Origin of the sequence: Spirosoma profusum (assembly GCF_014699005.1) — a bacterium.
In the GTDB taxonomy this organism is placed as follows: Bacteria; Bacteroidota; Bacteroidia; order Cytophagales; family Spirosomataceae; genus Spirosoma; species Spirosoma profusum.
In genome coordinates this window covers 343,616-401,286 of sequence record NZ_JACWZY010000003.1, presented here as the reverse complement: position 1 = coordinate 401,286, position 57,671 = coordinate 343,616, and the positions used below count along the sequence as shown (strand labels likewise).

Sequence of the window (57,671 nt, the reverse complement as noted above, 5' to 3'; positions counted from 1 at the left end):
ACCCTTTCAGGCGAAATTGGCACGGTGGGCTATCCTTATGACAACAGTTATCATGTGATCTATAATGGGCTGGGGCTCGACAACACCGCCGAGTTGAACGGGTTTATTATCGCCGATGGATATGCCAGTTGGCACAGTTCACCCCACAATCTAGGGGGTGGAATGTTCAATACGGGCAGCAGTCCAACCATCACGAACTGTAGCTTTATAAACAATTCGAGTAACTCTAATGGCGGGGGGATGTACAATTATGCCAGCAATCCAATTCTAGCCAATTGTAGCTTCCAGACCAACTCTGCCAGTGTCTATGGTGGAGGGATGTACAATGAAAGTAATAGCAATCCGAGCCTGATCAACTGTAATTTCCAGAGCAATAGTAGTCAATTTGGCGGGGGAATGACCAATCTGTCTACTAGCAATCCAATCCTGACCAACTGTAGCTTTCAGAGCAATTCAGCTAGCTATGGCGGTGGGGCAATATCCAATTATTCCAGCAATCCTATTCTAACAAACTGCAGCTTCCAGAGCAATGGGGATGGTGATTTTAGCAATGGTAGAGGAATGTATAATTATACCAGCAATCCAACCCTGACAAACTGTGTGCTGTTTGGCAATGGTGGAGCCAGCACTTTTTCTAACGAGAATGGTAGCAGTGTGACCGTGCGCTTTAGCCTGCTGGAAGCCTCTATAACAGACTTTACTGATGGAGGTGCTAATTTATCCACCGCCATTACTCCCTTTTTATCCATCACCTCCACTCAGCTTCACAGTTGCTCGCCAGCCATTAACGCTGGTCTCAATTCGGCTACCACCCTGAGCGGCATCACCACTGACCTTGCCGGTAACGCCCGTTTCTACAACGGTGGTACGATCGATATGGGAGCCTATGAGCATCAGGGGAATTCCAACGTACTGACGGTGAGTACTCCTACCCTCAGTACGGGCACCGCAGGGCAAGCCTTTAGTCAGAGTTTCTCGACCAGTGGTAGTAGTGGCCCCTACAGTTTCAGTGTGGCCAGCGGTACGTTACCAACCGGCTTGATTTTGGCCACCACGGGCGTGCTGAGTGGCACACCCGCCCAAAGTGGCAGTTACTCGCTGACCGTGCAGGTCAGGAGTGCCAATGGATGTACGGCAGGAAGTAGTGTCTATAGCCTTTCGATAGGGCCATGTAATTCCACAATTACCGTGAGTCGTCCCAGTGTGGATAACGTCCTCGTAGGCGAGTCATTCAGTCAGAGTTTCACGGCTAGTGGTGGCACTGGACCCTACAGTTTCAGTGTGTTCAGTGGTACGTTGCCTCCAGGCTTGAGTCTGGCCACCACGGGCGTGCTGAGTGGCACACCCACTCAGTTTGGGAGTTATTCGCTGACCGCTCGAGCCCAGAATGTAGATGGTTGTGTGGGGATCAGTAGTGTCTATAGCCTGACAGTAAACGCAATCCGGTTCGTAAAGCCCATAGCCAGCGGCAGCGGAGATGGCAGCAGTTGGGCCAATGCATCTTCGGACATACAAGCGATGATCAATGCTACAGGTACTCAGCAAGTCTGGGTAGCTTCGGGCACCTACAAACCTACTTCCGGCCCTGATCGTAACACAAGCTTTCGGCTAAAAAATGGTGTAGCAATTTATGGAGGGTTTGTAGGCACCGAAACCAGTCTGGCCCAGCGACCCACTGTCAATCCGGTGACAGAATCACCTTCCAGCAGTACCATCTCGGGCGATATTGGCACGGTGGGAAATAGCAGCGACAACAGTTATCGTCTGTTTAACATGCTTGATGTTGACAACACGGCGGTGCTGGATGGCTTTGTCATTACCGGGGCTAACTCCAATTATAATGACACGTTTGAGGCTGCGGGTGGGATGCAAATTGCTCGTAGCAGTCCAACCATTGTCAATTGTAGCTTTGAGTACAATAGAGCTATTAAAGGTGGCGGGATGGCTATTGTTTCGTATAGCACGCCCCAAATTATCAACTGTCGTTTCCTGAATAATTCGGCGACAGAGAATGGTGGAGGATTGTATAATGGATTATATAGTACGCCTATCCTGACCAACTGTAGCTTCCAGAGCAATTCGGCTACGAATGGTGGAGCCATATTCATTGAGACTACCAGCACCCCAACCATCACCAACTGTAGCTTCCTTGGCAATTTGGCCAGCTTTACTGGTAGTGCGATATACAATTCAAGTAGTAATACTGTTCTGGTAACCAACTGTAGCTTTTTGAACAATCTGGGCTCTATCGGTAGAGCAATGTACAATTTTGGCGGTAGCTCCATCCTGACCAACTGCGTGCTATTTGGCAATGGTACCAGCACTATTGCTAACACGGCTGGTGGAACATCGACCTTGCGCTATTGCCTGGCTGAACTTAATACCGTAGCGGGTATTGCTAATGGAGAAAATAACAAAACGACTATCCTCAATCCCTTTATATCCACCACTTCAACCCAGCTTTACAGTTGCTCCCCGGCCATCAACGCTGGCATCAACTCGGCCGCGGCCTTAATTGGTATCACCACCGATCTGGCCGGCAACCCTCGCTTCTACAACAGCGGTACAGTAGATATGGGTGCCTATGAGTATCAGGGAAACCCCACCAGCTTGACGGTAAGCATACCTGGTAATGCTACGGCTTCGGTAGGATTTCCTTTTAGCCAGACCTTCACGGCTAGTGGCGACAACGACCCTTTCAGCTTCAGTTTGGCTAGTGGTACGTTGCCTCCGGGCTTAAGTCTGTCCTCGACGGGCGTGCTGAGCGGCACTCCCACATCGAGTGGTACTGGTTCATTCCGTATTACCGTTCAAGCGGCCAGCAGTGGCGATTGTAAGGCCGCTAGCAGCACCTATGAATTGACAGTGAATGCAACTCGCTACGTTAAGCCCATTGCCAGTGGCACAGGGGATGGTTCAAGTTGGACGAATGCTTCGTCTAATCTACAGGCTATGATTAACGCTACTGGTGTACGGGAGGTTTGGGTGGCCGCTGGGCTATACAAGCCCACTTCTGGCTCGAATCGTGCGATCAGCTTTAATCTGAAGAGTGGCGTGGGCGTCATAGGAGGGTTTGTTGGCAACGAAACCTCTGCGGATCAGAACCCTTTTTTTACCCCGACGACGGGTCACGGTGGGGCATCGCAGCCCGCCAGCAGCACTCTATCGGGCAACATTGGCTCGGCGGGCAGTTCTAGCGACAATAGTTATCACGTAATTTATAATGGTCCTGGCCTGGACAACTCAGCGTACCTGACTAACTTCATTATCGCGGACGGCAAGGCTAATGGAGCCTCTTCCCCACATAACAAGGGGGCTGGAATGTACAATGATAACAGCACTCCTATGCTGGTTAATGTTAGCTTTGAAAACAACTCGGCTGTTTATGGGGGAGGAATATACAATACGAACGGTGGTTATCCGATCCTGACCATCTGTAGCTTTCAGAGCAATTCGGCTTCCCTCGCTGGTGGAGCCATTTACAATTATGGCACTAATCCCTACCTGACCAATTGCAGCCTCCAAAATAATTTGGCACCTAATGGTGGGGGGATATATAATGAAAGTAGCAATCCGAATTTGAATAATTGTGTATTATTTGGCAATGGGGGGGCTAATACATTGTATAGTCAGTCCGGTAGCACGATCGATGTTAACTACAGCCTGTTGGAGGGTTCGGCAACAGGCTATAGCGATGGAGGTAATAACTTAACAACCACGATCTCTCCCTTTGCATCCACCACTTCAACTCAGCTCCATGGTTGTTCACCTGCCATTAATACCGGCACCTTACGGGAGCTGGGCGAAGGATACCGCACCGATCTGGCGGGAAATCCTCGCGTCTACGGCGATCGGGTCGACATGGGAGCCTATGAATATCAGGGAGAGCCCGCCAGCCTGACGGTGAGTATACCTACTATCAGTACGGCTAAGGTAGGAATTCCCTTTAGCCAGAGCTTCACGGCCACTGGCGACAGCGGACCTTATAGTTTCAGTCTGACCAGTGGCACGTTGCCTGAAGGTTTGGCTTTGGCGTCGACGGGTGCGTTAACAGGTATGCCCACTCAGGCAGGCAGTTACTCGCTGACCGTGCAGACTCAGAGTACAAATGGCTGTACAAGCGTTAGTGATGTCTATAGTTTATCGGTGAACCCAACAGACCCGATCAGCGGATTTGAAGCTAGCCCGGCCAGCGTGTGTTTGGGTGGTGTATACGCATTAACCGCAGTCATAGGTAACGTAACAGGTGAATATGCCTATACGCTTACCAATGGTGCAATGAGCACTGCTGGTACCAGTAGCAATCTCACCTTCAGCCAAAGCCTGACCGCAACTGAGCCCGGAAATCAGACCTTTACGTTGATCATTACGAATAATGAACAGACTACCACGGCCATCGCCAGCCTAGTAGTGAATGCTACACCCATCGCCACCCTGTCGGCCAGTGGTACGCTCACCTGCACCCAGACCAGTGTGACACTAACAGCAGACGGAGGTAATACGTATCAGTTCTCGGGCCCGGGCGTTTTGAACCAATCGGCTAACGGAGCAGTGATCAACGTAGCAGGAACGTATTCGGTGACGGTCACCTCAGCCAGCGGCTGCTCGGCAACGAGTAGCACTACCGTTTTCTCTAGGACAGAGGCTCCCACAGCCACACTTTCGACCAGTAATACGCTCACCTGCGCTCAGACTAGCGTTACGTTAACGGCCGGAGGTGGTGCTACGTATCAATTTAGCGGCTTAGGCATTCTTAGTCAGTCGGGTAACGTAGCAATAGTGAACGTAGCGGGAATCTACTCCGTAACCGCCACCGCTCCCAATGGCTGCTCGGCCAGCCAAACAACCACCGTTTTCGCCAACTTGGAGGCTCCCACGGCCACGCTGACGGCCAGCGGCACGTTGACTTGTTCCCAAACCAGCGTTACGTTAACGGCCGGAGGTGGAAATACGTATCAATTCTCGGGTCCGGGCGTAGTAAGTCAATCAGATAACGTAGCAGTTGTCAACGTAGCAGGCACCTACTCTGTTACGGTAATTGGCGCTAATGGATGCTCGGCCAGCCAAACCGCACTCGTTCATTCCAATTCAACCATACCGACCCTGAGCATCCAGGTCAGCTCGACGGCGCTCACCTGCGCTAATTCTTCCTTGAGTCTGACGGCCATTGGCACAGGAACGTATCACTGGAGTACAGGTACCACTACGTCCATGATCAGTGCTACGTCGGCAGGCACTTATTCTGTTACGTTAACAGGCGCCAACGGTTGTATGGCTACTACTTCTGTCCAGATATTCCAGGACAATACCCCTCCTACGCTCAGCATTGCCCCATTGACCGGTACTGTGTTGAGTTGCGCGACATCGTCAGTGAGCCTGAGTGCCGTCGGCAATGGAACGTATCGTTGGAGTACCGGTGCCACTACGTCCAGTATATCGGTGAGTGTAGTCGGAACCTATTCCGTTACATTAACGGCCGAAAATGGCTGTACAGCTTCGGCCAGTACCAGTGTTACCTATCAGAACTGCCCACCCACAGTAGTCAATGTCATTCCGCCCCAGTCTGCTACGTTGGGGAGTACGTTCAGTTATACTATTCCAGCCAATACGTTCACCGATGCCGAAACGCCCAATAGTCTTACACTGTCGGTAATGGGCTTACCCGCTGGACTCAGTTTTGTTTCGCCCAGGACCATCACGGGTATGGTGTCCACTACAGTGGGATCACCTTTCAGCGTAACGGTTATCGCCAGCGATCCGGGGGGTTTGTCGGTGCGAACGAATTTCCAGCTAAATGTGATCGTTGCCGGTGGTTGTAGCAGCATGTACACGGTGAAGGCGGGCAATTGGAATGATGCCAGCGTGTGGTCATGTGGGCGTGTACCAATAGCTACCGATGCCGTGCAGGTGAACCATGTCGTCAACCTATCGGGCAGTTATCAGGCTCAGGCTTTGCGGGTGAAATATGGAGCCGGGGGGCGACTCTCATTCAATGCCACCAGTCGGCTCAAGTTAGGAATGCCGTAAACGTATCGCTTCTATCCGCCCAAAGCCCGTAACTAAAAGGGCTTTGGGTTGAGAGTCGCAGTCTGGACGACCAGACTACAATCCGTTCACTCATTCCTTCGATTTTTCAGCCAACAGCCATATATCCGAGATGCGGGAATTCTGCCGCCAGTTCAGATGTGATTCTTCGGGTTGGTCGAACGTAACGCTGATACGTCCATCCTGCGTAGCCGCCAGGGGAACAATCCATTCTTTTACCGTATCGGCTTCCCGATGGTAGACAATCGGTTCCAGCCGCTGCCCATCGACACGTAGCAGGGCTTCGCCAAAACCAACTACCCGAATGACGTAGCGTGTGCCGGGGTCAAGGTTATCGTAGTCAAGCGCCGGGCAGCGCTGATAGGTTTGCGATGATAACCGGGCACGACTAAAACCATCTTTCCACCACGCAATATCGGTGGCGTCTTCCGAAACGGTTTTCACGCGTGGTCCTTTGCTGATGCTCGATACATCGTCGTAAAAACTTCCTTTTCCAGGATTTTCCCAGGTACCCATCTGTTTCAGGCGTGCTACCTGTTCTTCGTTCGTTTTCAGCGATTTTATAGTCACAAACTCATCGGCCATCCACCACCGATTGTTAAGCGGATAATCCACAAAATCGAGCAGGCAACCGCGTTCATACCCTTTGGCTTTGTATTTCGGAACGCTGGTTTGCAATCCGATAGAGGTGAATAAATCGGCGCACAGCATTTCTATTTTCTGCCTCAACTCTGGTGAAACGGGCTTTGTTTCCGATTGATTCACTACGTCAAGCGCCTGTTTCATGGCCTGTTCAGCGCCGATGGTTTCGGCCTGCGCCAGTTGTTCGTTTGCCTTTTGTTCGAGCGATTGTTCGTAAAGAAGACGTCGGCGGGTATACGTATCGTAATAGGTACGGAGCAGAAAAACTTGCCAGCGCCAGTTGTTACGTAGTGCCGGATTTTCGGTTTCCAATTGCTTCCAGTACGTAAATGTGGCTTCGACACCGCCGTTTTCGGCTAGTGGCCCACTCCAGTTCTGTTCGAGGGCCGCAATGCCATCAGCCACAGGAGAATCCAGTTTCGGTCCGAAGAAAAACCGCCCATAATCAGCCAGAATTTCGTGGACATCCTGATTGGGATTCCAGCCGCGCATACTCCAGACAACCTTATTCACATCGTCGTGACAACCATCTGAATACGAGACAAATCCATCGGTAAACGGAGCCATTGCAGCCTGCGATTTGGCATATGAATAAGGTCTTGGATTAGGCGCTTCACGTCCAAGCGTCAAGGCATACGCCTGATCCCAACGAGGCACCGGAAACTCGCAGCGTACATTGTGAGTAATATCGGGATACTGCCGAATCTGATACTGTTTTGGCAAGCGGTAGCGTGTTTCGGCCAAATTCGGGCTGCTAGGGCCATGTACTACGCCAGCCAGCCAGTCGGGCTTATTTTGAGCCAGATAATCATAAAAATAATCGACCTGTTCAACGTTAAATCCCTGTAACGAAAGCCAGATTTTTCCTTTTGGGTGATATTTGATGAGTAACGTATGCAGGTCTTTCAAAAACGGCATGACCTCCCTGGGATGGTTGTCGCCGGGGTCGCCACCGGGCACGAAAATATGGTCGAGACGGGGGCAAGCCTTGTAAAACGATTCGTGTAAATCAAGCTCGGCTTTCCGTTTAGCGGCATCTTTAAGGTCGAACGTAGCAGGTGTCCAGACCCAGTAATCGAGATCGTATTTCTGGCAGATTGCGCCCATTTTTATCCGCATCTCGGCGGGCGATGCCTTAAAATGCGGACTCGGTTTTTCTTCTTCGTGAAATGGAATACCTTCGACTGCATTAGTACCGAAAATAGCGAGTTCGCGTATATGCTGGTCGAACTGCGCCACGGTCCAGGCATCATACGAATTTGCTGTCGTCCGATAGCCCAGTTGATGTCCGCGAATTGGGTAAGCGGGCGACGACGCTACGTCCACCGACTGCTCCAACTCAAGCCTTTTCGCTTCCATATTCAGGTGACGTAGCAGCCAGGATGTACCGAACAGAATTCCCCGAGCATCGGCGCCAATAATCCAAAGTATGGTTCCGTTCGACGTTACGTTGCTCACCACCCGAAATCCTTCTGGCTTTATTTCCGGCCGATCTTTTTGCGTATTGGCTGGCACCGGCACGCCCTGCAAATCTTTATCTGCTGCCAACACAAATGCTACGTTAACCGGATTCGTTTTCGACCAGTTTAAACTGGTTTTCAACGTAACGCCTGTCCGTTTTGCGATCTCTTCGCTGAGCATTTGCGGAGCCGTTTCGCGCATTGGTAACGGTATTGACGGCGAAACCAGCATTACTGCTCGTTGCAGTGAAATCGACTGCGCCATCGCTGGGCTAATAGTTACTAACAGGAGCAGTAAAAATGACCAGGACCGGTTCATGAATGAATAATGATTGTGTTTCAAACGTGTTAAAATGACGCAGTTGAAATTTTTCATTGTAGAGTGTTTTTGTCATGCTTCCTGCGTCAGCATGACAAAAACACTCATTTGTATAGTAGCATAGTAAGTTGAACCAGCTTCACATTTCCATTATTTATTTACTGTGCGTTGAATTTTGCGAATGGCTTCGGCAAACGATTCCATATCGCTTCTTGTACCTAACATGGCGAACTGGAAAATCCATACGGCTTCGTCGGAGCAGGCTCGTTCGGCAACCGGGCAGTACGTTTGTGAATAATCGACGGATTCAGGAATGGCGTAACACATCCAGTTTTTTTGCTGAAAAACGGGCTGTTTGTACAGCGGATGTGGATAACCACCTGAACAGGGCACACCTTCAGCCGCCAACATCGCTACAAAATCCGCCTTCGACGTATCGCCAAACTCACTTTTGTCGTACTTGAAAATGTACAGGTGATGACTATGGCGTATCGCTACGTTGCCCCGACTCAAAGGCGTAATACCGTTGATGTCAGCTAATAAACTATCCAGATAAATACCATTTTCATCCCGGGTAATGGTCTGTTCATCAAGGCGTTTGAGTTGCTGACTGAGTAACACAGCCTGCAACTGCGTAATCCGATAATTGCATCCCGGATTGAAATGGTCGTACCACTGTCCATGCGGCAATCGCCCGACGTTACGTAGCGAATTCATCGTTTCGTACAGTGCATCGTCGTTCGTAATCACTATGCCGCCTTCGCCCGAATTCAGGTTTTTCGACGACTGAAAACTAAAGCTACCCACATCGCCGATGGAGCCGAGTTTGCGGCCTTTGTATTCGGCTCCATGCGCGTGTGCGGCATCTTCGATCACACGCAAATTATGCCGACGCGCAATGTCCATAATTGCGTCCATGTTGCACGGAAGTCCCGCAAAATGAACCGGAATTATGGCTTTGGTACGTTCGGTGATGGCGGCTTCAATGGCTGTTGGATCAAGGTTATACGTATCAGGTTCAATGTCTACGAAAACCGGTACGCAGTTCACCTCTAGTACAATCGATGCTGTAGCGATGAACGTATAAGGCGGTACAATTACCTCGTCGCCGGGTTTTACACCGCAGGCAATCATGGCCATACGTAGCGATACCGACCCATTGGCGCAAGTCATCGCATATTTACTGCCGCAGTAGTCGGCGAATTGCTGTTCAAATTCGGCCACGAGTCCGGCGCAATCGGGATTTCCCCACTGACCACTACGTACTACGTCGGCCACGGCCTGTACCTCCTGTTCGTCGAAAATGGGCCAGGGGAATGAGGTAGTAACTGTTTTTTCGCCACCGTGAATGGCTAATTGCGTACTGGAAGTTAGCGTATTCATTACGTCCTGTAGAAAGCGTATCACTCATTATAATACGTTGGCAAGGTAATTTCGGGCTATCGAAACCGGCGATTTTTACTACGTTAGGTAACAAATCAAAACGTAGTAACCGGCAAAAATCGGCGCTTGATTCGATCATTACGGTATATTTGGCCGATTGAGGTCTTAGAGAATCGACCGAATCGCCGTCACTACGTTATGCAGGCAAATCAGGATTACATTCTTCAGGTACGTGGACTAACGAAGACATTTTCGGGCGTGAAGGCGCTGGATAATGTTCAGTTGGCGGTACGTCGTGGGGAAGTGCACGCGCTGATGGGTGAGAACGGGGCAGGTAAATCGACGCTGATGAAAATCCTGATTGGGCTGGAAACACCCGATTCAGGTGAAATCCGGTTTGAAGGCGAAGACCTGACAACAGGCCACGTTCGGGACGTAATGAAAAAAGGCATTTCCATGATTCATCAGGAAATGTTGCTGGTTCCTGAATTAACGGTAGCGCAGAATATTTTCCTGGGACGGGAAAAAAACGGCAAACTATTCAGTTGGCTAAACGACCGAAATCTGAACCATCAAGCTGCCGAATTGCTGAAGCAAATGGGTGTCAACATTGCTCCCGACACGCCCATGAAACGCCTGAGTGTGGCGCAGATGCAGATGGTTGAAATTGCCAAAGCCATCTCGAACGATGCCAAGGTAATTATCATGGATGAACCAACTTCGGCGCTGTCCGACAAAGAAGTTGCTACGTTATTTGGCATCATCAAAGACCTGACAGCCAAAGGCGTAGCCATCATCTATATCTCGCACAAAATGGACGAGATATTTGCCATCTCCGACACCATTACCGTTTTACGCGATGGTACGTACATCGGCACCAAACCCGCTGCCGAACTCGATATTGATACGTTGATCACCATGATGGTCGGGCGGAAAATCGAGAGTCTTTTTCCGAGTTCTAAAACGGAGCGAGGGAACGAGGTTTTGTCGGTAAAAAACCTGAGCCGACAGGGTGAATTTGAGGACATTAGCTTCTCGGCGTATGCGGGTGAAGTGCTGGGTATCGCCGGACTCATGGGGGCGGGACGTACCGAAATTGCCCGTACTATTTACGGACTGGATAAACCTGACAGTGGCGACATTTACGTACAAGGCGAACGTATCGACATAAAATCACCACAGGAAGCCATTGAGCGTGGCATCGGCTATGTGAGCGAAGATCGCAAAAAACTTGGTTTTATTCCGCGTTTGTCGGTTCGGCAAAACATTACGTTGTCGAGTCTGCGTCAGCACGCCAAAGGTGGGTTATTGCAGGCCAAAAGTGAGTTGGCAGCAGCGCAGACCGTTATTGCCGACCTGAAAATAAAAGCGGCCAGTCCTAATCAATCAGTGGTTTACTTGAGCGGAGGAAATCAGCAAAAAGTAGTGATTGGCAAAGTGCTGCTTTCTTCTCCATCGCTCGTGATCCTCGACGAACCTACGCGCGGCATCGACATTGGGGCAAAAGCGGAGATTTACAAACTAATTAACCAACTGAAAGAGAAAGGTATAGCGGTAATTCTGATCTCGTCGGAACTCCCCGAATTACTCGGCCTGAGCGACCGGATTCTGGTATTAGCGAAGGGAAAACTGACGGCCACGCTCTCAACCGACGAAGCCACGCAGGAAACGATTATGCGGTACGCGATGCAGCCTTAACCGCTTACTACGTAACAACACGAATGGAAAATTCATACAAAGAACGTTTACGGGGTCTTGGCAAATACGGCCTTTTCATTGCTTTCTTCGCGATCTGTCTTACGCTTACGTTTCTCGCCCCTACGTTTCTGACCGTTCAGAATCTGATGATTATCGTTACGCAGGTATCGATCAACGCCTTACTGGCCTTCGGTGTTACGTTCGTCATCATCACCGGCGGTATTGATTTGTCGGTGGGTTCTATTGTGGCCGTTACAGGTATCGCAGCCGCTACGTTTGCTCATCCTGATACCTATCCGGTGATTGTGCCTATTGGAATGGGTTTACTGGCTGGACTTGCGTTCGGCGCTTTCAACGGGTTTATCATTACTCGAAGCAAGGTGCCGCCTTTTATCGTTACGTTGGGAACCATGACCGTTGGTCGGGGTTTGGCGCTGATTCTGAGTAAAGGGCGGCCGATTTCCAACCTCTCTGACTCGTTCAATTTCATTGGTGGCGGAAAAATCCTGGGCGTTCCGACGTTGATTCTCATTCTGATTGTTACGTTCATTATCTGCAGCGTCATTCTACGAAAAACCGTTTTGGGGCGCTACATGTATGCCGTGGGTGGTAACGAACAAGCCGCCCGCGCGTCGGGTATTCAGTTAAGTACCGTAAAAATGGTCGTTTATGCTTTGTCAGGAGGATTGGCGGCACTGGCTGGCATTTTGCTCACATCACGTATCACCACAGGCCAACCGAACGCGGGCGCAGGCTTTGAACTCGACGCCATTGCTGCTGCTATCATCGGCGGTACCAGTACGTCGGGCGGCACCGGTACCATGACTGGTACGTTGCTCGGTGCGCTGCTGATTGGCGTCATCAGCAATGGCCTCGATTTATTGAACGTAACGTCTTATTACCAGCAGGTTGTGATGGGAGTCATTATCATCGGAGCCGTAGTGCTGGATAGTCTGAATCAATCAACTCGTTAACGTAACATGAAACAATTACCGGTATCGTCGCTCGGTTTTACGCTATTAATCAGTGCTTTACTTATCGGATGTAATCAATCGGCATCAAACGAAAAAAGTGGCGGGAGCGACGGCAAGAAAATCGTTGTGGGAGCTACCATGCTCAGTATGCAGAACGAATTCATTGTGAATGTGCACGATGAAATGGCTAAAAAAGCTGAAGCCGATGGTGTTGAACTGATTACAGTCGATGCGGAACGGTCGGCTTTGAAGCAGGTTGAACAAGTCGAAAGTTTCATTGCGCAGCATGTCGACGCCATCATTATGAATCCCTGTGAAGTAGAAGCCAGTTCGCCCGCCGTGACCAAGGCGCTGGCCGCGAAAATTCCCATCATCAACGTCAATTCTGAGACGAGCACCAAACCATCGGCATTTGTGGGTTCGGATGATGTCGAATCGGCACGTATCGCCATGAAATTCATTGCCGAAAAACTGAATGGGAAAGGCAATATCCTGATGATGCACGGCTACATGGGTCAGGCAGCACAGATAAAACGCGAACAGGGCGCGCAGGAAATTCTGAAGCAATACCCGAATCTGAAACTGTTAGCGCATCAAACCGCCGAGTGGGACCGGGCCAAAGGTATGTCGTTGATGGAGAACTGGATTCAGTCATTCGGTTCGCAAATCAACGCCGTATTTGCCCAAAACGACGAAATGGGCCTAGGTGCTGTAAAAGCCCTAACCGACGCAGGCTTGAAAGATAAAGTCTTGGTTGTCAGTATCGATGCCATTCCCGATGCGTTGCAGGCTGTAAAAAAAGGATCGCTGGACGCTACCGTTTTCCAGAACGCCGAACAACAGGGGGCTAAAGCCATAGAAGCCGCCGTGAAGCTGGCAAAAGGGCAGCCAGTTGAAAAAGAAACACTGATTCCGTTCCAACTGGTGACGAAGCAAAATCTGGGTGAGTTTTTGAAGCAATAGATTAATGAACAATGGATAAAAATTTGATTTTCAGCCCTATAGTTTTTGCCATTATTCATTTTTCAGTCAACATTATTCATTACCCTCAAAAGCCGAACAAACAACTGCTCGTTTGTGGCGATACCAAAGTGCTGCTGGTCGATTATAAAGACGAGAAAGATAGTATACCAAACATCGTCTGGAGTTGGGATTCGCACGAAGCGATGGATTTACCTGAAGCGTTTCGACTGAAGAAGTTCAATACAATGGACGATTGCAAAGCCATCCGAAAAGGTGAGCAGATTCTGGTTTCTTCATCGGGTGGGGCCATCGCTATTATCCGCCGGAAGGATAAAAAAGTGCTGTTTCATGCGGCTGTTCCCAACGCCCATTCTATCGAGTTATTACCCGGCGATTTGATTGCCGCAGCCGCTTCGACACATAAAGAGGGCAACCGAATTATGCTGTTCGACAGCCACCAGCCCGACAAACCTCTCTTCAGCGACACCCTGTATTCAGCGCACGGTGTCGTTTGGGATGATAAACGAAAGAGCCTATTCGCCCTGGGAATGAGTGTGCTACGTGAATATAAGCTGGTAAAAACTGGTCAGCCATCCCTGAAAAAGGTAAATGAATGGAATATTCCCGGCAAAAGCGGTCACGACCTGCAACCCGCTCCTGATGGAAACCACTTGTTTCTGACGGAAATGACCGGAACCTGGTCGTTTGATTTGAACGGGCATACGTTCACCAAAATACCCGGTTTCACAGAAGCGCATGATACCAAAAGCGTTGGTCTGGATAAATCAGGACAATTTATTTACACAGTTCCGGAAAAAAGCTGGTGGACGTACCACGTTCGTTTCCAGCATCCAACCCACGCGCTCAGTTTTCCCACCATGCAGGTGTATAAAGCCCGCTGGTTTAGCGAGCAGTGAGGTGAAGCAACGTAACACTTATCGGGTTGCTTCCTGCCGGACTTTCGCCTTACCCTGTTCAGAAATAGCGCCACTTTCCTGGCGCGTCATCTTTTTAACGTACTCAACCCGACGGAAACGTAGCGCGCTCCAGTCCTCGTCGATTGCCACCATGCGGACAGGCTCAAAACCGAGTTTTCCCAAGGCAGCCCAGCCGGTGTCGCGGTTGAAATCGCACTTGTATTTTTTCGATGAACCTTTGGGGTAAGCCAGCCATAGCAGCCCATCGCCCTGCGTCTTTTCGGCCAGAATCGAGCTAACAGCATCAACTTCCTGTTGTGTCTTGACGAATCCAATCGCAAAACTACCGACCTGAATTTGCTCTGGAGACGTAACAACTGCAGCCGTCGAACTCATTTCATCAAGGATGGGCAAAAACTCATCTGGAGCGTTTAAAACAGCAATTTCTGGCTGCGCTTTGTAGTTCAGTTTAGCGAAGATTGGGTTCATAACCGGGAAGGAATTATTGGGCAGGCAAAGGTACGTAGAAACCATCCGGCTGTTTGAACGGAATCTCTACCGTGTATATATTTTCTCCGCCTGCTCGTGTAGTCAATACGTGGTCGCGGGGAAGCACTTTTACGGTTGATGCCCAAAATTTCGTATCGATAAAAAATTCCGTTTTGAAATCCCTGTCGGTTGAGAGCGTCAGAAAATTGCGGAACGTTAAAGGCGACTGGTCAGGCGTGTAGGCGTACACATTAACATCGACCATTTTTTTGCTGTATGGCGACTTCGCCGGTTCATGCTCTGTTTTGAACTGACCAGAAAGATGAACAGTACCCGCCGGCACCACAACAAATTGCTGTTTTTCAAGCTTCGTCTGCGGAGGGATAAAAGCAACAGGGTCGGTTTTTGTAATTGTGCCACTCAAGGTTGGCGAACTAACGTAACGGTTGTAACGTAGCAACGAACCCGTCAGGTTCACTTCCGCTACGTCGTACCAATAATCAATTTTGTCCTGCCCGATGATAAACGAAGAGCGTTTCCAGTCAACGTATAATGGCTTATTGAGTTTGTTGATCAGCGTGAGGTGCATCAGGCCACGTTCGCTGGCAAAGTCATATCGAAGCGTCAACGTATCGTTATCGATACTAAGACCTTCTTTGTCCGGATGAACATTCGATCCCCGCAACGTAACAACCTGAATTTTAGGCGTGCAACTTGTTAACAGCACACACAGAACGAAAAGAAAACTGAGCGATTTCATAGTGACTCATTTTTTTACATAAATATACATCAACGTAGCAATTAATATATTTACCACTTCAGCTATCATTCAGATGAGTGGAGTATAAAAGTAGTTTTAGGAAAGTGAACGGCTTAGCACATAGGTAAACGACATAACACTAAACACACGCAATGGAACAGGAACTTTTTGCTTTTATAGGCCAATACGTAACACTTACGGATGAAGAGAAGAATATTATAACTGACCTTGCTTTATTTCATAGTTTTAAAAAGGTACCGTTCTGTTAAGAGAAGGCGAATTGTCAAAAAATTCGTATTTCGTGATGAAAGGCTGTTTGCGGTCCTATCACATTATTGATGGCGATGAACGTACTACCGAATTTTATATCGAGTCCGAATCGTGTACGCCGGTCTGCGTTGTCAATAAAAAACCGTCCGATTACTACGTGGCTTGCGTAGAAGATTCCATTCTGCTCGTATCGGACCCCAGTATGGAACAAATCGTTTTTGAGAAATTTCCCCGGTTTGAAACCCTGTGCCGTATTCTCTCCGAAGAATTGCTGGCGAAGAGTCAAAACGCGTTTGCCGATTTCAAAAACGCATCGCCCGAACAGCGTTACCGAATTTGCTGGAGACAAGACCTGATTTAATTCAACGAATTCCACTGCATCAACTGGCCAGTTATCTGGCCATGAAACCCGAATCGCTCAGCCGCATTCGTCGACGGATTGCTCAGGAACGAAAATTATCCGGGACATATCCGATCGTTTGGGCTTGGTCTTGCTTATCAGCGCTATCTCTGGAAAGGACTTTATGCAGCCGTTCACGCGACTCCTTTTCTACAGCAGTACAAGAATACTGAAAACACGAAAATCCAGAATGGATTTCAGCTATTTACGGTTTTTCGCGTGGGTTATCATATTCCGCTGTTTCGCAACCGCTTCTTTATAGAACCGTCTATAGCGGTAACTCATTGGCCCGTAAATACTAATATGCCCGAATCATTTTCCAGAATGGAACGGAAGTGGAAGAACTACTTTTTGCCCGAACCGGGGCTGCATTTTGGGGTCAAATTTTAGAACCTGGTTTTGATACTTATCGCCGAATCGGCAAGGCACGAATACGAAGTTTATCCTCTTCGAAAATCACCAAAGCTCCTTCTTCCAATGATTGTTGGATAATCGACCAGTTAGCAATCAATACGTTAAAAAATAAGTCCGCATTGATTTTATCAATACGAAAAAGAATAACGGACGGTTCAGCAGAGCTAAAAAACGAGAGTAATGTACCGAAATCGGTGTCATACGTTATAATAACCTAATTGCTGGTAGCCGCTTCCTGTAAGATGGTCAAATCGCTGGCTCTCGGTTCCATACAAATCGGAACCCAACGATACGAATGACCAATTGCTATTAGGCGTTCGCCCAGAGAAGGCGGAATATTAACATCGAGTAAAAACTTCATTCCTTAAGCGGCCTTCTGAAGCGGAAAAAAGCTTTCATGAAGCCTTTCTGATGAAAAAGACAAAGCCTCAAGAATATCATCGCGTTCCAGAAAAGGAAATTCAGTCAGCAGTTCTTCATACGTCATACCGCTGCTTAGGTAAGCCAATAGTGACGTGACCGGGAAACGCATCCCACGAATAGATGGCTGACCTGTGCACACTTCCGGGTCAATGGTAATACGAGGATATCGGGGATGGACGTATTTCATACTAAATAATTTATACAAAACTAGCGATTTCCTTCCAAAGCCATCAACCACCGCCCGTAAGCTGCTCGATACGCTTCCTGCGCGCGCATATCGGGTTCGATGGTTTTCGTTACGTGTAAACCTGTGAACGCTTCCTGCGCATTTTTGTAATGTCCCAATCCCAGACCCGCACCACGAGCGGCTCCCTGCGCACCATCGGTGTTGTACAGTTCGATGGTAGCGCCGGTGAGGTTGGCCAACGTATCACGGAAAAGCGGACTCAGGAACATATTAGCTTCTCCAGCACGAATCTTTTGCAGTCCAACGCCTAAGCTTTCCATAATCTGGATACCGTAGTAAAACGCAAAAACGATTCCCTCATGCGCCGAACGGATCAGGTGCGGCAAACCGTGTCGTGTGAGTTGCAAGCCATGAAACGACGCCCCTAAATCAGCGTTTTCGAGCATCCGTTCAGCTCCATTTCCAAAAGGCAGACACACCAGCCCGTCGGCACCGATGGGGGCTTCGTGTGCCAGTACGTTCATCTCGTCGTAGCCCACCGTTCGACGTAGCACCTGATTCCGTAGCCAGCTATTTAAAATACCCGTCCCATTCACGCACAACAAAACGCCATAACGCGGAGCCTGAGCCGTGTGGCTGACATGCAGGAACGTATTGACCCGCGATTTCGGATCGTATTTGGCCTGATCACTCACGCCATACACTACGCCCGACGTACCGGCGGTAGCCGCAATCTGACCCGGTTCCAGTACGTTCAATGACCATGCATTATTAGGCTGATCACCCGCTCGATACGTAACGGGCGTACCGGCGGCAAGGCCCAGTTCAGCGGCTGCCGATGCGGTTATCTCGCCTTGCGGGGCAAAGGTGGGTTTGATGGGGGGAATTAACGACGTAGCAAATCCGAAATAATCGAGCAGGAATTGCGCGGGCTTTGCTTCCTGAAAATCCCAGAATGCACCTTCTGAAAGCCCTGAAGCCGTAGTAACAATATCGCCAGTCATGCGCGCGGCCAGATAATCGCCGGGAAGCATGAACTGTGAAACCTGTGCGTACACATCGGGTTCGTTGGCTTTAACCCAGGCGAGTTTTGCCGCCGTGAAATTGCCCGGCGAATTCAGTAAATGATGCAGCGTATGTTCGTGACCGAGTGCATCGAAAGCGGCATTTCCGTAAGCAACTGCCCGACTATCGCACCAGATGATGGAAGGACGTAGTACATTAAAATCCTTGTCGACGACCACCAGCCCGTGCATCTGATAGGAAATACCGATGGCCTTTACCTCACCTGGTTGAATGGCGGCCTGTTGCATTACGGCTTTACTGGCCAGACAGGCGTTTTGCCACCAGAGTTCGGGTTGTTGTTCGGCAAAGCCTGGTTGCGGGGCTTCTATGGCCATTTCGGGTTGCGGGTAAAATGCCGAGGCAACAACGTTACCGCTATCAGCATCGACTAAACACGCTTTGACAGACGAGCTGCCGAGATCAAATCCAAGGAGATACATTTGCAAGAATAGTTAGCAGCCAGTAAAGACCAACGACGGCGCAAAATACCGAATTTAACTAATTACTCGCTTCCGGCGCAATCATTCGGATATAGGATACGTACCGAACGAGAGGAACAGGTTGGGAACAGTTGCAAAATGTTGAACGTGTTTAAAGTTTTTATAATAGCGAGCCTGTTCAGACTTCTAACACTAGTCTCAAAACGAGCGTTTTTGTCATGCTGAGGCACGAAGTATGACAAAAAGGTTCATCCTGAACAACGTAGTGTTTCTGCCAGTTAGGTTTTCGAATTAACCTGTTTCGCCTGTGCCTGCTTCTGTTACCACAACCACTACGTCGTCGCCCAACAAATGGATTATTCTGGGAACGGTAATGTTTGGTACGTTCATGTCGACACTCGACAGCAGCATCGTGAACATCGCCCTGCCTACCATTCGTCGGGAGCTGGCGGCTGGCGATAGTGTGGAATGGATTGTGCTGTGTTACCTGCTCACGACAACCAGTACGTTGCTCATCATGGGCAAACTGTCGGACTGGGTCGGGCGACGGCAATTGTACATCAGTGGGTTCTGTGTATTTGTGTTTGGCTCACTGCTTTGTGGCTTAGCCTGGAATCTGTGGTCGCTTGTGGGGTTTCGCGTGGTACAGGGGTTGGGAGCCGCTATGATTTATGCCGTTGGACCAGCTATTATCGGTGATGCTTTTGCGCCTAAAGAGCGTGGTCAGGCGCTCGGGTTTATGGGATCGGTGGTGGCAGCAGGCTCCAGCGCCGGGCCGGTGATTGGCGGGTTATTGCTCGGCAAATTCGGGTGGACGAGCATTTTCTGGGTCAACGTACCGATTGGCTTAATCGCAATCTGGCGTGCCTGGACCATTTTACCCGAAAGCCCCAAAGTAACCGGCCAGCGTTTCGATCTGGTGGGAGCGGGTTTGTTCCTGCTGGGCGTCGTTACGTTGCTGACCGGCTTAGATTTCGGTCCTGAACCCCGCTACGGCTGGGATGATACGTTAGTTATCAGCCTGTTATCCATTGGCGCTGTATTGCTGTTGCTTTTTCTCATCTGGGAAATGCGCGTCAGTGAGCCGATGTTACGTCTGAGTTTGTTTAAAATATGGCCGTTTAGCTCGGCGATTTTGGCGGCTTTTTGTGGGTTTGTGGCATCGGGCGGCAACCTATTTGTGATTCCTTTTTTCCTTCAGCAACTCTTGGGGCTAACTCCCGAACGAGCGGGTTTAGTACTGTTGGCCGGTCCGTTGACTCTTAGTATTGTAGCTCCATTGGGTGGGTATTTATCCAGTCGAGTTCCAACGCGCTGGTTGTCAAGTGCGGGGTTGTTGGTAACGGCCTGTGGCTATTTTGCTTTTTCGTTTCTGGATACGAGTTGGGAGTGGAAAGATGTTATCTGGCGGAGTTCGCTGGTGAGTTTAGGATTCGGGCTTTTTCAATCGCCCAACAGTAGCAGTGCTTTAAACTCCGCTCCCCTATCACAGCGTGCTATTGCCAGTAGTATGATAGCTTTCATGCGAAATCTCGGCTTCGTAGTCGGCATTGCGCTGGCCGCAGCTGTGTGGTATAGTGCCCGAAATCGATACGCACTCGCCCATAACGTAACGCCCGAAACGACAGACGCTCAATTACTTGGTATGCATTACGCGTACCTGATTATGACCGGATTGATACTGACGGGAGCCCTTCTTTCCTTTCTACGTGGCAAACCAAAACCAGACCCGTCGCCCGCCGTAACCGACGCTCCTCCGTTAGCTGCAGCGACTCCTCCCGGGAACCAATAACCCATTCGTTTTCTTAATGTAATGTCCAATGTGAGCCTTCTCTCCGTTACGTATATCTATGGAATGGGCAATTATTATTACGTTCTTTTTTGTTTTTACCGTATTTTTATCGGCTTCAATACCTAATTAGTCCTCTGAATACAACCACGATGATTTCTATGAAAACACAATTTCTTACCGCAGTGCTTCTGCTGCCTTTGCTTGCCATTGCTCAACCCAAAGCAAAAAAAGCAGTAACGCCAGCCATTGACTCTGACAAGCAAACGATACTAGCTGACCTCGATAAGCGATTTCCTGAATATGCGGGTATCTCGAAGCAAATCTGGGATTTTGCCGAACTGGGCTATCAGGAGGAAAAAAGCGCGGCCTTGTTAGTAGAACAATTAAAGAAAGAAGGCTTCGACGTAAAAACGGGCGTAGCGGGAATTCCGACGGCTTTTGTTGCTACGTATGGTTCTGGCAAACCTGTTATCGGTATTTTGGGTGAATATGATGCACTACCCGGCCTGGCCACGGAAGCCAAGCCCGATTTCACGCCTATTCAGGGGCAAAAAGGTGGTCATGGTTGCGGGCATAATCTGTTTGGAACCGCTTCTGTAGCAGCCGCTACCGAAGTCAAAGATTGGTTGAAGAAATCGGGGCATTCGGGAACGATACGTATTTACGGTTGTCCCGCCGAAGAAGGTGGTTCAGGCAAGGTGTACATGGTTCGTGAAGGATTATTCAAGGATGTCGACGTAGTGCTGCACTGGCACCCCGGCGCTCAGAATGCGGCTGATGCCAGTACGTCGCTGGCCAACAAAAACGCCAAATTTCGGTTCAAAGGCATCGCGGCACACGCAGCAGCCTCGCCCGAACGGGGTCGGTCGGCGCTTGATGGTGTGGAGTCTATGAACTACATGGTCAACATGATGCGCGAGCATATTCCATCCGATACGCGCATTCACTACGTTATCACGCGCGGGGGCGAAGCACCGAACGTAGTACCAGCCTTTGCCGAAGTTTATTACTACGCTCGCCACAAGGACCGCGACATCCTGCAAAGTGTCTGGAAACGTATCGAAAATGCTGCTGAAGGAGCTGCCAAAGGCACTGGTACACAAGTAGAATGGGAGGTTTTAGGTGGCGTGTATAACCTGTTGCCAAACGTAACGCTGGCCGAAGTGATGCACCAGAATCTGCAAACTGTTGGCGGCATCAAATACACGTCCGAAGAAACGGCTTTCGCTCAAAAAATCAGTACTACGTTCAACGGTCCGAAAGTACCTATTGAAAGTGCGGCAGAGGTAAAAGACTTCCGGACAGCTTCTGAAACCACCACTAGTAGTGCTTCTACCGACGTAGGCGACGTAAGCTGGGTAGTTCCGACAGTTGGCTTGTCGACTGCTACGTGGGTACCGGGTTCATCGGCGCATAGCTGGCAGTCGACGGCTGCCAGTGGTATGAGCATCGGGCAAAAAGGCATGCTGGTAGCCGCTAAAACAATAGCCCTGACCGCGCTGGATTTATACAAAACGCCAACCCTCATCGAGAAAGCCACCGCCGAATGGAATCAGAAACGCGGGGCCGATTTCAAATACGAAGCCCTGCTCGGCGACCGAAAACCAGCGTTGGACTATAGAAAGTAAAGAATTTACCCCTAAATTCCCTAAAGGGGAGTTCAGGGGTTAAAGCGACCCTAAAAGATACAGAGTGACTCAACGCTTACCTTGCCCATTGTCACCGGAGTCCGTACCTTTGCGGCAGAATTTAAAGAGTGAATGAGCGAAAGTGCAATACGCCGACGCAACACTTTTCACTCTTTCACTCATTAATCATGCTGCGTACTCACACTTGCGGAGAACTCCGCCTTACGAATGCCAACACAACGGCCACACTAACAGGCTGGGTACAAACCATCCGCGATAAAGGAGGAGTGCTCTGGATTGATCTCCGCGATCGTTACGGCATCACGCAACTTTTGCTGGAAGATGGCCAGACGGCTCCCGAACTATTCACGATTGCGCGGTCGCTGGGACGCGAATTTGTGCTCAAGGCCACCGGAACTATTATTGAGCGAAAGTCCAAAAATCCGAATCTTCCGACAGGCGATATTGAACTGAAAGTCACGGCGTTGGAGATATTGAATCCGGCCAAATTACCACCTTTCCTGATCGATGACGAAACCGACGGGGGCGATGATCTCCGCATGAAATACCGTTACCTCGACCTGCGTCGTAATCCGGTTCGGCGAAATCTTGAGCTACGGCATCGCATGGCGCAGCAGACCCGGCTGTACATGGATGGGCAGGATTTCATTGAAGTCGAAACGCCGGTTCTTATTAAATCGACGCCCGAAGGCGCCCGTGATTTTGTGGTGCCCAGTCGTATGAATCCGGGTGAATTTTACGCCCTCCCCCAATCGCCACAGACGTTCAAGCAGTTACTGATGGTGTCCGGATTTGACCGATACTATCAGATTGTCAAGTGTTTTCGCGACGAAGATCTTCGCGCCGACCGCCAGCCGGAGTTCACACAAATCGACTGTGAGATGTCGTTTGTGGAGCAGGAAGATATTTTGAATATGTTCGAAGGATTGATTCGGCACTTGTTCAAAGCCGTAAAAGGAATCGACCTGGCCGACGTACCGCGCATGACCTATGCCGACGCCATGAAATTTTACGGTTCCGATAAGCCCGACACCCGCTTCGACATGAAGTTTGTCGAATTGAAAGGTACGTTCGATACGGTGGATTTGACTTCAGGTAAAGGCTTCGGGGTGTTCGATTCGGCGGAGTTGGTCGTAGGTATCAACGCGCCCGGTTGCGCCCACTATACCCGGAAACAAATTGACGAATTGACCGATTGGGTAAAACGTCCGCAGATTGGCGCTAAAGGGCTTATCTACGTTCGCTACAATGAAGATGGAACACTCAAATCGTCGGTCGATAAATTTTATTCAGAAGAAGATTTGCAGAAATGGGCCATCCAGTTTGGCGCTAAACCTGGCGATCTGATGCTGATTATTTCGGGTGATGCGGCAAAAGCCCGGAAGCAGCTGAGCGAACTTCGCCTGGAAATGGGAAGTCGGCTTGGGTTTCGTGATCCGAACGTATTCAGTTCGTTGTGGGTGCTTGATTTCCCGCTGCTCGAATACGGTGAAGAAGAAAGTCGCTGGTTTGCCATGCACCACCCGTTCACTTCGCCCAAACCCGAAGATATTTCGCTACTCGAAACGGATTTAGGTGCCGTACGGGCCAACGCCTACGACATGGTGATCAACGGAACCGAAGTGGGTGGCGGCTCTATTCGGATTTTCAACCGGGAGTTGCAGGCCCGTATGTTTAGCATTTTGGGTTTCTCAGACGAGGAAGCTAAATCACAGTTCGGATTCCTGATGGATGCATTCGAATTTGGGGCTCCTCCCCACGGCGGAATCGCTTTTGGTTTCGACCGACTGTGTTCCATTTTCGGGGGCGAAAACTCCATTCGCGATTTCATCGCCTTCCCGAAAAATAACTCTGGTCGTGATGTCATGATTGATTCGCCATCTGTCATCAGTCAGGCGCAATTAGATGAATTAAAAATAAAAACTGCTGCTAAATAAGACTGATTTAGATTTGTATTGCGATTAAAATGAGCTCAATTTCCAAAGAATTGGGCTCATTTTTTGGTAAAAAAGGGTATTCTAACCGTCCGTAATTCGTCCGATATGTAATTCTGGGAAAATTTATCTGTCGGCCAAAACGACATAAAATCAGGGACATAACGTATCCATTTGAAGCCTAATTATTTGCTGGTGAATGACATATTGCTTTGATGTAAACTCTTTCACATAAAAATTGCACTAACTTTCTGATTCGGTTCTGCCAACACCATTCACGCCTATGAAAAAATATCTACGACTCCTGTTGTTGGTTTATTGGTTATGCCCACTCAGTTCAATTGCGCAAATTGTCATTACGAGTCCGGTACCTCGGATGGTTTTTCAACGTAATCTAGCCAACCAGGGTACTATTCTTGTTGCCGGAACAATCCCTACAGGTGCCAATGGGGTTGAAGCACGCGTCGTTCCGCTGGCTAGTGGGCAGGGTGAAGTGACCGCATGGACGCCTTTGCAAATACTCCCCAATTCATCGGCGTTTCGCGGAAATATAACCGCAAAGGCAGGTTTTTATCGACTGGATGTGCGCGCCAAGTCGGGTTCATCGGTCACAGCAGGTACCTCAGTGAATCGGATTGGTGTGGGCGAGGTATTCATTGTGGCTGGTCAATCGAACAATTATGGTGGCTTTCAACGGGTCCAGAGTTCCGTTGAGGATCGCGTCTCATCAATTGATATTCAACTCGATAGTATAAGTGACCAATTACTACCACTACGTTTCAGCAACATCAGTTATGGCACCGCCATTGGCCCCAGTCAGCCGCCCCATTTGTGGGGCATGTTGGGCGATAAGCTTGTTCAGCGTCTGAACGTACCGGTTATGTTTCTGGGGGCATCGTTGGGTGCTACGTCCAGTAGTCAGTGGCAGCAGTCGGCTGCGGGAAACATTGGAACAACGCCACAAACGTCAGTCTATCGGCAATTGGGAACCGTACTGCTTCACTACGTATCACGAACGGGGGCTCGTGCCGTACTCTGGCACCAGGGCGAAAGTGATAATTTTTCTGATCAACCAACGTATTACAACAACATTCAATACGTCATTCAGAAAAGTCGTCAGCAGGTTCATGGTAATCAGTTACCCTGGGTAGTATCACGGGCCAGTTATATTCTGGGACAAACAAATCCGGCTGTCATTGCAGCTCAGAATCAGCTCATTGCTAATGTACCCAGTGTTTACGCTGGCCCTTCTACGGATGACATCCTGGGCCCTACGTATCGGCCTGATGACATCCATATGAAAGGCCCTGGATTAATCGAATTTACGAATCGGTGGGATCAGAGCCTGTCTGCGTCTTTTTTCCAGAATGCCGTTCCATACTTACCAAACGATGCGTCGGCGCTGATTACCAGTGGATATACATTACCCATAACTCGTCGACCGGGCGAAGTTATTACGGCAGCTTCGATACGTAACGTACCGCAGGAACCAGATAATCAGTTTTTTGTCCAGATTGTCCGCACCAGCGATGGACAGACGGTTTATGAATCGGCGCCAACTACGTCCAATCCGATTATGGTAACCTTACCGGCCAATCTGCCCGAGGGACAATACCAATTCCGAACGGTTTCAACGCATCCAGTTATTGTAGGTACGTTGAGTGAACCGTTTGTGGCGAGCCAGTCATCTCCCGTTTCACCATTGCCCCCTGTTTTGCAACAAGCGACTGGTGGTGGCACGGCTGATCCGGTTATTCGTCGATTCGGTTATCGTTACGAAACAGAAAGTCATGGTTTTTACGCGATGGTGCAGGCTACGGCACCAGTAGAGGTACGTATTGAACGTATTGACGGTGGTGGTTTCAGCGATTCGGGCTGGAACGTAGCACCGTCCATCTCGGAGGCTCCAGACTACGTTGAGTTTGCCGATTTCAACTACATACGTAACTATCCTCCTATCTCGGGTGGAGTTGGTGGGGTTGAACCTACAGGGCGATATCGGTATTCAGTACGTCGTCAGGGCGATTCGGGGCCCGGCCTGTGGTATGATCTTCGATTTTTGGGCAGACGTAACATTCTGTATTATCCGATGGAACCGACGGCCCCCATACCACCCGTGGTGACGATTACCGACGTACCTTCGTCCTGTGTCAGTGGTTCATTTAACGTATCTTTTGTTGTAACTGACGGAGCCGTAAATGGTGGTAATATGTTTACCGTTCGGCTCTCCGACGCCAACGGTTCCTTTGCTAACGAAACCACCGTCGGCTCAGGAACAGGAAGCCCTATTGCCGTTACGTTGCCTTCATCCTTGCCCATCGGTTCAAACTATCGCGTTCGGGTCCTGGCTTCGAATCCGGAGTTAGCTAGTGCGCCCAGTGCGGCATTTGCGTTATGCTCGGGTGCCGATTTGTCAATAACCATGCGTCTTGGCAATCGTACGCCCGCCGTTGAACAACCGATCGACGTAACAATAACCTTGACAAACAGTGGACCGTTGGCAGCCGAAAATGTAGCGATCCAGAGCTTATTACCCAATGGTCTCGAATTTATCAATACGTCTTCTCCCGCTGTCAATGGAGCGGGTAATACGGTTAACATCAGTGCGGGAAGCATAGCGCCGGTGATGAGTATTCCATATATGTTTCAGGTTAAGACAACCCAGCCGGGAACCTTTTTTGCTACGTCTCAGATCACTAGCAGCAATCAGATTGACCCTGATAGTCAGCCTAATTCGGGCACCGGCGATGGACAGGATGATGCTGCTACGGTAGATTTGCGTACGCTGACTGGCTTTGATACATATTATGCGTATTCCCCTAATCCCAATCAGACACCCCTCCCGCCCGTACAAACAAATCCGCCCCCCACAAATCCCAGTAAATCCGACCTCAGCCTTAGTATAATCGCCAGTAAGCTTCTGGTGTTGGCCAGTGAGCCGATTCAATTACAGCTGTCGGTTAGCAATCGGGGCGGAGTTACTGCCAATTCGGTATCGGTCCAGACTCAGCTGCCTGCTGGTTGGCAGCTACTTAATCCGGCGGGTTTTACCGTCAATGGCCAAACGATAACAGGCACCATCGGTTCGATTCCAGTTGGACAGAAGGGAACTTTGACACTATCCGTTCAGCCGAGTAGTGGTGGTATTGTTATGGCTCAAATTGCCGGAAGCAACCCCGCCGATGACGACTCAACGCCTGGCAATGGCTATCAGAATGGCGAAGATGACGAAGCCGCGATAACAATTTTAATGAAATAGACGACGGCGAAGATGCCATAAGGACATTTTGAGACTGTGGGATTTATAGGCAAATAGTAAACTATTTACAGTCACTAATTTAAGAAGAATTTGTAACTTGCTAAGGCTAATTAAGTACAGTTCCGTAGCTTGTTATTTATGCCCTTTTCTACTGCTTATCGGCTACTAGCCGTTGTTTTGTTTTCGCTTTCCGTTACCCTTGTATCAGCTCAGTCCCAACCCTTCGACACCCTTCGACGTATCGCAGAAGACGAGTATCGTCGATTAGTTGACCCAGCTTTAGACACCATCCCGTACGAACGTCTGGAAGCAGCCCGCCAGCAATTAAGAAATCGCCCGGCCGCACAGACCAATAGTGCCATCCCGAACGTAATGTGGCAGGAACGTGGCCCCAGCAACATAGCCGGCCGCACGCGTGCGCTCATGTTCGACCTGAACGACCCAGCCCGCAAGAAAGTCTGGGCGGGGAGTTTAAGCGGTGGACTGTGGTACACCAACGACATCACCGACGCCAACGCTACGTGGACACCAGTAAGTGATACGTGGGAAAACACCGTCATCACCGCCCTTGCCGCCGACCCCTCGAACCCACAGGTGATGTACGCAGGTACTGGCGATACGTATGATGGCCTGGCTGGAGGTGGCATCTGGAAAACAACCAATGGCGGTGTTACGTGGACACGCCTGAGCAGCAGTATTCCCGGCGGTAACTATCCGGGTGTGAATCAGGGCTTATCATATATTCAGCGGATTGTGGTTAACAGCACTGGAAAAGTGTTTGTGGCTACCCGATATGGCATTGTGCAGTCGAGCAATGGCGGCACAAGCTGGAGTTACGCTCTGGCACCAGGCCAGTTGATTGGCGTAGGTGGTCTTGGCGGCAATTATTCCAACGACAACGTAACAGACCTGGAAATCGGCTCGGATGGTATTTTGTATGCCGGTTTCAATCCTAGTCGTGTTTTCAAGTCAAACGATGCTACGGGTACGAGTTGGACTGAAATTACTCCGCCCGGTTCCACAGGTGGACTTCGCACAGAGCTGGCATTGGCCTCTTCTACTTCAGGGACGAATCAGGTTATTTACGGTGTTTCGCACGCTTATAATTCTCCAAACTTCACGCAAGATTTACGCTGGTTCAAGAAAAGCATTAATGGTGGAGCTTCCTGGACCGATATAGCGGTCCCCGTTGCTTCGTCCAGCAGTTTTTTTACGAATGGAAATGGATATTATAACTTAGCATTGTCAGTCCATCCGACCGATCCTAATTATGTTTACGCGGGTGGTGTTTACTGGCATCGCTCTAGTGATGGTGGATCGACCTGGAGTTCTGCCCTCCATCCTAACTCTAGTTCATACCAAAATCTGCTGCTGTTTCAACCGGGTGGCACGGGGGTTGCGCTCAGCAGTAACCAAGGCATTGAGTGGTCGCCCGATTGGGGAAATAATCCTCAGCCAGCTCCCACAGTTATAAACCGAAATTCAGGTTACCGATCGAGTAGCTTTTATTCAGTAGCCATGAAGGCTACACCTGGAAACGCTTATTTGGTAGGCGGCACACGTGGAATAGGAACTGTAAAAGTGCCCAACCCAAATCTATCGACTGGAAGTAGCGTTGTCAATAGCGGCAACGATGGTGGATACGCATTTGTTGACGAAGACGATCCAACCATCCAGGTTTTGGCCTCCTACTACGGAAGCTATTACCTGTCTAATGGAAATAGCTGGACATACATTGCAGGTACTTCTGCCACATCTAATAACCCGACCGAGTACGATAGTCAATCCAATACACTCTATGCCTACGATTACGTCAATGGCTATTCAATCCGTAAAATAACCGGTATTGGCGGTACAACCAGTTCCACCACGTTACCGCTTTCCGGTTTAAACAATACGCCTTCCTTTTTTAAGCTCAGCCCCGATAAGCAGTCGTTATTTGTGGGAACTTCTGGTGGTCATATTTATAAGGTAACTAACCTGAATCAGACTACTCCTAATGTTACGTCGCTTAGCAACAATACGTACCTACAAAATGGTGTCGTTTCCTGTATCGATGTGGGCGTAGATGATAACGAACTGCTTGTTACGTATTCCAATTTTGGTGTTAAATCGGTTTGGTATACGAGCACGAACGGCAATATCTGGCTCAGTAAAGATGAACCGGGACATGGCTTGCCAGATATCCCGGTTCGTTACGCCATTTTCAATCCGCAAAACCGGCTACAGGTTTTGCTAGCGACTGAACTAGGCGTATGGTCTACCACTGATATTACGTCGTCAAATCCTGACTGGGCTCCAACGAACAATGGCATTGGAAACTATCGAGTAAATATGTTGAAGTATCGCCCTTCCGATGGCCGCATCGCAGCCGCTACGTTCGGGCGCGGCCTCTATACAACCGACGCTTTCGCTGTTTCTTATACGTTACCCACCATCGCCATAACGGCTTTTTCTAACGCTACGCTCTGTGCGGGTAATACGTTCAACGTATCATTCACCACGTCAGGTCCAGGCTTTGGAAACGGAAATAGGTTTGATGTGTGGCTATCTGACGCCAACGGCAACTTTACAAACGCTCAAAAACTCAGCAGTGGTGTTTCCAGCCCTATTTCGGTAACACTGCCAAGTGGATCAAGTGCATTTTCTTACGGGACTAATTATCGGGTGAAAATTATTGCTACAAATCCGGAAGTTGAGAGTTCAATAAGTGATGCGCTGGCGATTGGCAATTTAACTTCTGCTTATGTATTTGACCGACGAGCAAGCAGCTACGGTGGAGCAACCGTTTGTACGGGTAGTTCCGTTCGGCTAAACCCTGCTCTTTACACGTATAATAATTTAGCGACCAACGGCGCTGATTCTTATCAGTGGCTTTTAAATGACAGTCCTGTCAGCGGTGAAGTCTCGTCTACGCATCTCGCTCAACAGGCTGGTGTTTACAAAGTTATAATCAGGCAGGCAGGCTGCACGGTTACGTCCGGTCAATATAATCTGAGCTTTTCGACCTCTGTCTTCGCTAGTTTGATTTCGCCGATTGGCGAAGTTCCCCAATGCGCCGACAGCCCTGTAACGATAAATAATTACTACGTTGGTGAACCCGCCAGCTTTCAGTGGAAGCGGGACAATGTCGATATTGTCGGCGCTACTAGTTATACCTATACCGCGAATCAGACAGGCCGATATAGTGTCAGGGTCGTAGATGGGAGTTGTGCTGTCACATCATCACCCATTTATCTTCAGTTTGGATCGTCACTCTACGCCCATTTAGCCCCTCCCACTGATTCACTTTATTGTACAGGCTTAAACGCTATCGCCTATCTTAATTCCGGGCTGTCTTACGGATTTAATAATCACTCTATTCAATGGTTTCGTAATGGAACAGCCATCACTACATTAGCTCCTTTGACATCAAACAATAGCTATCAGTATGCCTATCAATCAGGAGTATATTCTTTTGTGCTGAAACAGGGGGCTTGTGAAACACGAAGCAATTCAGTCGCAGTTTCGCTGGTAGACCAGCTCAAAGTAAGCATTTCGTATGGTTTTAGCAGTAAAGCGATTTGTTCAGGAGAAACGCGCTGGCTGTACTCTAGTATTAACAATGGCAGTTTCCAGTGGCAGCGGGATGGCGTAGATATTCCCGGCGCAACCAATTCGGGTTATGCAGTTACGACTTCAGGAAGCTATACATTACGGATTACGAGAGGCTCTTGTTCGGCCACATCTGAGCCGGTATCGCTTACCTTTTCCAATACGACTACGCCCAGAATTCAGGTAATAGAGGCCTGTAGCGCAGCATACTTATCTACTAATAGTAATGGTGAGTTTAGCGGATACCAATATCAATGGTATCGCAATGGAATACTGGTTAACGGCGTCACAGCAAGTATTTACTACACAAGTCAATCTGGGACTTACACGGTGCGTATTACGAATGGAAGTGGAGGCTGTACTGGCTTATCGAAGGAAGTTTATGTAGGAACTACCGCGGCAACAAAACCGATTGTTAACGTAATGAATCAACGGAAACACTTATGCCCCAACAACAGCATACAGTTAAGTGCCACTAATTACGCATTCGGCAACCCGCAATGGAAACGTAACGGTGTCATTATACCCAACGCAACCAGTTCACCGTTTTACGCTACCCAATCTGGTGTCTATTCCGTCGTGACTCAGTACGGTTCCTGCCAGGTTGAATCTGATCCGGTTGAAGTAAAAATTGGTGAACCGACGACTGCTACGTTGAGCGGAAATGCGGTGGTGAGTGCGGGGCAGTCGGCGCAGTTGCCTGTTACGTTTACGGGGCCAGCTCCGTGGGCGTTTACGCTCACGAACGGGCAGTCAGTGACCGCTACGTATCAGAATCCGTATCTGGTTTCGGTAACACCCACAGCAACAACAACGTATCAACTGGCGTCCGTGGCAAATGCGTGCGGTTTGGGTGCTACGTCCGGGCAGGGCAACGTAGTGGTGGGTACGGGCAGTGCCGACGTATCACTGAATATGGTGGTCAACAACAAAGTGCCGAAGGTTGGCGACGTAGTAACCTATACGCTGCAAGCCAGCAACGCCGGCCCAGATAATGCACAGGGTGTTCAATTAAAAAGTGTGCTTCCGGCCGGATTAGCTTTTGTGAGCAGTAGTTCGCCGGGGGTAAGTTTTGCCAACGGCGTCGTAAGCGCCAACCTCGGGACAGTTAATGCTAATAGTCTGTCATCTATCAGTTTCGACGCTACGCCCACGCAACTTGGTGGCCTCGCTACGTCGGCGCAAATCACCGCCAGCCAAACACCCGACTCCGATAGCCAGCCTAATTCGGGCACGGGTGATGGCCAGGACGATGCGTCCACCATCGATATACGTACTACAGACGACAACTTCTTCTCGGCATCGGCCAACCCGAATCAGGTACCACTACCCGTCGTTTCAGGTAATCAACCGACCACTGATGCTAACACCGCCGACCTGAGCTTACTGGCGAAAGTGGATAAAGTAACGCCAGTAGCTTCCGAGCTTGTCACCACAACGCTGACGGTTAGCAACCGGGGTGGGTCGTCAGCGGCTTCGGTAGTTGTGCAGGTTGTATTGCCAAACGGTACGTTCAGTTCGCAAAGCCCGGCGGGCTGGATTCAGGTGAATGGGCAGACCTATAAAGCGTTTATCAACACGCTGCCCGCCGGAAAATCCGCTACGTTATCATTGAAGTGGCAACCTGCCGGTAGCGGTACCATCCAGGCACAGCTTATCGACGCCGACGTAGCAGACCCAGACTCAACGCCGGGCAATGGCTACCAGAATGGGGAAGATGACGAAGCTAGTGCTAGTGTGAAAGTGCGTTAGAAGCATATGGCAAAAGGGGTAAGGGCATAGGGAAAGCGAACTCTGGCCCTATGGTCTTACCCCTTTGCCCTAATAGCCTTACTCCCCTTTACGCAATATTTCCTCCAGAAAAGCCCGAAACTTATCGGCAAATTCAGGGCGTTTGAGGGCAAATTCTACTGTTGTTTTCAGGAAATCAAGTTTGTTGCCAATGTCGTGACGTTTCCCTTCGATGCGGTGGGCGTACAGGTTTTCGCGTTTGAGCAGCAGCAACATGGCGTCGGTCAACTGAATCTCATTGTTTTTACCAGCAGGCGTCTGTTCCAGCATCGAAAAAATTTCGGGTGTCAGAATGTATCGTCCGGCAATAGCCAGATTAGACGGAGCTTCGTTAACAGAAGGTTTCTCGACCAGCGTTTCCAGTTCCAGAATTCGGTCGCTTATCGATCTCCCGCCTACAATTCCGTACCGATTCACTTTGTCGTGAGGTACTTCTTCTACCGCAATTACGGAGCATCCATACTGATCGTGGGTATCAATAAGTTGTTGCGTTACCGGAATCACAGCGTCCATGATGGTATCGCCTAACAGGACTGCAAAGGGCTCATTGCCAACATGATGGCGAGCATACCGAATAGCATCCCCCAGCCCATTCAGTTCGCGCTGACGAACGTAGTGCAGGTTCGCCATGTCCGAAAGCCGACGCATTTCATCCAGCAATAACTGGTCTTCTTTTTCTTCGAGACGGGTTTCGAGTTCATAATTCCGGTCGAAGTGATCTTCAATGGCACGCTTTCCTTTACCGGTAATAATCAGAATATCTTCAATACCCGAATCAACGGCTTCCTGCACGACGTATTGAATCGTAGGCCGGTCAATAATCGGAAGCATTTCTTTAGGTTGTGCCTTAGTGGCAGGCAAAAACCGGGTTCCAAGTCCGGCAGCAGGGATAATGGCTTTTTTGATCATAATTAAAGAGTGAAAGAGCGAACGACCGGGCCGCCGGAGCGGTGAAAGAGCGAAAATCATTCGGCGTAAAAGCGTCCGGCAGATACTTTCGCTCGTTCACTCTTTCGCTAAATTATACTACAAACGGCTTTATAACGCGGGCGTTTATTTTTCGGAGTTCGACAAAGAGTCGGTTCAGCATGGCATCGTCGCGGTAAATGCCAATGATGGAGCCGCCTGAGCCGGTAAAGGAAGCCGATGCACCACAGGCACGGGCGGCTTCGATGAGGCTGCGGTTGCGGTCGCTTATATTGAATATCGTCGAGCGCAGATCAAAATTACGATTGACCAGTTCGTTGAGCCGGTCAATGTTGTGCTGCTGAATGGCTTCCTGGCCCTGACGTGCTACGTCGGCAATGGCGTTCAGGGTGTCAACAACCAGCGGCTCGCCTTGTAACCAACGCGCCCGAACATCACTATGGACGCGACCCGATTGCTTCCCAAGGTCGGTATTGTAAGCAATATAAAGTTTGGGCAGCAGACGCGGGTCAATGGGTTCATAATCGCCGTGTCCCTGCTTTTCCATGATCGAACGGTCGAAATCCATGTAAACGCAACCTTCATAACACTGAATTACCCGGTCCTGCAAACCCGCCGTAATGCCTAGTTCTTCGGTTTCGGTAGCCAGCACCAGATTAGGAAGAATGGGTTGCGGTATCTCGACCCCATAAAACTGCATGAGCGCCCGGAACGTAGCAACAATGATAGCGCTCGACCCCGATAACCCAACCTGACGCGGAATTGACGTTCGGTAACGTATCGAAAAGTTCTGATTGGGCAACCGGATGTTTTCGGTTTCGCAGTATTCGGCAAATTTCTTGATGGCTGCTTTCAGCAACGGAACACCGCCGTGATAGCCAAGCGTACTGACGGCGTCGCGCAGATGATGCAGGCTTCTGAAACTGTTCGTGTCCTGCGCTTGCGGTTCAACGTTCAGTTCTGGCGAGGGGTACAACGTAACGGACGCCCCAAAGTTGCGTACGGAAATAGCAATGGTTTTACCAAAAAAACCGTCGGACGGGTTACCGAGCAAACCCGCCCGCGCATAAGCACGGGTTTCGATGAGCACAATACGAAGGCAGCGGGAATCTGCCGGATTAACTGAAATAAAAAGCAAGTTTACAAAAGAAATGCCAGTAAGAGGTCGCGAAGCTTATTGCCCGGCCAAATAAAAAACGGTCAAGTTTTCACCTGACCGTTTTTTAGAACAAATTTATACTCAGCTTACTGAGGTGTTTCCTTGTCTTTACCCGTGTATCCTACATCGTGTGGATCGTAGCCCGCATTCGGATTATCGCCCTCTTCGAGATACGTAGCGTCGCCCCGGTGCAGCAGCGCATCATCGGATGGGTTCTCGGCTACTTCGTTCAGTTTCGAAGCGGCTTCATCACTCATCAGTTGTCCTTTCGGTACGTCCGAAATGGCATCGGCGTCAACGTCCCACTGCTGCGTACCACCCAGACTAGCGCCATGCGGTTCGCCTACGCGACCTTTATCTTGATTGGCTTCACGGGTTTCATAGGTTTCATTACGTCGTTCAGAATCCAAATCCATGCCCGACGTACCACCTTCATACGTGTTATTACCAACCCCACCCGATTCGCGACCAAAGTCGGAATCGCCGTGTTGACTGGGATCATGTGAATAAAACTCAGGATCTACTTTATCTGGATCGAATGGTGATGTAGTTGCCATAACGTTTGGTGTTTTTCAGACTATAACCTGAAAGTGAGGGCGGTTGTTTACGAAAAAAGCCCCTCCGGTAAGAAGGGGCTGGTTGAGGTAGGTTAAGAAAACGTTGATTTACACGTAAAATTGATCTTCGTTCTGGTACTTTGACAATAAATATATGCATTCAATTCATTTGTCGCAACATCCTGATACGTTATTTTCTAATTACCCTTCCTTACTAAGGCGGTCAACTCGGCTAGTAGCTGGTCGTTCGTGGCCTGTAGCACGGTCATTCGTTCATTAAGCTGAAAGAGCAAATACTCTACATTTCGCAGCCGTTCTTCAGTTGTAATGGCCGCCGAAGGTGAGCTAAGTATCTTGAACATGAGCCCTTCACCACGTAACAGCCAGTCGGCGTTGACCTGCGGATAGGCCATCAGAATTTTCTCGATGGTATCGTAACTCGGCTTCAGTCGCCCGTGAAGAATATGGTAGACTTTTTCGCCCCGGCGTTCACCTAATTTTCGGGCAAACTCAAGGACGCTAACATCAAGGGCATCAATTAATTCCTGAAGTCGGAGTTGAATCGTCATAGTTATGTATCGCGAAAAATTGGCAAAAAAATTTTCAGTTTTCCGAAAAAATTTTCAGAAGGTAGTGAAGGTACCTCGAAACGGCCCAGATTACCCTCTGAATCTCAGTCACCTACCAATCACGCTGCCATTTTACACAAAAATGAGTAAAAAACTACGACTAAACTTACAAAACGGGCTTGTTTTTTACATGAATTTGTGTAATTTTAAGTCAATAAACACAACCCTGTAAAAAGGCAAAAGGGACCGCAACATGGGTCCCCTGCTTGAACAGTAAACAACAAATACTAATGAACACACAAAACAAAAACCAACTTTCGACAATTCAAAGCGTTGACGCACTGAAACCGTATCAAAAGATTCACGAATTGACAGGAGAAGTAGTCAATAAGTATAAATATTTGGAAGGACATCCACGTCAATATCGGTTCGATGCGAAGGAAGGCGTGTTCAACATCAATGGTTCCGAGAAGCTGGGCCGTACCCTTACCTTTCAGCCGATTGCCTGGCGCATCTTTACGGATAACATCCTGAATATGGGTACTAAAAACTGGGCTGAAATCTTTTTTATCGATGAGAAAAACTGCGTATCGGCCATTCTTTTCCACGGCTATTCCGTCGATAATATTTTCCGGCTCATCGAACCGCTTTATTACGACGATCAGACGCTGTCCGACGTAGTGATTACGGCTGTGGCCGAGAAAAAAGAAAACACGAAGGTGCAGCCCAAAGGAGTTTACTATATCGCTACGTTCTCCTACAAAATTGGCGACGTAGAGAAAACCGTAGAACTCAAGCAGTTTGCGCAGGATGTAAAAATCTTCCGGCAGGAAACGCTAACGGATATTGCCAACATCAAAACGGCTATGAACTACTACAATCCGTTTGTTCATGCAGTTGAAGACCCGGAACTACTTCCGGCAGGCTAATCATCTGATCCAACGTATTGTACGTAACGTATCACTGCTACGTCGGCGATACGTTACGTCGTTCTTTAAATTTCTTTTCGATGCTATCTCCAACGGTATATACAAATTCAGTTCAGCCGATTGCTACACCCGGCGATGCGTACCGCGCCTTACCGCGCGTGTCGAATTCCGATCTGACCCGGCTGAAAGAAGAACATCTGGGCTATTGGTCGGTGCCCTCGGCGCGATTTATTGGTGAGAAAACAAAGGTATTTGGACGAGCTTTTCACCAGCATCTGCTCGAACCCGAATCGATAGGAACGGTTATTCAACAATTATTGCCCGATATGGTCGACTCTTCAGATCAGCCTGGATTGGATGGATTATCGCTGGCGCAGGCTGAGCAGTTAGCAGCATTGATGCGTACGATAAAGCAAGATACGTTCTGCCACCGTTACCTGCGAATGTCGGAGCGGGAACGTATCGTTTTATCGACAGACCCTGTTACGAGCGTTGCTTGTAAAGCTCGCCTAGACATGATTTATACAAGTCCTAAACGACGTAACGCGCTGGTGATTGATGTAAAAACGACGTCGGCCCGAACACAGGCACAGTTTCTGGAATCGTGCTATACATACGATTATGACCGACAAGCCGCTTTTTACGTCGATAGCCTACGTAATGCCGACAATCAGGAGTGGGCATCGACACGCCAGTTTCGGTTTGTATTTATTGGCGTGATGAAACAACGTCCGCACCGCCTGTTTGCTGTCGATGCTACGTCGATTCCTGGCTTTATCGACTACGGTCGGAAGAAATATCGTTTCTGGCTCCGAAAATGGCGGGAAGAGCAGGAAAGCACCGTGCTTTCCGCACCCGCCTGGAGTATGACAGCATAGGGCATGGGATAAAGGGGATAGTTCACCCTATGCCCTTTGCAAAAATTTTAAACAACAATGTTATGAACGCTTCAATTATCACCCTCAGCCCGGCTTCGCTTCATTTCAACTGGGGCACCGATGGACTGGTGCTTTGGATTGAGGAATTAGATGGTACCGACAATGTAGCAGATCAGTTGCCGGAAGTTTTAGAACGTATTGGTTTTGCCGTTGAACTTCAAACCGGCTGGGATCACCGAACCGACGCTGCTACGTTGCACCCGATTTACGGTTACCGGATTTTGCTACGTGATGCATCCGGTCGCTGGAACGCCATCCGAACCGACGAACACGGCCATCTCACCGAGTTGATCCCGCTCGAAGAGATGGATTATGAAATTGCCTACGAAAAAGTGATGTGGCTGGAGTAGACTGGCAATAATGCTCATTTGCCCTTCTACTCCGCCAATAATTTATCCATCAGGCGATTGAACTCATCAACGTACTGTTCGTAGTATTTACCAGTTCCTGGCCCGGAGAAGCCCGTATGAATGTGACGAACCTGGCCTTTTTTGTCGATGAAGATGGTCGTTGGGAAAGCGACGACGGCATTCAGGTCTGGAAGGGCTTTGGATGCCTGTGCTTTATCGTTCGTACCGGCTAAAGCAATGGGATAATCAAGTTTAAAACGCTGCTTCATCCGTTCGATTTTCGGTCCTGATACGGCCATCTCCGCCGACCGCTCGAACGCCAGCCCTAACACTTCTACCCCCCGTTGCTTATTTTTTTGGTACCACGGACTCAGGAAATTCGTTTCGTCCATGCAGTTTGGGCACCACGTTCCCAAAATTTGCACAATTGTTACTTTCCCCTTAAATCGTGGGTCGGTTAGTGAAACGGTTTTGCCATTGGGTTCCGGAAATGATACGTTTAATGTATTCTTACCTGGTTTCAGGTACGTTAGTTTGGCTGGATCAGGTAATTCAGTGCTCGGGTCGAAACGAGCGGTCCAGGGTTCGTAACTGGAAATACCTGCCCATAGGCCACCAGTAAGGGTTTTGGTAGCTGGATTGTGTTTGGCTTTGAACAAATAAACGTGCGACCCGTCGAAGCAGGATAGAAACAGACTATCGCCCACTACGTTGCCTTCAAGATAGCGATAATCGCCCGTTGGTGTTAAAAACGTTCCGAGGACTTTGCTTCCTTTCTGCTCGAAAACGCCTACCGCATTCACTGTATCCACTTTCCCGGTTTTGCTCCCAAAGTCGGTGGCCCATTTTCCAGTGAGGTTGGCAGTTGTTGGCTTTTCATCAGGCGTAAACCGATACGTCTGACCGAACTGGGCTTCGAACGGTAAAGTTTGTACAGACTGCCCTACACGTCGGCGTCGGTATACACCCCGGAGCGTATTACCATCTATCTTTGCAACCAATTCTGACTCAAACAGAGTCATCGGAATACGTAACGAGTCGCCTTGTAACGTAGCAGCGTCCATCGGTAAGCGCTCCTGGCCATTCAAGGCAAACACGGTGTATGTTTTGGCATCGCCCGGCGCAGGTTGAATATCCAGCCCGAACGGCAGCGGACCGCCGGGCGTTTTCAGAAAAGCGCGATACGTTCCAGGCTTAAACGTGGCCGATGCTGGCTGGCAGGAAGACACCGTTGGCCACACCAGAAACTGGAGCACGAGCAGAGGAAAAATTTTTTTCATGATATTGATAATGCAGGTTGTATGGGAATGTATGATGTAGGATATATAATGTATGATAGCTTTGTTCAGCAAGAATACATTATATATCCTATATCATACATTTGAAACACTACGTAACAGTCCATTAGTTTCTGAATGAGCGATTACCACGAACCCGTTTTATTACAAGCCTGTATTGATGGGCTAAATCTACAACCTGGCGGTACCTACGTCGACGTTACGTTCGGTGGCGGTGGGCATACCCGCGCCATTCTGAATCAATTAGAAGCCGGTCGGGTGTTTGGTTTCGACCAGGATGCCGACGCCAAAGCCAATGCACAGGCCATCGGCGACCCACGTCTGACATTTGTCGCGGCCAACTTCCGAAACATCAAACGCTACCTGCGCCTGTACAAATCCGAACAGGTCGACGGTATTCTGGCGGATTTGGGCATTTCGTCGCACCAGATTGATACACCCGAACGTGGTTTCTCGACCCGTTTCGATGCCGACCTCGATATGCGTATGAACCAGAACGCCGACCGAACGGCGAGTCAGATCGTGAATGAATATTCGGAAGCCGACCTACACCGGATTCTGGGCATGTATGGCGAAATAACCAACGCCCGTACAGCCGCCGGCGCTCTGGTGTCGGCTCGTTCGAATCGCTCCATTAAAACAGTGAATGACTTGAAAGCCGCTCTGCAACGGCAGGCACCGCGTGGTAAAGAAAATAAATATTTCGCGCAGGTGTTTCAGGCGTTACGTATCGAAGTAAACGAAGAATTGCAGGTGCTGGAAGAATTTCTTCAACTAGTCCCCGACGTATTGAAACCGGGCGGGCGACTGGTGGTGATGTCGTATCATTCGCTGGAAGACCGTTTGGTGAAAAACTTCATCAACAAAGGCAAGTTTCAGGGCGAGGTGGAGAAAGATTTGTTCGGCAACGAACTGAAACCGCTACGTGCCATCACCCGCAAACCCATCGAAGCCACGCCTGACGAGATTTCCCGAAATCCACGCGCACGTAGCGCCAAACTACGTATCGCCGAAAAACTGTAGCGAACGTAGCATCAGGCCGTTGGTGCCGGTTGCAGTACAGCCTCCTGAGCCTTTTTAATCTGTTTTAGCCCGCTTTGAATGGTGCCCAGTACCATAATCCAGGCAATTGTACCGAGTATCAACTGCTTGGTTGGGATGAACCAGATTACCGGAAAAATGGGAAAATCAAATGGCGCATTCCAAACCATGTGCAGCAGCATTACTGCGATAAACGTCCGCAGGAAGCGGGGGTCTTTCAGCATGTCCCATTCAAATTTGCCTTCGCCTTTCACGCGCCAGATTGCCGCTGCCGTAATGGCCGTCCAGACCACGTGACTAAATGGAGCTAGTAGACCTCTCAGAAAAATATTACTGATAGCTGACCCAAACCCGCCCTGCAAGAGCACCACAAATGCATAGCCTGCCGATTCGAAAGCGGCAAAACCCGTTCCAACGGCCGCTCCGAACAATAAGCCGTTCAGAATCCAGTGGTACTGGTTTTTGTTCCGCATCAGCATCAGCACCGCCAGCAACTTACCCGACTCCTCTACGATACCTGCACTTGAAGCGCCCAGAAACGTACCAAGCAAGGCTGTATTACTGAAGAAAAACAGTGAAATCAGCAGTGATACCATCCCCCCCAAAAACAATAATTTGATGGTTTGATAGAGGGATATATTCTGCGGAGCATTCATTTCCCAGAAAAAAATCAGGCTGGCAAACGGCACCGCAAACGAGCCAACAAAGAGCAATCCGGGAATTAGTAACTCGTTTCGAAACTGCGTTACTGCTACGTACAACGTAATAAACAATAGTATCGCGCTACCCCCAAATCGAAGAAAAAGCCAGGGTTGAGGCCAGTGCGAGGCAATTGTACCGACAACGGGCGTAGTGGCGCGGGTGCCTACCGTAAAGGCATTTTCGATATCTTCATCAGTACGTTTTTCGCCTATTTTGGCAAAAATACTTTTCATGCTGAAATCGCTATCCAACGTATCGACGCCGGTTAACGTACTAATCCGGTTGACGGAGCTTGAGAAATCAAGATTCGCAAACGGGTTACCGGAGCCTGAATCTGTTGAATCGGATTTAACTCGAAGCCGCCAATGCGAGGAACCGATACGTAAATCGGCAGCCGGATTAAGCTCTCCCGTTGTTACGTTACGTCCGTTCAACTCAACGGGTTCACCGTTAATCGTTTGAAAGTAAACGTTTTGGCCGTCGTATAAAATAGATAAATGTTGTTCAGCCGTTTGCGGATCGACTAGGGGAATATTTGACTCCGGATTACGTCCCAGAACCAAACGAGTTTGCGGAAGCAGAATAGCTGTTCGGCCTTCGTCGGGTCCACTAATACACTCAAAAACTGGTTGCCGATTCAACGTAGGAGTCATTAGGTAGAAGAGTTTGTTTTGTTCGAAAATAAGCAGAATGTTGAAATACACTACGTTGCTTATCTCCTTTTCATCCAACAATCGTCTAGCCTGAAAACAAATAATAAAATGGATATGTTAATAAACTAATTATTGTTTTTAATTGACAAGAGTGCAAATATTGGTTAAGATGAAAATTGTCTTGTTTCTGGCCGGTTTATTGTTATGGTTAGGAGATTACTCCGTTGCCTTTTCCCAAGAGAAGCAAATACCAATGACCGTACATGTACGGTCATCAACTGATGATAAAAAAAGCGATAGTACGTTGAGCGCTTATGGACGTATTACTGTTTACAATGATAGCATTACGACAGCTATGATGAGTGACACAGTCTATTTGCGAAATCTGACAGGAAACTATTTGTATGGAGGAGTAGGGCCGGAAGCAGCGGTTGTTAAGCTAACTATTTTAAAAACACTACGTATTGATATTCCTCAGGAGGGTGAATATGAATTTATACCAATTACACCTACTTTATTTGACCTAAAAGGACAGGATAATCTTAGAGTACTTTTTTTTATAGACGGGCAGGGAATATCAAGAGCTATAAATATTATCTATAAAGACAAAAGTAAAATACAGGTTAACGCTGTCAAAAAATAGTGAATTTACAAGACCAGTACGCAAAAGACACTCCTTTCATTTGCGAAAGGAGTGTCTTTTGCGTACTGGTCTTATTGCGGCTCAATGTAGTAGTCACGCTGAATTCCACCAGGGCCATTCATTTGAATCATCCCACTACCGTAAGCACTATGTAAGTTGACCGAAAAGTTTGTATAAAGTACTCCAGTCTGTGAAAGTGTAGTCTGTGTACTGTTCTCGTACTGTAAACCTACATTAATACCTGTACCATCAACTTCACCGCTACCACCTACATTAGTAGCAAATGTGTTAGTTGTTTGAACGCTCGACGTATATTGCATATTTGCGATTACAGTCATTTGCCCATTAGCATAATTAGCGGCAGCTGGTGAATAATTAGTCCAAACTGTATTCCCGGTATTACCATATACAGTGGCACCAACACTTACGACATCACCCGTACTGATTTTATACTGCACAGTAAGCGATAAATGAACCACTTGTCCATTTAGTAAAAAGGGGACATCGACTCTCATTGATGCAAGATCACCCTCGTCAAATTCATCAGGTACACATGGGTCCCAAGGGCTGCTATGACAACCACCATCAGCCACTTTTGCTGCACCTCTAGGAATGAGTTTATTACGATCCTTAAGTAGTTTGTAAATAGATGGATTCTCACCATTTCTTACCATGTACCGCAGGTAGTCCCAGGTTACTCTCGTTTTGGGCTTTTTCTTTTCCTGAGCTGCTTGACGTCGAGATGAGACTGGCAGTACATCTTCTGTAATCTGTGCAGAATTACGTGTACAACCCATCAAGAGAGTTAATATCACAATCAACTTCGTGAACCATGTGGTTGGAATTCGCAGAAACAAATAGTTACCTCTCATGATTGAAAAATGATTAAAAGTGATAAAATTGGACTTTGGATAGTTTAACTTATACAATTACTCTTCGATTTATTATTTTTATTTTAATATACTTAACTGTAAACAAATTGCCATGAATAGGTATTTTTAACTATGTATTTTATTTCCTGACGAATTACCTTTTATCAATTACTCGTCTATAGCTTTGTCAACTAGTTTCTTTTCCTTTTATCGTACCCGTTTATGTTAGCCAAAACCTTTGGCGCTGCCGTATATGGCGTAAATGCGAGCATTATTACTATTGAAGTTATCGTGGGCCAGGGACTTCATTTTAACATGGTTGGCCTACCCGACAGTGCCGTGAAAGAAAGCGAACAGCGGGTCGAAGCCTCCCTCAAGTTTTTTGGCTACCGAATGCCTCGCCAGAAAGTCGTCGTCAATCTGGCTCCCGCCGACATTCGCAAAGAAGGTTCGGCTTACGATTTGCCGATAGCCCTTTGCGTATTACAGGCATCCGAACAGATAACCACCCAGCGCAGCCTTGAAGACTATGTTATCATGGGCGAACTATCCCTCGACGGTACGTTACGTCCCATCAAAGGTGTGTTACCCATTGCCATCGAAGCACGAAAACAGGGCTATAAAGGGTTTATTCTCCCGGCCGAAAATGCGCAGGAAGCGGCTATCGTCAATAACCTGGATGTGATTGGCGTAACGAACATGCAGGATGCGGTCGAATTTTTTGAAGGGAAAAAAGAGATTACGCCCGTAGTGAGCGACACCCGTGATTTATTTCTGTCGCAGGTTAACGCGTACGAAGCCGATTTTTCGCACGTACAGGGACAGGAAAATATTAAACGGGCGATGGAAATTGCTGCTGCCGGTGGACACAACGTCATCATGATTGGGCCACCGGGTGCAGGCAAAACCATGCTGGCGAAACGATTACCCAGCATTTTACCTCCGCTCACCCTGCAGGAAGCTTTAGAAACCACAAAAATTCATTCGGTAGCGGGTAAACTTGGTACGCGAGCCAATCTGATGGCAACCCGCCCTTACCGATCTCCTCACCACACCATTTCCGATGCCGCTTTGGTGGGTGGCGGCAGTTTTCCGCAACCGGGCGAAATATCGTTGGCGCACAATGGTGTACTATTTCTGGATGAATTGCCGGAGTTTAAACGGTCGGCGCTAGAGGTAATGCGTCAGCCACTCGAAGACCGGAAGGTGAGCATCTCGCGGGCCAAATGGGCGGTGGAATTTCCGGCAAGTTTTATGCTCATTGCCAGCATGAATCCCTGTCCCTGTGGCTACTACAATCACCCCGAAAAAGAATGCGTCTGCGGACCGGGCGTGGTTCAGAAATACCTGGCGAAAATCAGCGGGCCCCTCCTCGACCGTATCGATTTACACGTTGAAGTGACGCCCGTATCATTCGACCAGATGACCGCTAATCGACCCGCCGAACCCAGCGAAGTCATCCGCGAGCGGGTAATTCGGGCACGGGAACGCCAGACAGCCCGTTTCGCCGACCATCCGGGCATATACAGCAATGCCATGATGCCCTCTCAGATGGTGAAAGAGGTGTGCGCCATCAACGACGCGGGTCGCGCTCTGCTCAAAACCGCTATGATACGTCTGGGTTTATCGGCCCGCGCTTACGACCGAATTCTGAAAGTAGCACGTACCATCGCCGACTTAGCAGGTAGTGATGAAATCAAAATTGAGCACCTGGCCGAAGCAATTCAGTACCGGAGTTTAGATCGGGAGAATTGGGCGGGGTGAAATTGGCGAGGATACCTATTCGTGAATGATGTATGAAGCTGGCACAGAATCGGTAAGCCAAACCCCATTCTCAGATTGATAGAAAACGTGACCGTTTGCTTTCATCTCGCCAGCTTTTATAGTCAGCACGATCGGTTTTCCATGGCGGCTTCCCACGGTATGAGCCGTTTGCTCTTCACTGCTTAAATGAACATGGTGGCGATTCATCTTTTTTAAGCCTTCCGTCAGAATAATGTCCAAAAACCGCGTAGCTGTACCATGATATAGATGTTGGGGTGGCTGCTTTTCAGTATACCCCAAATCAACCTGAATCGAATGGCCCTGATTGGCTCGAATCCGTTTCTCGTCCGGGCTAAACGCGAATCGTTTTTTATTATTTGTTTCTACAATATACCGGAGCTGATCACGGTCAACGCGAAACCCGTTGCCAGCTAATTTTATCAGCAGTGTATCAACATCGGTCCAGCCATTTTTATCGAGCGTAACACCAATCTTTTCGGGCTTATGACGTAGCACTAAGCTCAATAGTTTACTGATACGTTGTGTTTCGCTATCAGTCATCATTTTCTTTTAACGCTTCTTACTTCTTGTATAATTTCGGTTGTATTTCGTCTTGCTCCCGTTTTCTTTCTTCGGACTTCCCAATAATTTATCCGCTAAATCCGGGCGGTTAAGTTTGTTCAGTCGGTTCCGAATCCAGTCTTTGTATTCGGGCTTATACCAGAAGAAATAACGGTTTTGCGCCTGTTTCTCGTCGCGGGTTTTGGCTGTTTTGACGGGCTTCAGCGTGTAGGGGTGAACGCCGGAATAGTAAATCACTTCGGCTACTGTCATGGGCGTGGGCGTAAAATCCTGCACCTGTTCGAGCTGGAAACCCATATCCTTAGTTTCGGCGGCAAGGTTCGCCATGTCCTGCTCCTCGCAGCCGGGGTGCGACGAAATAAAATATGGAATCAGGGGCTGCTTGAGGTTGTGTTTCTCCTGAATCTGGTCGTATTTCTTTTTGAACAACTTGAAATACTTGAACGATGGTTTCCGCATAATCCGCAACGTATCATCGGCGGTGTGTTCAGGGGCTACTTTCAACCTTCCTGATACGTGTCGCGTAGTCAGTTGCTCCAGGTATTCATCGTGGTTGCCGTCTTCGTTATTTTTGTTGAAATCATCGACCAGTAAATCATAGCGAACGCCCGAACCTACGAACGCTTTTTTGATTTTCGGATTCGCATCAACCTTCCGATACAGTTCCGTCAGCGGCTTGTGCGACGTATCGAGGTTGGAGCAAATAACCGGGTGAATACAGCTCGGACTCTGGCAGCGGGCGCAGATCGACTCATCTTTGCCTTTCATCTTGTACATGTTCGCCGACGGCCCGCCCAAATCAGAAATATAGCCTTTAAACTCAGGATGTTTCGTGATTTCCTCGACCTCTTTCAGTACCGACGTTTCACTACGTGACGCAATAAATTTCCCTTGGTGGGCCGAAATCGTGCAAAAACTACAGCCGCCAAAACAACCCCGGTGCATGTTGACCGAGAACTTAATCATGTCGTAAGCCGGAATCGGCCCACGCTTTTTGTATTTCGGGTGCGGCATACGAGTGTACGGCAAATCGAACGATTTATCGACTTCGGCCTCATCCATCGTCTTAAACGGCGGATTAATTACCAGTACCTGATTACCAACCTGTTGCGTAATACGATTCGCCTGCCACTTATTCGACTCTACCTCAACAATTTTGAAGTTAGCCGCGTACTTAATTTTGTCTTCCAGGCACACCTCATGGCTAGCCAGCTCGACGGTATTCCAGTTGTTGTAATCACGTAGTGGCGTACTGGCGTTGTGCAGAAAAGACACCTGATTAATGTTCCGCATCGACGAAAACGGTACGTTCTTCCGAACCAGTTTCAGGATTTCGCGGAGGGGTTGTTCGCCCATGCCATACACCAGCATATCAGCCCCGGAATCGACCAGAATCGACGGCATCAATTTGTCCTGCCAATAGTCATAATGCGTCACCCGACGTAGTGAAGCCTCGATACCACCGAGCAGCACCGGTACGTCCGGGTAGAGCGTTTTCAGGATATTGGAATACACAATCGTAGCGTAGTCAGGCCGGAAACCCGCTTCGCCACCGGGCGTATATGAATCGTTGGAACGTAGTCGTTTGTTGGCCGTGTAGTGATTCACCATCGAATCCATACAGCCCGCCGTAACGCCAAAAAAGTATTTTGGCCGACCAAATTTCTTGAAATCGCGCAGGTCGTCTTTCCAGTTGGGCTGAGCAATAATCGCCACTCGAAAGCCTTCGCTTTCCATGATACGTCCGATAACAGCCGTCCCAAAGGCCGGATGGTCGACGTAGGCATCCCCCGATACCAGCACAATATCTACTTCATCCCAGCCTCGTTTTTCAACTTCCTGTTTCGTCAGAGGCAACCAATCGGTTAGGGGTCTTTCTGTCATGATCGATAATCTACGTTAATGAATAATGCAAAATGGATAATGAATCGCCTTGATTATCAATTCATTTTTCTTTACCACTTATTCACTATTCGTTCGTTAGATACTGTTTGAAAACCACCGAAACGCCGAAATGATTCATCTTTTTGCCTGATAACAAGCTACCGTAACTCACTAAAATTACGTAGTATCGTCCCATAAATCCGCAAACACCCATGACTATTCTACCCGGAAGACGACAATTCTTAGTTACCGCAACAAAGGCATTTGGTACGTCGATATTCCTCAATACGCCGTTTCTTAGCCAGGCGGCTCCATTAGAGGCTAGTCAGCCATCCATTACTGTCGGTCAGGTGATGGACTTAATCCTGAAAACTATACCCAATGCGCCTTTTACGAAAACCGTCGATACGTTAAAATCTGGTAATGCCTCGCAAACCGTTACGGGCATTGTTTCGACGATGTTTACGACGACTGAGGTCATCGAAAAAGCCATTGCCGCAAAGGCGAACTTCATCATTGCCCACGAACCCACATTTTATAATCATCTTGATGAAACCGACTGGCTCAGCAATGACCCGGTTTTCAAACATAAACATGAGTTATTAACCAAAAATGGAATTGCGGTCTGGCGTTTCCACGATTACTGGCATTCGCACCGCCCCGATGGTATTCGAACAGGAATGTTGTCGGCGCTCGACTGGACGAACAATGTAGATCCACAAAATCCGCAGGTCATTACGTTGCCAGCGACGAACGTATCAAAATTGATTACTCACGTCAAACAGAAATTGGGCATTCCGCAGGTTCGTGTGGTAGGCGATATGGCGCAATCGTGTCAGCGTGTTCTTCTAATGCCGGGAGCATCGGGCGGCCGAAATCAGATTATGGCGATTGAACGGGCGAAACCCGATGTGGTTTTTTGTGGCGAAGTCAGCGAATGGGAAACGCCTGAGTACGTGCGCGATGCACGCAAACAGGGGCAAAAAATATCCTTAGTAGTTATGGGCCATATCTTGAGCGAAGCCGCCGGTATGGACTGGCTGGTTTCCTGGCTAAAACCCAAAGTTCCTGGTGTTCCTGTTACGTATATTCCTTCCGGAAATCCGTTTCAATACGTGTAATCAAAGAGAGGCAACTTAGACCTTTTGATAATATATCTCTGAATTAAAATACGAGTGTTTTTTTGTCATTCTGACGAAGGAAGAATCTTAAAGCATCCTAACTTGAGAGTAAGCAAACGTTAAGATTCTTCCTTCGTCAGAATGACAAAAAAACACTCGTATTTAAGTTAAAAAAAGCCCGTAACCATGCCTTCAAATTTCGGGCTAACTGATCACTACGTATCATTCATTAAACTGTATACTACTCAGCTGAATAATCCCCTCGTTGGGCTTATCGCGTTTGATGACTACTACGTATACGTCGTGCTTACCAGTGATCGGCTTGTCGAACTGACCGGTTACCTCGTTCATATTTTTCCAGTCGCCAGTAGATTTGTAAGCGGTTCGGCTCACGACCGGGGCCGCATAGGAATCAAGCCGGATTTCGATTTCCCCGTCTTTATTCTGGGATGAATATTCGTAGGTAAGCGATTTGATGTTGGTCAGGTCAACGTCTTTGATCAGTACGTAGGCTTTGTGATTTCCGGCACTCAGGCGATTGCCAAACCGAGGGAAACCAACGTAAGCATCGGCGTTGATGGTTTTTATTTTGGCGTTACGTAGCGTCACTACGTCCGCACCGGTTAAAGGGCCAACGCGTTTGCTAGCGTCACCATTATCTGTGTATGAAGCAATTAGCGTGTACTGGCCACGTGCTTCTTCAGGTTTATGTTCGTTGAGCGCGAGTGAGCCCTGTTGCGGCACCGCTTTTTGTTTGCGGGCGTCGGTCAGTGAGAAAATGTATTTTACCATTTCCTGCGCGTCCTGAACCGGAATCTGCGGATGGGCGCTCATCAGGTGGTCTTTGCTCCAGGCCCCTCCCCCACCTTCAATGATTTTTTTGGCAAGTCGCTCTACCGTTCCAGCTTGGCCTTTATACCGATTCGCTACCGCCAGAAACGTTGGCCCAACGGATGGCTTATCGATAGTATGACAGGCTTTGCAATCGCTATTGATAACCAGATTTTTACCGAGCGAACCATTGCCAATCATCGCTAAATCCTGATGGCCCTGTTGAGGGGACGTAGCAGGAGTAGTTCCCGGCTGGGCGCTGTATTCGTACACGACCTTAATACGTTTCGGGTCTATCTTTTTGTCCTCTTTATCAGCTACTTTCACTACGTAGTTGAATGGCTTACCATTCCAGTAAAACGACTTGTTACCCATTGTGGTGATGGCAACTTCCGGTTTGGCGTTTCCGACCTTCACCTGAATCGTGTCCATGCCGACCTGCCCGGTTTGGTCGGTTACTTTCAGGATAGCCTTATACACACCCGGTTGCGTGTAGGTATACGTAGCATTCGGCTTGGTAGCGCCAACAGTTTTTCCATCGAACAGCCACTGGTACGTTAGCGCGTCTTCATCCATATCCGTACCCCGTCCGCCAAACTGCACACGTAGCGGTGCTTGTCCTATGGCTTCGTGGATGGCCGGCGCGTTACGTCCGTCGGAGGTCAGGTAGGCGCGGGCGTTACGTAGCGCCACAGCCGCCGAGTCAATCACCTGAGCGCGAGCAACTGGCGGACGATTTCCTATATTATATTCAATTTTCACCAGCCGGGCGTCGTCGTTATCGGCACCATACACCGAGCCGTATTCGAGCATATACATCACGCCGTCTTTGCCAAAGGCCAGATCGATGGGTCGCCGGAAATCACCAGCAGCGGCCATGAAGGGTTCGTTACGTTGGTAATTGTCGTCTTTGTCGACGCGGACGGCTAGCACCCAGTTACGCATCCAGTCGAAGATGAACAGGGCGCCATCGTAGTATTCCGGGAATTTGGTTTTCGAAGTTGAGTTCTTGTCGAAGCTATAGAACTCTCCTGCCATCGCGCTACGTCCACCCTGCCCCAGTTCCGGGAATTCTTTGGAGGCCGCATACGGATACCAGATCATGGCCGGATTGACCGGCGGCAAATGCTGAAGGCCGTTACTTTTTGGCGAATCATTAACCGGGTCTTTCGGGTCGAAACGCTGGCCGATAACTTTGGTAGCGAAATCGTTGGCTGGATACGGCTGACTATTGCCGATAAAGAGCGGCCAGCCAAAATTTCCGGCTTTTTTTGCCTGATTAAACTCATCATAACCGCGCGGCCCTAACGTACTGTCTTTGCCAGCATCCGGTCCGATTTCACCCCAATACAACACTGAGGATTTGGGATTGAGCGCGATGCGATATGGATTCCGAAGTCCCATTGTGTAAATTTCGGGGAGCGTCTTATCCGTTCCTTTTGGGAAAAGATTACCCTCCGGAACGATATACGTACCGTCAGGCTGTGGGCGGATACGTAGTATTTTCCCTCGAAAATCGTTCGTATTGGCGGCTGTGGCACGAGCGTCGGCAGCTAGCTGATCAGGACGGGCATCGATTGGCGCATAACCGTTCGAGGGAAACGGATTCGTGTGGTCGCCGGTAGACAGGTACAGATTGCCTTCTTTGTCGAATGCGATTGACCCGCCGTGGTGAGAGCCGGGCGCATCAATGCTGGGCACTTTCAACAGGACTTTTTCCGATGCTACGTCCAGCGTATTGTCGTCTTTCACCACAAACCGCGACAGGTTGTAGAACGGATCTTTTTCGAACTGGGGCGAATAATAAATATACAGCCAGTGGTTCGTCGCAAAATTGGGATCTAACGTAATTCCCTGAACCCCATGTCCTGCTTTCGTCGGTACGTCGAACCGATGCACCAGCGCACTTTTGTTGGTACGTGTATCATAGACTGACAGGTTGCCGCTACGTTCGGTAAAGAATACGCGACCGTCTTTGGCTACGGCCAGTTCCATCGGTTCGTTCAAATCGTTGACCAGTACAGTTTTCACGAAGCGATTTTCTTCGGGCATTATTACAGCGTATGACTTACTGTAATCCAATGGTTTGCCATCTCCCATTGCCCATTTTAGTCCACCCAGCATGTGCTTAACAAAGAGTGGTTCGGTGAAACTTTCGTCGGTATGTCCACCACCCGTGTAATATGCTCGGCCTCCGTCGAATTCATGGTACCACGCAATCGGGTGATTGCTGCCGTTGGTTCCACCATCGTATGTATTCTCATCCAGATTGGCCAGTACGTTCAGGCCGGAGTAGAGCGAGCGGTAATTGTACCATTCGTCGGTACGTTCCCAGCGGTCGGGCAGGTGTTCGGTAGAGATGTGTTTTTTGTTCAGTACGTCGACCATCGCCTTGCGCACGTTGGGCTGACTCGGATGACTCGAAAAATAACCGCCTACCAGTTTGTTATACCACGGCCAGTCGTATTCCGTATCGGCAGCCGCGTGAATGCCCATGTAGCCGCCACCGGCCTGGATATACCGCTCAAACGCAGCCTGTTGACTCTGGTTCAGTACGTTACCAGTCGTGCTCAGCCAGACAACGGCCTGATAGTGTTTCAGACTATCATCGACGAAATAGTTAGCATTTTTGGTGGTATCGACTCGAAAATTATTCTCCCTTCCCAACTTCTGAATAGCCGCAATACCCGCCGGAATCGACGTGTGATTCCAGCCTTTTGTCTTCGAAAAAACGAGGATACGCGCCGGAGTCGCCTGCTTTGGCTCAACCGGAACGGGAGTCGGAGACGTATCAGCAACGTCGGTCGTCGCAGCCATCGACATCTGATTAACGGCTTTGGGGGACGTAGCACAGGCATACAGGCCAGCCATCACGCCAACGGTTATGAACGAACGGAGAACAGATTTAGGCGAGGTTGGTAAGGTGATCATGCGTAAAAAAGGGTTGTCGGCCAATGGAAAACCTGGGCAATTTCAATTCACCAAGTTTACTCCGATTAATGAATTAATAAGCGTTTCTGGAGTATAAACTACCCGGTCACTTGCCGAACATTTCCTGACTGATCGGGTTAGAATAGCACACAAATAACTGCCCCAACTCCCTATGAAAACCCATTCGTTACGTCTGCTTTTCTGCCTGATTTGCTACGTTGGTAGCCAAGGTTACGCTCAAACAGCCACCGCTCCCAAATCAGTTACGGTTGCCCAGGGAGCCGTTGTGCGCTGGCCGGGCAACTGCCTGCGATGCAGTTTTGGTAAACAAGCCTGGAAAGCGGTTAATGGCACCTGTTATTACCCGGTCGATATGGAGATGACACCAGCCACCTACACCATCTCGCGCCGAACGACCGGCGGCCGTTTAGAAAGTGCGAAGTTGAGAGTCATCGAAAAGCCTTGTGTACAGGAAGACATTAAAAACTTTACCAAAACTGAATATATCGACGTATCGAAGGCAAATCAGGCCCGCCACCGAAAAGAAATGGCTACGGTACTGCCGCTGCTACGTTACAAAAGCGATGAACGTCCAGCGGTGTTCGATCTTCCGGTGAGTAAACCAGCCGATCCGCTGCCAAAAGGCGAAGGCAACTTTGGTACATGCCGAACCTTCAATGGGCAGGCGCGTGATCGTCATACGGGACAGGATTACCCGGTTACGGGCGGTGAACCGGCGTTGAGCATTGGCAATGGCCGGGTGCTACTAGCTGCTAATCATTTTTTCAGTGGCAACTCGATTTACATCGATCACGGCAACGGGCTGATCAGCGAGTATTTTCACCTTAAGAGTCTTAATGTCAAGGTAAACGAAACCGTTACGAAAGGTCAGAAAATAGGGACTGTTGGCGAAACTGGTCGCACAACGGGGCCACACTTGCACCTAGGAGCACGCTGGCATGGCGCTCGCATCAATCCCGGCTTTTTGCTAATTGAGCCAGCCGATATTCCTGAGGTGAAGTAAGTTTTTTTAAGCGCAAAGGGCGCGAAGGTAATCGCAAAAGAAACGCAGCGTACTCCGCGAACCTTTGCGCATCTCTTCGCGCCCTTTGCGGTTAAAATTTCCAGATTGCAAAATCACCACTTTTTTCCGTAATTCCGCCCTGTACTTACCCTAAACCTTATTTTTGCATGTCGTTCTCTCGTCGCTCTTTTTTAACCACTAGTGCTCTCGCTGCGGTTTCGCCCGCGCTTCCGTCTGTCAATTCATTAGCTCAACCCGCACCTACGTCGGCAGGACGTATCAAACTAGGTTTGTCGTCTTATTCATACTGGCATTTCAAAAAGACCAAAGTGCCCATCGAAACGGTGATCGACGAAGCGGCCCGGCTGGGTTTTGAAGGCGTCGATATTCTGCACCGGCAGATGGAGGGTGAAGACAATGCGTACCTGCAAAAGTTAAAACGGCACGCGTTTCTGAATGGAATCGACCTGATTTGCCTGTCTATTCACCAGGGATTTGTGTTTCCCGACGCGGCCGAACGCCAGAAAAATATTGAGCATACCATTAAGGGTATCGAAATGGCGTACAAACTCGGCATTCCATCAATGCGGCTCAACACGGGGCGATGGAACACCATTAAATCGTTCGATGAGTTGATGACAAAACGCGGTATCGAGCCGATTCTGCCCGGTCATACCGAGGACGAAGGGTTTAAATGGGTTATTGATAGTATTGAAAAATGCCTGCCCAAAGCCGCCGAATGCGGGGTGATGCTGGCACTCGAAAATCACTGGGGGTTATCCTCAACGCCAGAAGGGCTGCTACGTATCCGAAAAGCCATCGACTCTCCCTGGATGGGCGTATTGATGGATACGGGTAATTTCCTCGAAAACCCATACGAAAAACTGGAGCAGGTGGCACCGTATGCGTCGTTTGTGCAGGCCAAAACGTATTATGGCGGTGGCGAATGGTACTCGCTCGACCTCGACTACAAACGTATCTTCGACATCCTGAAAAAAGCGAATTACAAAGGCTACGTATCACTGGAATTCGAAGGCAAAGAAGCCGCCGAATCGGGCGTCCGCCAAAGCCTCGAGCTGATGCGTAAGGCAATGGCATAAATAAATGTATGACGTATGAAATTTGACGTATAACCAATGTTGGCGTTTGCACTTTATACATCCTATACCATACACCATACTTCATACATCCTACGTTATACATTCCCCTGTCCCGTTATAGGGCGTAATTTGTATTTTTACGGTTCTAACTGCCAATCAGTCTTTATGAAGCAATTGATAGCCAGTTGCCTATTACTGGCCATACTCCATAATCCATTATTTGCCCAACAGGCGCAGGATATACAAGCAGGTCAGCCGGTGCAGTTGAATGGCTTAGACTACGGCTATGAAATCAATAACGAACGTCGTCTCGACATCAGTGGCGAGATTTTCATGCGGTACGAAATCTCCATTTACGTCAGCAATAAGAGCAGTTGTACCAAGCTTTTTCTGCCTAAACAAACCCTGCTGGGACAGGAAGACCTCAATCAGCTTGCTTTTTTCGATTGTGTAAACGCTACCGGCAAACGCCTGACTTCGAGGGGAGCCAAGATTATGGCGCGGCCTTTTTCGGTGCCGTACCAACAACGTATCAAGAATGCTGAGGGAAAGGAAGTTAACACAACGACTTACGTTCAGGCAGGGCACATGCTACGTAACGGCGAAACGGTGAGTAATACGTTCGTTGCCATCGTGCCCGATGGCGAGAAACCCATTATGAAAGTCAGGATACGGGAAATTCCGGAATTATAGGAGGTTAGCTAACATCCATTTTGTCATGCTGGTAGTAATTTACAGCTACGCTAGCATCACTCCAGCTTTATCGGCCTGACTGATGACGTATTGTCGGGCTTCGTCATATTCTTCCGGTGTGCGCAGGTGTTCCAGCAATAGCGGCACTTCCTGCGGCAGCGACGTTACGTTGCGGATGTACGCTACATAGTCCATGCCACCGCGTCCGGGCATGGTTTCGGCGAAGTGAACATCGCGCCCCACTACGTCCTTCGCGTGCGACGACACAATCCAGCGGCCTAATTTTTTGAACGTATCGTTGATGAGCGCCGTGTTGTTATAATAGCGCGTTGGCGAATTGATGATGTTGGCAATATCGATATGCGCACCAAATGCCGGTCGGTCAATGGCTTTGATGAATTTCAGGTACGAATCGGGACCGTCGGGCAGGCTCCAGCCCATCATTTCGAGCGCAAATTTGGCCCGTTTGGGTTTCACAGCATCGATCACTTTCCGGCAATTTTCGACGGTTGCGTCAATGTACTCCTGCGTTACGTTGCGAGGGTCGGGGCCGTCCCAGCGAGTTGGGTTGTAGGAGCCACCGATGTTTACGCAGGTGAGTGCGCCTACGGCTTCAGCCAGCGCTAAGCGTTCTGTTACGTAGTCCAGATTTTTTTTGCGTTTTTCGGGGTCAGCATCCAGCATATTTACCCATGCGCCTACTTCGGCAATCACTACGTTCTGAGCAGCAAACGCTTTGCGAATGGCGTCAATTTTTGCTGAATCTTTCAGGTCTACAGTTGGTACGTAGGCGGCACTATAACGTAGCCGACGATGCTCGCGCGCCAGTTCGCCAGGATCATCGCTTTTCAGGAAAATAGGGCCACCCAAACGTAGTGATTTTTGCGCCGGGGCGAAAGCAGGAATTCCAGAAGTAAATAAAGTGCCACCTGCCAACGCAGCAGACGATTGTAGAAAACGGCGCCGTGAAAACGTAGTCATGGGAACGTAGTGAGTCTAGCCTACAAAGCAATTTGCGCGACAATTCTGCTGAATTAAAAAACAATTAATCGTGAAATAATAATAAATTTGAAGTTAGAGCCGACCATTAGTAGGCTGGTTTAGCTCCTACGCCTTGCCAACAACTCATTCTGATACTGAAACCTGGATCGCCTTTCAGGAAGGCGACGAAGACGCTTACACAGCGCTCTATCGGGCGCACGTGCGGGCTATGTATCGCTATGGCATGAGCCTGGTTTCGGCGTCTGAATCTTTTGTTTTTGACTGTATTCACGACGTATTCACCGAAATCTGGGTGAAACGCGCTCGCCTGACCATCCCCGAAAATGTTCGTTATTATCTGCTAAAAGCGCTCAAAGTACGTATCCTTCACGTGTTACAGCGGCAGCAGCGGCCAAGCCAATCTATCTCCCAATTTGATTTCGATGAACTTTGGGCAGAGCCATCGTCTGAAGAATTATTTACCGAACAGGAAGACAAAGGAAATCGGGAACAGCTGATTCAGAAACTGATCAGCCAGTTGCCACCCCGCCAGCAGGAAGCGATTCGATTACGCTTTGTGGAAGAACTGGATTACGGCGAAATCGCTGAAGTGCTGGATATCAATCGACAGTCGGCGCAAAATCTGGTATTTCGGGGTATCGAAAAACTCCGGCAATGGGTTTTGGTTTTTCTTTTTTTACAAATTTTTTAACCAAAGTGAGTATGAACGTAGAGTAATTGTCATCTACTGACAATTTAATCTCGAATTTGTGCTAAATCCTTACGAATCTTCCAGGATAATACAGTTTGTATGTGATGATGCTTTTATAAAGCATCAACTGGCACCAACGCGTCAGTCGACACAATTCTGGGACGATTGGTTCGCCCAGCATCCCGACCAGCGTTCGGATTGGGAGCAGGCTGTTACGTTGCTGAAAGCGGTGCAAACCGGGCTGAGTGACTACAGCCGAACGTACCTTTCCGAGGAAGCTCAGGCCCAATTATTAGATCGCATTTTAGCAACTAATCGAGCCGAATCGGCGCCGATTATTCCTCGCTCACGCTGGCAAACCGGCTGGTTTTACTGGTCGGCTGCGGCTTGCCTGCTGCTGGCAATTGGAATCAGCTATTGGTACGTCAAACCAGCGAACAGCCCGTCTTCATTCTATCAACAGCAAAGTGCCCGTCTTGAAGAAACGAGTACGGAACGTATCAATTCTGGTCAAAAACCCGAAATCGTTCGGTTACCCGATG

At 48.9% G+C, this 57,671-nt stretch carries 41 protein-coding genes and 1 pseudogene (2 of these 42 running past the window's edge); 24 read left to right on the top strand and 18 right to left on the bottom strand.

All coding sequences use genetic code 11. The features are described 5' to 3' along the window. Positions 1–6,027: the 3' portion of a beta strand repeat-containing protein gene (locus IC229_RS06365; protein ID WP_190886093.1), read on the top strand. Its footprint begins 2,070 nt before the window's first position; only the last 6,027 of its 8,097 coding nucleotides appear in the window; its start codon lies beyond the left edge, outside the window; its stop codon occupies positions 6,025–6,027. Between the two features lie 90 nt (positions 6,028–6,117). Here IC229_RS06365 and IC229_RS06360 read toward each other — a convergent pair whose 3' ends face one another. Beyond that, complete coding sequence (locus IC229_RS06360; RefSeq protein ID WP_190886092.1) at positions 6,118–8,466, bottom strand: hypothetical protein; 2,349 nt, start codon at positions 8,464–8,466, stop codon at positions 6,118–6,120. Between the two features lie 150 nt (positions 8,467–8,616). Beyond that, complete coding sequence (locus IC229_RS06355; protein WP_190886091.1) at positions 8,617–9,849, bottom strand: DegT/DnrJ/EryC1/StrS family aminotransferase; 1,233 nt, start codon at positions 9,847–9,849, stop codon at positions 8,617–8,619. A 198-nt stretch (positions 9,850–10,047) separates the two neighbouring features. On the opposite strand from IC229_RS06355, the gene IC229_RS06350 reads away from it, so the two are divergent. From IC229_RS06350 to IC229_RS06335, 4 genes are read left to right on the top strand one after another with little or no spacing between them, the layout of a single operon-like run. After that, the gene (locus IC229_RS06350) at positions 10,048–11,547 is read left to right on the top strand and encodes a sugar ABC transporter ATP-binding protein (protein WP_190886090.1); all 1,500 of its coding nucleotides are present in this window, start codon (positions 10,048–10,050) and stop codon (positions 11,545–11,547) included. A gap of 23 nt (positions 11,548–11,570) precedes the next feature. Next, on the top strand, positions 11,571–12,521 hold the full coding sequence (locus IC229_RS06345; protein WP_190886089.1) for an ABC transporter permease: 951 nt from the start codon (positions 11,571–11,573) through the stop codon (positions 12,519–12,521). 6 nt (positions 12,522–12,527) lie between these two features. Beyond that, the gene (locus IC229_RS06340; RefSeq protein WP_190886088.1) at positions 12,528–13,484 is read left to right on the top strand and encodes a sugar ABC transporter substrate-binding protein; all 957 of its coding nucleotides are present in this window, start codon (positions 12,528–12,530) and stop codon (positions 13,482–13,484) included. Positions 13,485–13,495: 11 nt separating this feature from the next. Further along, positions 13,496–14,401, top strand: coding sequence for a DUF6528 family protein (locus tag IC229_RS06335; protein WP_190886087.1), 906 nt, complete (start codon positions 13,496–13,498; stop codon positions 14,399–14,401). Positions 14,402–14,419: 18 nt separating this feature from the next. Here IC229_RS06335 and IC229_RS06330 read toward each other — a convergent pair whose 3' ends face one another. Beyond that, on the bottom strand, positions 14,420–14,890 hold the full coding sequence (locus tag IC229_RS06330; RefSeq protein ID WP_190886086.1) for a hypothetical protein: 471 nt from the start codon (positions 14,888–14,890) through the stop codon (positions 14,420–14,422). A 13-nt stretch (positions 14,891–14,903) separates the two neighbouring features. Then, positions 14,904–15,650: a hypothetical protein gene (locus tag IC229_RS06325; RefSeq protein ID WP_190886085.1), complete on the bottom strand. Its 747-nt coding sequence runs from the start codon at positions 15,648–15,650 to the stop codon at positions 14,904–14,906. Positions 15,651–15,954: 304 nt separating this feature from the next. On the opposite strand from IC229_RS06325, the gene IC229_RS35915 reads away from it, so the two are divergent. After that, the gene (locus IC229_RS35915) at positions 15,955–16,281 is read left to right on the top strand and encodes a cyclic nucleotide-binding domain-containing protein (protein WP_317171538.1); all 327 of its coding nucleotides are present in this window, start codon (positions 15,955–15,957) and stop codon (positions 16,279–16,281) included. Positions 16,282–16,359: 78 nt separating this feature from the next. Continuing rightward, complete coding sequence (locus IC229_RS35270; protein ID WP_223833890.1) at positions 16,360–16,710, top strand: hypothetical protein; 351 nt, start codon at positions 16,360–16,362, stop codon at positions 16,708–16,710. A gap of 16 nt (positions 16,711–16,726) precedes the next feature. On the opposite strand, the pseudogene IC229_RS36050 reads toward IC229_RS35270, so the two are convergent. From IC229_RS36050 to IC229_RS06305, 3 genes and pseudogenes are all read right to left on the bottom strand, one after another. Next, positions 16,727–17,095, bottom strand: a pseudogene (locus IC229_RS36050) (DUF5615 family PIN-like protein). Positions 17,096–17,098: 3 nt separating this feature from the next. Further along, positions 17,099–17,344 carry a DUF433 domain-containing protein gene (locus tag IC229_RS06310; protein WP_190886083.1) on the bottom strand — a complete coding sequence of 82 codons (246 nt, stop codon included), beginning with the start codon at positions 17,342–17,344 and terminating at the stop codon, positions 17,099–17,101. Positions 17,345–17,364: 20 nt separating this feature from the next. Beyond that, the gene (locus IC229_RS06305) at positions 17,365–18,849 is read right to left on the bottom strand and encodes a xylulokinase (RefSeq protein ID WP_190886082.1); all 1,485 of its coding nucleotides are present in this window, start codon (positions 18,847–18,849) and stop codon (positions 17,365–17,367) included. Positions 18,850–19,156: 307 nt separating this feature from the next. Here IC229_RS06305 and IC229_RS06300 point away from each other — a divergent pair, with 307 nt between their 5' ends. From IC229_RS06300 to IC229_RS06280, 5 genes are all read left to right on the top strand, one after another. Continuing rightward, positions 19,157–20,641, top strand: a complete 1,485-nt coding sequence (locus IC229_RS06300) for an MFS transporter (RefSeq protein ID WP_317171535.1) — start codon at positions 19,157–19,159, stop codon at positions 20,639–20,641. Between the two features lie 158 nt (positions 20,642–20,799). Beyond that, positions 20,800–22,269: an amidohydrolase gene (locus IC229_RS06295; protein ID WP_190886081.1), complete on the top strand. Its 1,470-nt coding sequence runs from the start codon at positions 20,800–20,802 to the stop codon at positions 22,267–22,269. A gap of 188 nt (positions 22,270–22,457) precedes the next feature. Continuing rightward, positions 22,458–24,227, top strand: a complete 1,770-nt coding sequence (gene aspS / locus IC229_RS06290) for an aspartate--tRNA ligase (protein ID WP_190886080.1) — start codon at positions 22,458–22,460, stop codon at positions 24,225–24,227. 280 nt (positions 24,228–24,507) lie between these two features. Next, positions 24,508–27,483, top strand: a complete 2,976-nt coding sequence (locus IC229_RS06285) for a sialate O-acetylesterase (RefSeq protein ID WP_190886079.1) — start codon at positions 24,508–24,510, stop codon at positions 27,481–27,483. Positions 27,484–27,621: 138 nt separating this feature from the next. Further along, a complete protein-coding gene (locus IC229_RS06280; RefSeq protein WP_190886078.1) occupies positions 27,622–32,829 on the top strand; it encodes a DUF11 domain-containing protein in 5,208 nt (1,735 codons plus the stop codon). 78 nt (positions 32,830–32,907) lie between these two features. Here IC229_RS06280 and galU read toward each other — a convergent pair whose 3' ends face one another. The 4 genes from galU to IC229_RS06260 all read right to left on the bottom strand — a co-directional run bounded on the left by galU (position 32,908) and on the right by IC229_RS06260 (position 36,080). Beyond that, complete coding sequence (gene galU / locus IC229_RS06275) at positions 32,908–33,777, bottom strand: UTP--glucose-1-phosphate uridylyltransferase GalU (protein WP_190886077.1); 870 nt, start codon at positions 33,775–33,777, stop codon at positions 32,908–32,910. A 112-nt stretch (positions 33,778–33,889) separates the two neighbouring features. After that, positions 33,890–34,885, bottom strand: a complete 996-nt coding sequence (locus tag IC229_RS06270) for a mevalonate kinase family protein (RefSeq protein ID WP_190886076.1) — start codon at positions 34,883–34,885, stop codon at positions 33,890–33,892. A 155-nt stretch (positions 34,886–35,040) separates the two neighbouring features. After that, positions 35,041–35,511 (bottom strand): hypothetical protein, encoded by a 471-nt coding sequence (locus IC229_RS06265; protein WP_190886075.1) that lies wholly within the window; start codon positions 35,509–35,511, stop codon positions 35,041–35,043. A gap of 197 nt (positions 35,512–35,708) precedes the next feature. Next, positions 35,709–36,080, bottom strand: coding sequence for a helix-turn-helix domain-containing protein (locus IC229_RS06260; RefSeq protein ID WP_190886074.1), 372 nt, complete (start codon positions 36,078–36,080; stop codon positions 35,709–35,711). A 290-nt stretch (positions 36,081–36,370) separates the two neighbouring features. On the opposite strand from IC229_RS06260, the gene IC229_RS06255 reads away from it, so the two are divergent. From IC229_RS06255 to IC229_RS06245, 3 genes are all read left to right on the top strand, one after another. Then, positions 36,371–37,009: a hypothetical protein gene (locus tag IC229_RS06255; RefSeq protein WP_190886073.1), complete on the top strand. Its 639-nt coding sequence runs from the start codon at positions 36,371–36,373 to the stop codon at positions 37,007–37,009. A gap of 80 nt (positions 37,010–37,089) precedes the next feature. Beyond that, entirely contained in the window at positions 37,090–37,887 is a 798-nt protein-coding gene (locus IC229_RS06250; RefSeq protein ID WP_190886072.1) for a PD-(D/E)XK nuclease-like domain-containing protein, read from the top strand. Positions 37,888–37,949: 62 nt separating this feature from the next. Beyond that, entirely contained in the window at positions 37,950–38,297 is a 348-nt protein-coding gene (locus tag IC229_RS06245; protein ID WP_190886071.1) for a hypothetical protein, read from the top strand. A gap of 26 nt (positions 38,298–38,323) precedes the next feature. Here the strand turns inward: IC229_RS06245 and IC229_RS06240 are convergent, their stop codons facing one another. After that, positions 38,324–39,577: a peroxiredoxin family protein gene (locus IC229_RS06240; protein ID WP_190886070.1), complete on the bottom strand. Its 1,254-nt coding sequence runs from the start codon at positions 39,575–39,577 to the stop codon at positions 38,324–38,326. A gap of 135 nt (positions 39,578–39,712) precedes the next feature. Here IC229_RS06240 and rsmH point away from each other — a divergent pair, with 135 nt between their 5' ends. Continuing rightward, positions 39,713–40,618, top strand: coding sequence for a 16S rRNA (cytosine(1402)-N(4))-methyltransferase RsmH (rsmH, locus tag IC229_RS06235; RefSeq protein ID WP_190886069.1), 906 nt, complete (start codon positions 39,713–39,715; stop codon positions 40,616–40,618). A gap of 11 nt (positions 40,619–40,629) precedes the next feature. Here the strand turns inward: rsmH and IC229_RS06230 are convergent, their stop codons facing one another. Next, on the bottom strand, positions 40,630–41,991 hold the full coding sequence (locus tag IC229_RS06230; protein ID WP_190886068.1) for a PrsW family glutamic-type intramembrane protease: 1,362 nt from the start codon (positions 41,989–41,991) through the stop codon (positions 40,630–40,632). 169 nt (positions 41,992–42,160) lie between these two features. On the opposite strand from IC229_RS06230, the gene IC229_RS06225 reads away from it, so the two are divergent. Continuing rightward, positions 42,161–42,634 carry a hypothetical protein gene (locus IC229_RS06225; RefSeq protein ID WP_190886067.1) on the top strand — a complete coding sequence of 158 codons (474 nt, stop codon included), beginning with the start codon at positions 42,161–42,163 and terminating at the stop codon, positions 42,632–42,634. A 71-nt stretch (positions 42,635–42,705) separates the two neighbouring features. On the opposite strand, the gene IC229_RS06220 is transcribed toward IC229_RS06225, so the two are convergent. Beyond that, positions 42,706–43,506: a hypothetical protein gene (locus tag IC229_RS06220; protein WP_190886066.1), complete on the bottom strand. Its 801-nt coding sequence runs from the start codon at positions 43,504–43,506 to the stop codon at positions 42,706–42,708. A gap of 222 nt (positions 43,507–43,728) precedes the next feature. Here IC229_RS06220 and IC229_RS06215 point away from each other — a divergent pair, with 222 nt between their 5' ends. Then, complete coding sequence (locus IC229_RS06215) at positions 43,729–45,270, top strand: YifB family Mg chelatase-like AAA ATPase (protein WP_190886065.1); 1,542 nt, start codon at positions 43,729–43,731, stop codon at positions 45,268–45,270. Between the two features lie 15 nt (positions 45,271–45,285). Here the strand turns inward: IC229_RS06215 and IC229_RS06210 are convergent, their stop codons facing one another. Together IC229_RS06210 and IC229_RS06205 are read right to left on the bottom strand one after the other, a co-directional pair. Then, positions 45,286–45,834 (bottom strand): RNA 2'-phosphotransferase, encoded by a 549-nt coding sequence (locus IC229_RS06210; RefSeq protein WP_190886064.1) that lies wholly within the window; start codon positions 45,832–45,834, stop codon positions 45,286–45,288. A gap of 6 nt (positions 45,835–45,840) precedes the next feature. Then, complete coding sequence (locus IC229_RS06205) at positions 45,841–47,736, bottom strand: YgiQ family radical SAM protein (RefSeq protein WP_190886063.1); 1,896 nt, start codon at positions 47,734–47,736, stop codon at positions 45,841–45,843. Positions 47,737–47,948: 212 nt separating this feature from the next. On the opposite strand from IC229_RS06205, the gene IC229_RS06200 reads away from it, so the two are divergent. Continuing rightward, a complete protein-coding gene (locus IC229_RS06200) occupies positions 47,949–48,857 on the top strand; it encodes a Nif3-like dinuclear metal center hexameric protein (RefSeq protein ID WP_190886062.1) in 909 nt (302 codons plus the stop codon). Between the two features lie 222 nt (positions 48,858–49,079). On the opposite strand, the gene IC229_RS06195 is transcribed toward IC229_RS06200, so the two are convergent. After that, positions 49,080–52,619, bottom strand: coding sequence for a ThuA domain-containing protein (locus tag IC229_RS06195; protein ID WP_190886061.1), 3,540 nt, complete (start codon positions 52,617–52,619; stop codon positions 49,080–49,082). Positions 52,620–52,791: 172 nt separating this feature from the next. Between IC229_RS06195 and IC229_RS06190 the strand changes: the two genes are divergently transcribed. The 3 genes from IC229_RS06190 to IC229_RS06180 all read left to right on the top strand — a co-directional run bounded on the left by IC229_RS06190 (position 52,792) and on the right by IC229_RS06180 (position 55,436). Next, positions 52,792–53,643 carry a M23 family metallopeptidase gene (locus IC229_RS06190; RefSeq protein ID WP_190886060.1) on the top strand — a complete coding sequence of 284 codons (852 nt, stop codon included), beginning with the start codon at positions 52,792–52,794 and terminating at the stop codon, positions 53,641–53,643. Positions 53,644–53,810: 167 nt separating this feature from the next. Then, positions 53,811–54,743 carry a sugar phosphate isomerase/epimerase family protein gene (locus tag IC229_RS06185; RefSeq protein WP_190886059.1) on the top strand — a complete coding sequence of 311 codons (933 nt, stop codon included), beginning with the start codon at positions 53,811–53,813 and terminating at the stop codon, positions 54,741–54,743. 165 nt (positions 54,744–54,908) lie between these two features. Next, positions 54,909–55,436 carry an ABC transporter permease gene (locus tag IC229_RS06180; protein WP_190886058.1) on the top strand — a complete coding sequence of 176 codons (528 nt, stop codon included), beginning with the start codon at positions 54,909–54,911 and terminating at the stop codon, positions 55,434–55,436. 45 nt (positions 55,437–55,481) lie between these two features. On the opposite strand, the gene IC229_RS06175 is transcribed toward IC229_RS06180, so the two are convergent. Then, positions 55,482–56,417, bottom strand: coding sequence for a sugar phosphate isomerase/epimerase family protein (locus IC229_RS06175; protein ID WP_190886057.1), 936 nt, complete (start codon positions 56,415–56,417; stop codon positions 55,482–55,484). A gap of 133 nt (positions 56,418–56,550) precedes the next feature. On the opposite strand from IC229_RS06175, the gene IC229_RS06170 reads away from it, so the two are divergent. Both IC229_RS06170 and IC229_RS06165 read left to right on the top strand, forming a co-directional pair. Then, entirely contained in the window at positions 56,551–57,129 is a 579-nt protein-coding gene (locus IC229_RS06170; protein ID WP_223833882.1) for an RNA polymerase sigma factor, read from the top strand. A gap of 58 nt (positions 57,130–57,187) precedes the next feature. After that, positions 57,188–57,671, top strand: the beginning of a protein-coding gene (locus tag IC229_RS06165; RefSeq protein ID WP_190886056.1) for a FecR family protein. 638 nt of this gene lie beyond the right edge of the window; the window shows 484 of its 1,122 coding nt (coding positions 1–484); the start codon lies at positions 57,188–57,190; its stop codon lies off the right edge, out of view.

Coding starts and splice junctions, on each gene's coding strand:
- IC229_RS06285 (WP_190886079.1), top strand. CDS start 24,508: ATGAAAAAATATCTACGACTCCTGTTGTTGGTTTATTGGTTATGCCCA.
- IC229_RS06175 (WP_190886057.1), bottom strand. CDS start 56,417: ATGACTACGTTTTCACGGCGCCGTTTTCTACAATCGTCTGCTGCGTTG.
- IC229_RS06265 (WP_190886075.1), bottom strand. CDS start 35,511: ATGGCAACTACATCACCATTCGATCCAGATAAAGTAGATCCTGAGTTT.
- IC229_RS35915 (WP_317171538.1), top strand. CDS start 15,955: ATGAAAGGCTGTTTGCGGTCCTATCACATTATTGATGGCGATGAACGT.
- IC229_RS06190 (WP_190886060.1), top strand. CDS start 52,792: ATGAAAACCCATTCGTTACGTCTGCTTTTCTGCCTGATTTGCTACGTT.
- IC229_RS06205 (WP_190886063.1), bottom strand. CDS start 47,736: ATGACAGAAAGACCCCTAACCGATTGGTTGCCTCTGACGAAACAGGAA.
- IC229_RS06360 (WP_190886092.1), bottom strand. CDS start 8,466: ATGAACCGGTCCTGGTCATTTTTACTGCTCCTGTTAGTAACTATTAGC.
- IC229_RS06340 (WP_190886088.1), top strand. CDS start 12,528: ATGAAACAATTACCGGTATCGTCGCTCGGTTTTACGCTATTAATCAGT.
- IC229_RS06330 (WP_190886086.1), bottom strand. CDS start 14,890: ATGAACCCAATCTTCGCTAAACTGAACTACAAAGCGCAGCCAGAAATT.
- IC229_RS06240 (WP_190886070.1), bottom strand. CDS start 39,577: ATGAAAAAAATTTTTCCTCTGCTCGTGCTCCAGTTTCTGGTGTGGCCA.
- IC229_RS06350 (WP_190886090.1), top strand. CDS start 10,048: ATGCAGGCAAATCAGGATTACATTCTTCAGGTACGTGGACTAACGAAG.
- IC229_RS06295 (WP_190886081.1), top strand. CDS start 20,800: ATGAAAACACAATTTCTTACCGCAGTGCTTCTGCTGCCTTTGCTTGCC.
- IC229_RS06180 (WP_190886058.1), top strand. CDS start 54,909: ATGAAGCAATTGATAGCCAGTTGCCTATTACTGGCCATACTCCATAAT.
- IC229_RS06325 (WP_190886085.1), bottom strand. CDS start 15,650: ATGAAATCGCTCAGTTTTCTTTTCGTTCTGTGTGTGCTGTTAACAAGT.
- IC229_RS06185 (WP_190886059.1), top strand. CDS start 53,811: ATGTCGTTCTCTCGTCGCTCTTTTTTAACCACTAGTGCTCTCGCTGCG.
- IC229_RS06245 (WP_190886071.1), top strand. CDS start 37,950: ATGAACGCTTCAATTATCACCCTCAGCCCGGCTTCGCTTCATTTCAAC.
- IC229_RS06280 (WP_190886078.1), top strand. CDS start 27,622: ATGCCCTTTTCTACTGCTTATCGGCTACTAGCCGTTGTTTTGTTTTCG.
- rsmH (WP_190886069.1), top strand. CDS start 39,713: ATGAGCGATTACCACGAACCCGTTTTATTACAAGCCTGTATTGATGGG.
- IC229_RS06305 (WP_190886082.1), bottom strand. CDS start 18,849: ATGTATCTCCTTGGATTTGATCTCGGCAGCTCGTCTGTCAAAGCGTGT.
- IC229_RS06230 (WP_190886068.1), bottom strand. CDS start 41,991: ATGACTCCTACGTTGAATCGGCAACCAGTTTTTGAGTGTATTAGTGGA.
- IC229_RS06195 (WP_190886061.1), bottom strand. CDS start 52,619: ATGATCACCTTACCAACCTCGCCTAAATCTGTTCTCCGTTCGTTCATA.
- IC229_RS06225 (WP_190886067.1), top strand. CDS start 42,161: ATGAAAATTGTCTTGTTTCTGGCCGGTTTATTGTTATGGTTAGGAGAT.
- IC229_RS06345 (WP_190886089.1), top strand. CDS start 11,571: ATGGAAAATTCATACAAAGAACGTTTACGGGGTCTTGGCAAATACGGC.
- IC229_RS06335 (WP_190886087.1), top strand. CDS start 13,496: ATGGATAAAAATTTGATTTTCAGCCCTATAGTTTTTGCCATTATTCAT.
- IC229_RS06310 (WP_190886083.1), bottom strand. CDS start 17,344: ATGAAATACGTCCATCCCCGATATCCTCGTATTACCATTGACCCGGAA.
- IC229_RS06260 (WP_190886074.1), bottom strand. CDS start 36,080: ATGACGATTCAACTCCGACTTCAGGAATTAATTGATGCCCTTGATGTT.
- IC229_RS06250 (WP_190886072.1), top strand. CDS start 37,090: ATGCTATCTCCAACGGTATATACAAATTCAGTTCAGCCGATTGCTACA.
- aspS (WP_190886080.1), top strand. CDS start 22,458: ATGCTGCGTACTCACACTTGCGGAGAACTCCGCCTTACGAATGCCAAC.
- IC229_RS06255 (WP_190886073.1), top strand. CDS start 36,371: ATGAACACACAAAACAAAAACCAACTTTCGACAATTCAAAGCGTTGAC.
- IC229_RS06355 (WP_190886091.1), bottom strand. CDS start 9,849: ATGAATACGCTAACTTCCAGTACGCAATTAGCCATTCACGGTGGCGAA.
- IC229_RS06220 (WP_190886066.1), bottom strand. CDS start 43,506: ATGAGAGGTAACTATTTGTTTCTGCGAATTCCAACCACATGGTTCACG.
- IC229_RS06210 (WP_190886064.1), bottom strand. CDS start 45,834: ATGATGACTGATAGCGAAACACAACGTATCAGTAAACTATTGAGCTTA.
- IC229_RS06200 (WP_190886062.1), top strand. CDS start 47,949: ATGACTATTCTACCCGGAAGACGACAATTCTTAGTTACCGCAACAAAG.
- galU (WP_190886077.1), bottom strand. CDS start 33,777: ATGATCAAAAAAGCCATTATCCCTGCTGCCGGACTTGGAACCCGGTTT.
- IC229_RS06215 (WP_190886065.1), top strand. CDS start 43,729: ATGTTAGCCAAAACCTTTGGCGCTGCCGTATATGGCGTAAATGCGAGC.